Annotated in this window: 51 protein-coding genes (2 of these 51 cut by a window edge); 18 read left to right on the top strand and 33 right to left on the bottom strand. The window is 58.8% G+C overall.

Going from position 1 to position 57671, the window contains the following annotated elements:
* From AXW11_RS10055 to AXW11_RS10080, 6 genes are all read right to left on the bottom strand, one after another.
* Positions 1-23 carry the 5' portion of a TonB-dependent receptor gene (locus AXW11_RS10055; protein ID WP_091642613.1) on the bottom strand. The gene continues 2107 nt to the left of window position 1, outside the view, so only the first 23 of its 2130 coding nucleotides appear in the window; its start codon is at positions 21-23; its stop codon lies beyond the left edge, outside the window.
* Positions 24-143: 120 nt separating this feature from the next.
* Entirely contained in the window at positions 144-365 is a 222-nt protein-coding gene (locus AXW11_RS10060; RefSeq protein WP_041332800.1) for a formate dehydrogenase subunit delta, read from the bottom strand.
* Positions 358-1248, bottom strand: a complete 891-nt coding sequence (fdhD, locus tag AXW11_RS10065; RefSeq protein WP_041332797.1) for a formate dehydrogenase accessory sulfurtransferase FdhD — start codon at positions 1246-1248, stop codon at positions 358-360. Before fdhD ends, AXW11_RS10060 begins: the two co-directional genes overlap by 8 nt.
* Positions 1229-4144 carry a formate dehydrogenase subunit alpha gene (fdhF, locus tag AXW11_RS10070; protein WP_091642616.1) on the bottom strand — a complete coding sequence of 972 codons (2916 nt, stop codon included), beginning with the start codon at positions 4142-4144 and terminating at the stop codon, positions 1229-1231. Before fdhF ends, fdhD begins: the two co-directional genes overlap by 20 nt.
* Positions 4145-4168: 24 nt before the next feature.
* Entirely contained in the window at positions 4169-5707 is a 1539-nt protein-coding gene (locus AXW11_RS10075) for a formate dehydrogenase beta subunit (RefSeq protein WP_091642706.1), read from the bottom strand.
* A gap of 17 nt (positions 5708-5724) precedes the next feature.
* Positions 5725-6216, bottom strand: a complete 492-nt coding sequence (locus AXW11_RS10080) for a formate dehydrogenase subunit gamma (protein WP_036207823.1) — start codon at positions 6214-6216, stop codon at positions 5725-5727.
* A 132-nt stretch (positions 6217-6348) separates the two neighbouring features.
* On the opposite strand from AXW11_RS10080, the gene AXW11_RS10085 reads away from it, so the two are divergent.
* The gene (locus AXW11_RS10085; protein WP_036207622.1) at positions 6349-7425 is read left to right on the top strand and encodes a substrate-binding domain-containing protein; all 1077 of its coding nucleotides are present in this window, start codon (positions 6349-6351) and stop codon (positions 7423-7425) included.
* Positions 7426-7525: 100 nt separating this feature from the next.
* On the opposite strand, the gene AXW11_RS10090 is transcribed toward AXW11_RS10085, so the two are convergent.
* Positions 7526-8155, bottom strand: a complete 630-nt coding sequence (locus AXW11_RS10090; RefSeq protein WP_091642618.1) for a YbhB/YbcL family Raf kinase inhibitor-like protein — start codon at positions 8153-8155, stop codon at positions 7526-7528.
* 165 nt (positions 8156-8320) lie between these two features.
* Between AXW11_RS10090 and AXW11_RS10095 the strand changes: the two genes are divergently transcribed.
* Positions 8321-8851, top strand: coding sequence for an ankyrin repeat domain-containing protein (locus tag AXW11_RS10095; RefSeq protein ID WP_041332793.1), 531 nt, complete (start codon positions 8321-8323; stop codon positions 8849-8851).
* Here the strand turns inward: AXW11_RS10095 and AXW11_RS10100 are convergent.
* A complete protein-coding gene (locus AXW11_RS10100; protein ID WP_341456180.1) occupies positions 8829-9776 on the bottom strand; it encodes a putative RNA methyltransferase in 948 nt (315 codons plus the stop codon). The genes AXW11_RS10095 and AXW11_RS10100 overlap by 23 nt on opposite strands.
* 11 nt (positions 9777-9787) lie before the next feature.
* Here AXW11_RS10100 and AXW11_RS10105 point away from each other — a divergent pair, with 11 nt between their 5' ends.
* Both AXW11_RS10105 and AXW11_RS10110 read left to right on the top strand, forming a co-directional pair.
* A complete protein-coding gene (locus AXW11_RS10105; protein WP_091642621.1) occupies positions 9788-10525 on the top strand; it encodes a spermidine synthase in 738 nt (245 codons plus the stop codon).
* Between the two features lie 137 nt (positions 10526-10662).
* Entirely contained in the window at positions 10663-12765 is a 2103-nt protein-coding gene (locus AXW11_RS10110; RefSeq protein WP_041332791.1) for a NosR/NirI family protein, read from the top strand.
* Positions 12766-12796: 31 nt separating this feature from the next.
* On the opposite strand, the gene AXW11_RS10115 is transcribed toward AXW11_RS10110, so the two are convergent.
* Positions 12797-13351 (bottom strand): carboxymuconolactone decarboxylase family protein, encoded by a 555-nt coding sequence (locus AXW11_RS10115; protein ID WP_041332790.1) that lies wholly within the window; start codon positions 13349-13351, stop codon positions 12797-12799.
* A 122-nt stretch (positions 13352-13473) separates the two neighbouring features.
* Here AXW11_RS10115 and AXW11_RS10120 point away from each other — a divergent pair, with 122 nt between their 5' ends.
* The 5 genes from AXW11_RS10120 to AXW11_RS10140 all read left to right on the top strand — a co-directional run bounded on the left by AXW11_RS10120 (position 13474) and on the right by AXW11_RS10140 (position 18492).
* Complete coding sequence (locus AXW11_RS10120) at positions 13474-14079, top strand: TetR/AcrR family transcriptional regulator (protein ID WP_091642624.1); 606 nt, start codon at positions 13474-13476, stop codon at positions 14077-14079.
* A gap of 166 nt (positions 14080-14245) precedes the next feature.
* Positions 14246-15556 (top strand): NAD(P)/FAD-dependent oxidoreductase, encoded by a 1311-nt coding sequence (locus AXW11_RS10125; RefSeq protein WP_036207642.1) that lies wholly within the window; start codon positions 14246-14248, stop codon positions 15554-15556.
* A gap of 51 nt (positions 15557-15607) precedes the next feature.
* Complete coding sequence (locus AXW11_RS10130; RefSeq protein WP_041332786.1) at positions 15608-17323, top strand: potassium/proton antiporter; 1716 nt, start codon at positions 15608-15610, stop codon at positions 17321-17323.
* Between the two features lie 217 nt (positions 17324-17540).
* On the top strand, positions 17541-17987 hold the full coding sequence (locus AXW11_RS10135; protein WP_226910032.1) for a L,D-transpeptidase family protein: 447 nt from the start codon (positions 17541-17543) through the stop codon (positions 17985-17987).
* Positions 17988-18210: 223 nt separating this feature from the next.
* A complete protein-coding gene (locus AXW11_RS10140; RefSeq protein ID WP_007154661.1) occupies positions 18211-18492 on the top strand; it encodes an Lpp/OprI family alanine-zipper lipoprotein in 282 nt (93 codons plus the stop codon).
* Between the two features lie 67 nt (positions 18493-18559).
* On the opposite strand, the gene AXW11_RS10145 is transcribed toward AXW11_RS10140, so the two are convergent.
* The 7 genes from AXW11_RS10145 to AXW11_RS10175 form a co-directional block, all read right to left on the bottom strand.
* Complete coding sequence (locus AXW11_RS10145) at positions 18560-19354, bottom strand: slipin family protein (protein ID WP_041332783.1); 795 nt, start codon at positions 19352-19354, stop codon at positions 18560-18562.
* Between the two features lie 58 nt (positions 19355-19412).
* Positions 19413-20885, bottom strand: a complete 1473-nt coding sequence (locus AXW11_RS10150) for an NfeD family protein (RefSeq protein ID WP_075196354.1) — start codon at positions 20883-20885, stop codon at positions 19413-19415.
* A gap of 42 nt (positions 20886-20927) precedes the next feature.
* Positions 20928-21995, bottom strand: a complete 1068-nt coding sequence (locus AXW11_RS10155) for a L,D-transpeptidase family protein (RefSeq protein ID WP_075196355.1) — start codon at positions 21993-21995, stop codon at positions 20928-20930.
* Between the two features lie 44 nt (positions 21996-22039).
* The gene (locus AXW11_RS10160) at positions 22040-22609 is read right to left on the bottom strand and encodes a TMEM165/GDT1 family protein (protein WP_036207659.1); all 570 of its coding nucleotides are present in this window, start codon (positions 22607-22609) and stop codon (positions 22040-22042) included.
* Positions 22610-22839: 230 nt separating this feature from the next.
* Positions 22840-24231, bottom strand: a complete 1392-nt coding sequence (locus AXW11_RS10165; protein ID WP_036207660.1) for a DHA2 family efflux MFS transporter permease subunit — start codon at positions 24229-24231, stop codon at positions 22840-22842.
* 39 nt (positions 24232-24270) lie between these two features.
* Positions 24271-24696 carry a MarR family transcriptional regulator gene (locus tag AXW11_RS10170; protein WP_036207661.1) on the bottom strand — a complete coding sequence of 142 codons (426 nt, stop codon included), beginning with the start codon at positions 24694-24696 and terminating at the stop codon, positions 24271-24273.
* Positions 24697-24886: 190 nt separating this feature from the next.
* On the bottom strand, positions 24887-26170 hold the full coding sequence (locus tag AXW11_RS10175; protein ID WP_036207663.1) for an MFS transporter: 1284 nt from the start codon (positions 26168-26170) through the stop codon (positions 24887-24889).
* A gap of 307 nt (positions 26171-26477) precedes the next feature.
* On the opposite strand from AXW11_RS10175, the gene AXW11_RS10180 reads away from it, so the two are divergent.
* The 4 genes from AXW11_RS10180 to AXW11_RS10195 all read left to right on the top strand — a co-directional run bounded on the left by AXW11_RS10180 (position 26478) and on the right by AXW11_RS10195 (position 31359).
* A complete protein-coding gene (locus tag AXW11_RS10180; RefSeq protein ID WP_036207665.1) occupies positions 26478-27383 on the top strand; it encodes a BrxR family helix-turn-helix transcriptional regulator in 906 nt (301 codons plus the stop codon).
* Positions 27384-27392: 9 nt separating this feature from the next.
* Positions 27393-29159, top strand: coding sequence for an ExeM/NucH family extracellular endonuclease (locus AXW11_RS10185; protein ID WP_041332782.1), 1767 nt, complete (start codon positions 27393-27395; stop codon positions 29157-29159).
* Between the two features lie 102 nt (positions 29160-29261).
* Positions 29262-30164 carry an alpha/beta fold hydrolase gene (locus AXW11_RS10190; protein WP_041332779.1) on the top strand — a complete coding sequence of 301 codons (903 nt, stop codon included), beginning with the start codon at positions 29262-29264 and terminating at the stop codon, positions 30162-30164.
* 121 nt (positions 30165-30285) lie between these two features.
* Positions 30286-31359 carry an AraC family transcriptional regulator gene (locus AXW11_RS10195; protein WP_036207671.1) on the top strand — a complete coding sequence of 358 codons (1074 nt, stop codon included), beginning with the start codon at positions 30286-30288 and terminating at the stop codon, positions 31357-31359.
* A 5-nt stretch (positions 31360-31364) separates the two neighbouring features.
* Here the strand turns inward: AXW11_RS10195 and queE are convergent, their stop codons facing one another.
* A complete protein-coding gene (gene queE / locus AXW11_RS10200; protein WP_041332778.1) occupies positions 31365-32021 on the bottom strand; it encodes a 7-carboxy-7-deazaguanine synthase in 657 nt (218 codons plus the stop codon).
* On the bottom strand, positions 32021-32686 hold the full coding sequence (queC, locus tag AXW11_RS10205; RefSeq protein WP_036207677.1) for a 7-cyano-7-deazaguanine synthase QueC: 666 nt from the start codon (positions 32684-32686) through the stop codon (positions 32021-32023). Before queC ends, queE begins: the two co-directional genes overlap by 1 nt.
* Before the next feature lie 165 nt (positions 32687-32851).
* Here queC and AXW11_RS10210 point away from each other — a divergent pair, with 165 nt between their 5' ends.
* Positions 32852-33388 (top strand): 3'-5' exonuclease, encoded by a 537-nt coding sequence (locus tag AXW11_RS10210; protein ID WP_036207679.1) that lies wholly within the window; start codon positions 32852-32854, stop codon positions 33386-33388.
* Positions 33389-33438: 50 nt separating this feature from the next.
* On the opposite strand, the gene AXW11_RS10215 is transcribed toward AXW11_RS10210, so the two are convergent.
* Positions 33439-33690, bottom strand: a complete 252-nt coding sequence (locus AXW11_RS10215) for a hypothetical protein (RefSeq protein ID WP_036207682.1) — start codon at positions 33688-33690, stop codon at positions 33439-33441.
* Positions 33691-34296: 606 nt separating this feature from the next.
* On the opposite strand from AXW11_RS10215, the gene AXW11_RS10220 reads away from it, so the two are divergent.
* Positions 34297-34566 (top strand): hypothetical protein, encoded by a 270-nt coding sequence (locus AXW11_RS10220; protein WP_036207831.1) that lies wholly within the window; start codon positions 34297-34299, stop codon positions 34564-34566.
* A 24-nt stretch (positions 34567-34590) separates the two neighbouring features.
* On the opposite strand, the gene AXW11_RS10225 is transcribed toward AXW11_RS10220, so the two are convergent.
* Genes AXW11_RS10225 through AXW11_RS10235 form a run of 3 tightly spaced genes read right to left on the bottom strand, consistent with a single transcriptional unit; the run spans position 34591 to position 39175 of the window.
* On the bottom strand, positions 34591-35004 hold the full coding sequence (locus tag AXW11_RS10225; protein WP_036207689.1) for a response regulator: 414 nt from the start codon (positions 35002-35004) through the stop codon (positions 34591-34593).
* Positions 35005-35049: 45 nt separating this feature from the next.
* Positions 35050-35610 (bottom strand): hypothetical protein, encoded by a 561-nt coding sequence (locus AXW11_RS10230; RefSeq protein WP_041332776.1) that lies wholly within the window; start codon positions 35608-35610, stop codon positions 35050-35052.
* A gap of 43 nt (positions 35611-35653) precedes the next feature.
* Positions 35654-39175: a response regulator gene (locus AXW11_RS10235; RefSeq protein WP_041332775.1), complete on the bottom strand. Its 3522-nt coding sequence runs from the start codon at positions 39173-39175 to the stop codon at positions 35654-35656.
* Positions 39176-39313: 138 nt separating this feature from the next.
* On the opposite strand from AXW11_RS10235, the gene AXW11_RS10240 reads away from it, so the two are divergent.
* Positions 39314-40324, top strand: a complete 1011-nt coding sequence (locus tag AXW11_RS10240; protein ID WP_075196362.1) for a hypothetical protein — start codon at positions 39314-39316, stop codon at positions 40322-40324.
* Here AXW11_RS10240 and AXW11_RS10245 read toward each other — a convergent pair.
* Entirely contained in the window at positions 40318-40572 is a 255-nt protein-coding gene (locus AXW11_RS10245; RefSeq protein WP_036207701.1) for a hypothetical protein, read from the bottom strand. The genes AXW11_RS10240 and AXW11_RS10245 overlap by 7 nt on opposite strands.
* Before the next feature lie 364 nt (positions 40573-40936).
* On the opposite strand from AXW11_RS10245, the gene AXW11_RS10250 reads away from it, so the two are divergent.
* Positions 40937-41281, top strand: a complete 345-nt coding sequence (locus tag AXW11_RS10250) for a hypothetical protein (RefSeq protein ID WP_036207704.1) — start codon at positions 40937-40939, stop codon at positions 41279-41281.
* Positions 41282-41285: 4 nt separating this feature from the next.
* Here the strand turns inward: AXW11_RS10250 and AXW11_RS10255 are convergent, their stop codons facing one another.
* From AXW11_RS10255 to AXW11_RS10300, 10 genes are all read right to left on the bottom strand, one after another.
* On the bottom strand, positions 41286-42572 hold the full coding sequence (locus AXW11_RS10255) for an EstA family serine hydrolase (RefSeq protein WP_041332770.1): 1287 nt from the start codon (positions 42570-42572) through the stop codon (positions 41286-41288).
* Positions 42573-42686: 114 nt separating this feature from the next.
* A complete protein-coding gene (locus AXW11_RS10260) occupies positions 42687-44261 on the bottom strand; it encodes a sensor domain-containing diguanylate cyclase (RefSeq protein ID WP_091642626.1) in 1575 nt (524 codons plus the stop codon).
* A gap of 185 nt (positions 44262-44446) precedes the next feature.
* Positions 44447-46690 (bottom strand): NADP-dependent isocitrate dehydrogenase, encoded by a 2244-nt coding sequence (locus AXW11_RS10265; RefSeq protein ID WP_085678157.1) that lies wholly within the window; start codon positions 46688-46690, stop codon positions 44447-44449.
* 486 nt (positions 46691-47176) lie between these two features.
* Positions 47177-49168, bottom strand: a complete 1992-nt coding sequence (locus tag AXW11_RS10270) for an acetoacetate--CoA ligase (protein WP_085678160.1) — start codon at positions 49166-49168, stop codon at positions 47177-47179.
* A gap of 16 nt (positions 49169-49184) precedes the next feature.
* On the bottom strand, positions 49185-49964 hold the full coding sequence (locus tag AXW11_RS10275; RefSeq protein WP_041332767.1) for a 3-hydroxybutyrate dehydrogenase: 780 nt from the start codon (positions 49962-49964) through the stop codon (positions 49185-49187).
* 12 nt (positions 49965-49976) lie between these two features.
* Positions 49977-51341 (bottom strand): TRAP transporter large permease, encoded by a 1365-nt coding sequence (locus tag AXW11_RS10280; protein WP_085678163.1) that lies wholly within the window; start codon positions 51339-51341, stop codon positions 49977-49979.
* A complete protein-coding gene (locus AXW11_RS10285) occupies positions 51341-51979 on the bottom strand; it encodes a TRAP transporter small permease subunit (RefSeq protein WP_036207725.1) in 639 nt (212 codons plus the stop codon). Before AXW11_RS10285 ends, AXW11_RS10280 begins: the two co-directional genes overlap by 1 nt.
* A gap of 117 nt (positions 51980-52096) precedes the next feature.
* Positions 52097-53149, bottom strand: coding sequence for a TRAP transporter substrate-binding protein (locus tag AXW11_RS10290; protein ID WP_041332765.1), 1053 nt, complete (start codon positions 53147-53149; stop codon positions 52097-52099).
* A gap of 326 nt (positions 53150-53475) precedes the next feature.
* Entirely contained in the window at positions 53476-54921 is a 1446-nt protein-coding gene (locus AXW11_RS10295) for a sigma-54 interaction domain-containing protein (protein WP_227664900.1), read from the bottom strand.
* A 114-nt stretch (positions 54922-55035) separates the two neighbouring features.
* Positions 55036-57147, bottom strand: coding sequence for a 3-hydroxybutyrate oligomer hydrolase family protein (locus AXW11_RS10300; RefSeq protein WP_041336445.1), 2112 nt, complete (start codon positions 57145-57147; stop codon positions 55036-55038).
* Between the two features lie 344 nt (positions 57148-57491).
* On the opposite strand from AXW11_RS10300, the gene AXW11_RS10305 reads away from it, so the two are divergent.
* Positions 57492-57671, top strand: the beginning of a protein-coding gene (locus AXW11_RS10305) for an alpha/beta hydrolase (RefSeq protein ID WP_091642629.1). It continues 708 nt past the right edge of the window; the window shows 180 of its 888 coding nt (coding positions 1-180); the start codon lies at positions 57492-57494; the stop codon falls past the right edge of the window.

Genomic DNA, 57671 nt, shown 5'->3' on the forward strand with positions numbered 1-57671 from the left:
GGACGTGACTCCGGAGTTTTCATAGACAAATCTCGAATGGTTAATGCATTTTGCCCGCACCCTTCAGGATGACAGACATTACCTCATGTTAACGAGGTGCAAATGCTAACAATTCTCATTGTCTAAATCAAAACCATCAGTTCTTACAACGAGAGGCGCTCGACGGCCAGCCGGGAAACGGCATTCAACTCTGCCCCGTCCGACGTTGCATAATCGCTGATCTGCTGTTTCATACTCCGGGCCCAGAACTTCCTGATGTGGGTGGCGACCACCTCCGCCGCCTCGACCTCATCGCCATGATGGAGGTTGTTATCACTGATCTGGTTGATCATCTTGATCAGGTTCCGCAACTGCTGGTCACTCATGCTCGCGTTCCTCGGAAGGTTGGCCACTGTCGCCCCGATTGTAGATGACATGCCGCCCAGGGCGGGCGAACCCGATCAGGGTCATGCCGGCCGTTCGCGCTTCCCGGACCGCCAGTGCCGTGGCCGCAGAGACAGCCACCAGGCAACCAATACCGACACTGGCACTTTTCTGCACCATCTCGAAGCTGGCGCGACTGGAAACCAGTGCAAAGCCATCGTCGAAGGCCGACTCGCCCTTCTTGTGTATCCGTGCGCCGATCAGTTTATCGAGTGCGTTATGACGGCCGACATCTTCCCGAACCAGTTCGATGCGGCCCTGGCTATCGCACCAGGCTGCACCGTGGGTGGCGCCGGTCTGTTCCTGCAGGGGCTGGTAGTGCCGAAGGCTGCTCAGAGCGCGCTGAACGTCTTCATCATCCGGTATCGGGCGAAGCGGCACGCGGGGGATCGCCCGGACCGCATGGGCCAGGGATTCGGTGCCGCATAGCCCGCAGCCGGTTCGTCCGGTCATATTCCGTCGCTGTTGGCGCAAATGGGCAAAACAGTCGCCGGCGATGTGCATCTCGATAGCGATGCCCTCGTCGACGGCATGTACGTTCAGGTTAAACAACTGCCCGGGGCTGTCGATAATGCCTTCGGTCAGACTGAAACCCAGTGCAAAATCCTCCAGATCACAAGGCGATGCCATCATTACCGCATGGGATATGCCGTTATAAACCATCGCCACCGGCACCTCTTCGGCGACACTATCCTGACCGGGGGCGCCCTCAATACCGCCATGAACCTCCACCGGGAGGTCACAGGACGCTGGCGCACCCTTCTCAGGGTCTGGCCCCATCACTGGCATGACTGCCAGCTCCGGGTTATTTGAGTGCCGTGGCATCGGGTTGCTCCATATGGCTGGCCGACGGTTCCAACAACCCTTGCTGGCGCTGGTCAAACTGCTCGAAGTGGCGTTGCCATTCCGACGGCTGCGAGACCTTCTCCACCTGCACCGCAGTCACCTTGTATTCCGGGCAGTTGGTGGCCCAGTCAGAGCTGTCGGTGGTGATCACATTGGCACCGCTGCCCGGGTGGTGGAAGGTGGTGTACACCACCCCCGGCAACATGCGATCACTGATTCTTGCCCGCAGGACCGTCTGGCCCACACGGCTGGTGATGCCCAGCCAGTCGCCCTCGCGGATGCCCCTGAGTTCGGCATCGCTGGGATGAACTTCCAGTACATCCTCCTGATGCCACTGGCTGTTCTCGGTGCGTCGGGTCTGGGCACCGACATTGTACTGGCTCAGGATGCGACCGGTGGTCAGCAACAGCGGGAACTTGCGATTGGTTTTTTCCTCGCTGGCAACATACTCGGTGACCGCAAACTTGCCCTTGCCGATCGGGAAATCGAGGGTGTGCATGGTGGGCGTGCCGTCGGGATGCTTGTCGTTACAGGGCCACTGGATGCTGCCCAGTTCGTCCAACTTGTCGTAACTGACACCGGTAAACGTCGGCGTCAGGCGGGCGATCTCATCCATGATCTCGGACGGATGACGGTACTGCATCGGATAGCCCAGCGCGTTCGACAATGCCATGGTGACTTCCCAGTCTTCCAGGCCCGCCACCGGCGCCATCACTTTACGCACCCGGTTAATGCGGCGCTCGGCGTTGGTGAAAGTGCCGTTCTTTTCCAGGAACGTCGAACCCGGCAGCAGCACATGGGCGTACTTGGCGGTTTCGTTGAGGAAGATGTCCTGCACGATCAGGCAATCCAGCGAACTGAGCGCCGCCTCCACATGCTGGGTATTGGGATCGGACTGGGCAATGTCCTCGCCCTGCACATACATGGCCTTGAAGCTGCCGGCGATGGCGGCATCAAACATGTTGGGAATCCGCAGGCCCGGCTCATCGTCAATGGCCACATTCCAGGCCTCCTGAAACCTGGCTCGAACGGCCGGGTCGCCCACATGCTGATAGCCCGGCAGTTCGTGGGGGAAGGAGCCCATGTCGCAGGAACCCTGAACGTTGTTCTGGCCCCGTAACGGATTCACGCCAACGCCTTCACGGCCGATGTTGCCGGTGGCCATGGCCAGGTTGGCTATGCCCATCACCATGGTCGAACCCTGGCTGTGCTCGGTGACCCCGAGGCCGTAATAGATGGCACCATTACCCGCTTCGCCATAGGACCGCGCGGCCTGACGCACCAGGTCGGCCGATACTCCAGTGACCGCCTCAAGGGCTTCCGGAGAGTGTCGCTCCTCGGCAATGAATTCCCGCCATTGTTTGTACTGCCTGGGCTCACACCGGCTTTCGATGAACGCTTTGTCTTCCAGGCCCTCGGTCACAATCACATGGGCCAGGGCATTGATCATCGCCACGTTAGTGCCCGGGCGTAGCGGCAGGTGAATGCCTTCGGTGCCGTGGGGTGTTTTCAGCAGGTCGATGCGGCGTGGATCAATCACAATCAGCTTCGCGCCCTGGCGCAGCCGCTTGCGCATCTGGGAGGCGAACACCGGGTGGGCGTCGGTGGGGTTGGCACCGATTACGATCATGGTGTCAGCCTTCATCACCGAGTCAAAGGTCTGGGTCCCGGCGGACTCGCCCATGGTGGTCTTCAGACCGAAGCCGGTGGGTGAATGACAGACCCGCGCACAGGTATCGGTGTTGTTGTTGCCGAACGCGGCGCGGATCAGCTTCTGCACCAGATAGGTTTCCTCGTTGGTGCAGCGTGAGGAGGTGATACCACCGATGCTTTCCCGGCCATATCTGGCCTGGGTGTCCTTGAGTTTCGTCGCGGAGAACTCGATGGCCTCCTCCCAGGACACCACTTTCCAGGGGTCGTTGATGGAGTCCCGGATCATCGGCTCCTTGATGCGGTCCTTGTGGGTGGCATAGCCAAAGGCAAAGCGGCCTTTCACGCAGGAGTGACCGTGGTTGGCATCGCCGCCCTTGTAGGGAACCATGCGCACCAGCTGGTCGCCTTTCATCTCCGCCTTGAACGAGCAGCCCACGCCGCAGTATGCACAGGTGGTGACCACGCTGTGCTCGGGCTGGCCGGCGTCGATCACGCTCTTTTCCATCAATGTGGAGGTGGGGCAGGCCTGCACGCAGGCGCCGCAGGACACGCACTCGGAATCCATGAACGGATCGTTCTGGCCCGCAGATACCTTGGAGTCGAAGCCGCGGCCGTCAATGGTCAGGGCAAAGGTGCCCTGCACTTCCTCGCAGGCACGCACGCAACGGGAGCAGACGATACATTTGCTGGGGTCAAAGCTGAAATAGGGGTTGGAGTCATCCACTTCGGCGTTCAGGTGATTATCACCCTCGAAGCCATAGCGGACTTCCCGCAGGCCCACGGCGCCGGCCACGTCCTGCAGTTCACAGTCGCCGTTGGCCGGGCAGGTCAGGCAGTCCAGCGGGTGGTCGGAAATGTACAGCTCCATGATGTTGCGCCGCAGCTTCGCCAGCTTGCCGTTCTGGGTGGTGACGGCCATGCCCTCGGACACCGGCGTGGTACAGGAGGCCGGATAGCCGCGGCGGCCCTCGATCTCCACCGCGCACAGGCGACAGGAACCGAAGGCTTCGAGGTTGTCCGATGCGCACAGCTTGGGAATGTTGATACCCGCCAGGGTGGCTGCCCGCAGCACCGAAGTGCCTTCGGGCACTGCGATATCGGTGCCGTCAATGGACAGGCTAACCAGGGTTTCGGAGGTGCTGGGCGGCGTACCATAGTCGATATCGGGGTTCAGGCCGCCTGTACCTCGGTTAAAAGTGCCCGGATCAAAATATTGCAACATCGTTATTGCCTCCACTCGCATCGGTCAGGCCGTCAGGTCGTCCGGGAAATGTTTCATCACGCTCTGTACCGGGAACGGGGTCATGCCCCCCATTGCACACAGGGAACCGTCGACCATGGTCTCGCACAGCTCTTCCAGCAGAACCAGATTGGCCTCACGGTTCTCACCGGCGCGTATCCGGTCAATCACTTCCACACCACGCACCGATCCGATCCGGCAGGGCGTGCATTTGCCGCAGGACTCCACGGTGCAGAACTCCATGGCGAACCGGGCCTGCTCTCCCATGTCCACGGTGTCGTCAAACACCACCACGCCGCCATGGCCGATACCCGCGCCAAGCTGGCCGAAGGCCTCGTAATCCATGGGCGTGTTCCACTGACTTTCCGGCATATACGCCATCAGCGGGCCGCCCACCTGGACCGCTTTCATGGGGCGGCCCGAGAAGGTGCCGCCACCGAAATCTTCGAGGATCTCCCGCAAACTAACGCCAAAAGCCAGTTCGATCAGGCCGCCCTGGCGGATGTTGCCCGCCAACTGGATCGGCAGGGTGCCCCGTGATTTCCCCATACCGTAGTCCGCATAAGCATGGCCACCCTGAGCCAGAATGAACGGTACGGCGGCAAACGACAGTACGTTATTGACCACGGTGGGCTGGCCGAACAGCCCTTTGATCGCGGGCAGGGGCGGCTTTGCTCGAACCAGGCCGCGCTTGCCCTCCAGGCTTTCCAACAGCGAGGTCTCCTCACCACAGATGTAGGCGCCCGCCGCCAGCCGCACTTCCAGATCGAAGGCACGACCGCTGCCCCGAACATCCTGGCCCAGATAGCCTTCGGCTTCGGCACGACGAATCGCTTCATTCAGAATGCGGTGCGCCACCGGGTATTCCGACCGCAGATAGATGAATCCCTGGGTCGCCCCAACCGCCAGCCCGGCAATGGTCATGCCTTCGATCAGCATGTAAGGGTCACATTCCATGGCGAGCCGGTCTGCGAAGGTGCCGGAATCACCCTCATCGGCGTTGCAGACGACGTATTTCTGCTGCTGCCAGGGCTCATCGTGTACGGTCTGCCACTTGATACCGGTGGGAAAGGCTGCGCCACCCCGACCACGGAGGCCGGAGACTTTGACCTCGTCGACAATGCCCTGGGGCTCCACGCTGATCGCCGTTTCCAGGCCGTCAAAGCCGCCATGATCACGATAGTCGGTAATCGACAGCGGATCGGTGATGCCAATACGGGAAAAAGTCAGGCGTTGCTGGCGTTTCAGGTAGGGAATATCGGCCACCGGGCCAAGAAACAGAGGATGGCCGGACGCACCATCGAACAACCCGGCCTCCACCAGCCCCTGAACGTCATCCGGTTCCACCGGGCCATAGCCGATCCGGCCGCTGGCCGTCTCGACTTCCACCATTGGTTCAAGCCAGAACAACCCTCGGGAACCGTTACGAACCAGTTCAATAGCCACACCCTGAACTCCGGCATGGTGTTCTATCAGTCTCGCCACGTCATCCGCCCCCATGGACAGGGCGGTGGTATCGCAGGGCACGTAGATTCTGGTTGCCATCATCGATGCTCCCGTGATTACCGGATGTCCAGCGCGGACGTGGTGAGCTTGTCCGCCAGGCGATCAAACTTCTGCGGCGTCATGCGGCCGTGGATATCGTCATTCACGCGGATGGAAGGGGCACAGGCGCAGTTGCCCAGGCAGTAGACAGGCTCCAGGGTAAACTCGTTGTCGGCTGAGGTGCCGTGATAGTCCACCCCCAGGCGGTCCTTGATATGCGCTTCAAGCATGCGCCCACCCATGGCCTGACAGGCCTCGGCGCGACACACGTGAATCACCTTGCTGCCCACCGGATGAGTGCGGAAATGGTGGTAGAAGCTGATCACACCATGGACTTCGGCACGGGTCTGCTGCAGCGCCTCAGCGATGATGGCCACGGCGCCCTCGGGGATGTAACCAATCCGGTTCTGGACGGCGTGCAGGATGGGGAGCAGGGCGCCAGGCTTGTGTTTCAGGGCGTCCATTTCCGCCCGGACCATGTCAGGTGTCCAGTCGCGGGCGTAAGCCATGGCGCCGAGTGATTGCTGATTCACCTCTGACATATGCATACTTGTTCCTATTATTTCTTGTTCTGTTACAGTATCTGAACAGTAATAGCCATACGCTACCACTCCATCATCGCCGACGGAATATGAATAGGAATGCATAAGAAAAGGCTGTCTATTTCCCCTGCCTGGGTCTTCCGAACCGATAACGGTGAGCTGTTCGAGCCGGTATTATTCCGCCTGCTCGAAACGATCCGCGACAGTGGCAAACTGACCGCGGCGGCAGAGGCGGCCGGCGTGTCTTACCGCCACGCCTGGAACTTGCTCAATCGCAGTTCCGATGTTTTCGGAATGCCACTGGTGATCATGCGCAAGGGGCACGGCACCGAGCTGTCCGCCCTGGGCGAGAAATTGCTGTGGGCAGATCAGCGGGTCAAAGCCCGGCTCGGGCCTCAGATCGACAGCATGGCGTCCGAATTTAACGACCAGATCCAGCAACTGCTGGCCGGTGAGCACCCGGTCCTTCGTCTTCACGCCAGCCACGGGTATGCCGTGGCCCTGCTCCCGGAGTTCTCTGACCGCGTTGAAGTCAACCTCCAATACCGTAACCCCGAAGAGGCACTGACCGCCCTCAATCGCGGCGAATGCGACCTGGCAAGCTTTCACTTTCCCACCTGCCCGGAACGGGCCCGGGAGATCATGGCCCATTACCAGCATCAGCTGGCCGGCAAACGATTCCGGCTGATTCGTTTTGTCACCCGGCGCGAAGGCCTGATGATGCGCAAGGACGCCCCGGTGAAGGTCCATAACCTGTCGGAACTGGCCGCTTCCGGGCTCCGTTTTATCGGCCGTGATCGCCATTCCGGCACCCGCATCCTGTTCAACCTTCTGCTACGTCAGGCGGGACTCACTGAAAAGAGCATCAACCGCTCGCCTCAGCACGAGTTCACACACACAGCCGTCGCTGCCTTTGTCGCGTCGGGAATGGCGGATGTTGGCTTCGGCGTGGAAGCGGCGGCCAGCCAGTTCAACCTTGATTTCGTGGAAATGGCCAGCGAGCACTACCTCCTGCTCTGCCATGAAGAGCGGCTGGGGCAGGACAACCTGTCGCACCTGATTGAGCTGATGCGCTCGCAGGCCTTTATCGATCGGATCGAACACCTTCCCGGCTATGAGCCGGACAGTCCGGGAACCATCACTACCTTCGAACAGTTACTCGCAGGCACAGGCTGAACCGAGTCGAAAATCACCGTAAATGGTCGCGCATAAAAAAGCCGGACGTCGGTCACCCGACATTCCGGCTTTCTTGCGGATGGCGCCAGCCTGTGGCTGCTCAGTCTTTACGTAAATCCGGATTCAGCGTGTAGGTACCGGTCACCCGGGCGCTGGCCAGAACGTGACCTGCCATGGCTTCACGAACTGCGGCACCATCGAACTCACCATCCAGCCCCAGAGTTTCAACATCCAGCGCGTGCACTTCGTAGTGGTAATGATGGAGGATCTCATCGTTCCAGGGCGGACAGGGACCGTCGTAACCGGCATAGGTTCCTGCCATGTCGGGATTGCCAGCCAGGAACTGGGTGTAGTTGTTCACGCCACGGATACCGATCGGGCCCGGACCGGGCTCCTTGCCCTTGGGAATCACACCATCGCTGTCCTCGCCCTCGGGGATGCGGGACGTGGTGGCCGGCACGTCCACCAGCAGCCAGTGGAAAAAATCCACCCGGGGAATGTCCTTCGACACGGTTTTGCCTTCCTGATTGACGTCGTCCGCCACGCTGGGCACGTCCGGGTCAAACATCATCACCACGAAACTCCTGGTGCCCTCCGGCGCGTCTTCCCAGACCAGTTCCGGGTTGCGGTTGGGGCCAAAGCTCATGTGGTCCTGTTCGCTGTAGACACCAAACGCGAATTTCTCCGGCACCGGCTGGCCTTCTTCAATACCTCGAACCTTGATTTTCACAGTCCTGTTCTCCTGTACCCTTGATGGTTTTGCTTACCTGATAGCACGGTTTTAACAGTGGCGTTGTGGGTCTGTCCAGATCCATACCGTACCCAAGTCCAATTCTTGGCTGGCTCCAGGCGTGTTACGGTTGCTCAAGATTCGCTATGAAACCAGAGGAAAACCATGAGCCACGACAAGCCAACCAGGCCCCAGAACCCCGACAATCAACAGGACGAAGACGCCATTGCTTTCGCCCAGGGGTTGTTCGAACTGGCCCGGAATGGTGGTGCCGGCCCCCTCAGCGTGATGCTCAACGCCGGCGTACCCGTGGACATCCGCACCAACACCGGTGACAGCCTGCTGATGCTCGCCTGCAGCAACGGCCACAAAGACACCGCGCGCCTGCTGCTGGAACAGGGTGCCGACCCCAACCTGGCCAACGACCAGCTACAAACGCCCCTGGCCAGCGCGGTGTATCAGGGCAATACCGACATTGCAGACCTGCTGCTGACCTCCGGCGCCGACGTCGACCATCGCCCGGCAGGCGCCAAAACACCGCTAATGGTCGCCGCCATGTTCAATCGGGTGGATATGATTGGGCGTTTGCTGGAAGCAGGCGCGGATAAATCGTTGAAAGATGAGGATGGGCAAACGGCAGAGGATCTGGCCCGGACCATGGAAGCGAACGAGGCTATCGGGGCGTTGTCGTCGTAGCGGCAGAATCACGAACAAAACGCCTCAGCGTGACTTCGACCGTCACCGCCAGGGTTTCGAGTGTCTCGGCACGAACCCGCCCCTCCGCAGGCGCCCGGTAAAAATGCGGCGTCATCGCCAGCAGGTCGGCAATCGCCTCCTGGCTTTCCAAGGTCAGTGAATAACGAATCGTCTCTGTCCCCAGACTCAAAAAACCTTCAGGCACGTCAACAGCTGGCGGCTTTTCGGGTTTGAGCGACGGATAGATAATCTCCCGCAGTTCCCGCAGGTGATCGGGGCCAGCGTCGGCCTGGATCAGGATGCCGCCGGGTTTGAGCACACGGGCAAATTCGCTGTAGACGGGAAAGCCGAACAGGCAGAGTACGCGGTCCAGGGTGCCAGGCAATACCGGCAGGTTGGCATTGCTGCCCACCACCCAGCGCGGGCGCTTGTCCTGTTTGGCGGCGGCCAGGGTGGCCCATTTGGAGATATCCAAGCCCATCAGCGAGAACGACGCTTCCGGGTTTTCCGCCACCAGTTGCCGCAGGTAGTAGCCCTCACCGCACCCTGCGTCCAGACAGGCCAGCCTGGTGTCGCTGGCATTGCCGGGCATCACAGCTTTGCTGACGGCCTCGGCAACCGGCCGGTAGTAACCGGCGTTGAGGAAACGCTGTCGAGCCGCCACCATCTCCTTGCTATCACCCGGGTCCAGCGAGCGCTTCTTCTGGACCGGCAGCAGGTGCAGGTAGCCCTGGCGGGCAACATCAAAACTGTGACCAGCCGGGCAACGCCAGCAGGTACCGGACTGGTTCAGGGGCTCACCGTCCAACGGGCAGGCCAGGGCACTGAAGGTGTCCATACTCACAGGCTCGCGGCCTCCGGCCCTGACGTGCGGCTTGAGAAGCGGCGGATAAATGCCCAGAATAACGACGCAGCGATCAGACAAGGGACGCCACCGTGAAGGGCGAGATTATCCATTACACCCGGGACGCACTCGGTGGCATTCTGGTGGTCGACTATCGCAAACATCGGGTGATGACCTTTGATTCGGTGTTTGAGCAAAGCAAGATAGATCGCCGCAGGCCCCATCTTCCCGTTCATGAGTACAGCCGCGCCATGCTGTTGCCAGTTGCCTTTGCACAGCCCGCACACGCCACGATTCTTGGCCTCGGCGGCGGCGTGATGGCCAGTGCGCTGTTGCACCTGCTGCCTGACTGCCAGGTACACGCGGTGGAATTGCGGCCCCGGGTGCTGGAGGTGGCCCGCGAATACTTCAGCCTGCCGCATTCCGACAACCTGACAATGACCATCGGCGATGCCAGGGACGCCCTCGGCAAAGCGCCGGACGGTAGCAGCGACCTCATCCTGGCCGACATGTACAACTCCGACCGCATGAGCCCGGCCCAGGCCCAGCGGCAGTTTATCAGACAATGCAGCCGGGTACTTGGCGACGACGGCTGGCTCGCCATCAACTATCATCGCACGCCGGACATCAATGGTCCGTTGTTCCACCAGCTGCGCGCGGGGTTTGCAGTCCTCCTGCTGTTCAAGAGTAAAACCAACAACACGGTGATCTTCGCCAGCAAGCGCCCCTTTGAAGCCCTGCACACCAAAGACCCCTCCCTGGTGGCGCTGGAAAACCGCCTGCCTATCGACTGGCGACGTTTAATGGGGCGGGTGATTCGCCTGAACTGATCGACCTCTGCTTTCCTTCTCAGCCTTCATTTCTCCTCACAAAGTAGCACCTGCCCGGCCCGGAGGTCGCATTGTGCCCGCATGGCAAATCTCTAGCATGGATCTGACCAACAACAAGAAATCGATGGAGAGAGACCATGCCCTTGCGGCTATTGCTGCTGTTGGTCCTAGCCTGTTTTCCCCTGGCGACGTATGGCGCCCTGGACGATGAGAAGCAGACGTTAATCCAGGAACTATTCCCCAAGGCCACAGACATTCGTGACCGGTTGCCGGACTACCCGGTGTACCCGGTGTATCAGCTTCAGGAGCTGATAGGCTACGCCTACGAATCCCGCGATATCAGTCCACTCCAGGGCTTTGCCGGGAAACCCGTCAGCATGTTGATCGGGCTCGACAGCCGCGGCCGCTTTACCGGCATTCGCATTCTCAACCATCACGAACCGGTTTTTCTCCATGGGCTGGGCGAGGAGCCACTGTTCGAGTTCATTGATCAGTACGAGGGCCGCTCACTCACCGAACAGATCATTATCGATACGTCGGGCTCTCGCAGCGGCAAAAGCCCGGATGGCAACGTGGTGCATTTCGATGGAGTGAGCAAAGCCACCGTGTCGGTGCTGATTATTAACGACACAGTTCTCTCGTCAGCTCTCAAGGTGGCGCGGAAAAAACTGGAGGGGTTTACCCAGGCACCTGCTACCCGGGCGAAAACCGATCTCTACCAACCGCTGTCGTGGGCGCAACTGATCGAACGGGGGTACATCGGCCACTGGCGTATCAGCTCTGCGGCGATCGAACAGAAACTGGGCTCGCCCCTGGTGGATTATCCCGAGGCGTCGCAACCTGACCCTGGCGAGCCTTTCGCCGAGCTGTTTTTCGGCTACATCAACGCACCAATGGTGGGCCGCAATCTGTTGGGCGACGAAGGTTTCCAGCGGCTGAAAGAAAAGACGGGGCCAGACGCCCAGATACTGGCCGTCATGTCCCGCGGACTTTACCCACACCTACCGGATGACTTCACCCCAGGAAGCTCACCGGATCGCCTGGGATTGCAGCAAAATAGTCTGTCGCTGGACATTCGCGATATCAACGTGTTCGACCAGAACATACAGATCAACGCCGACGGCATGCCGGAGTTCGCCCGGACAACCCTGTTCCGGGTCGGCGGCAACGCAGGCTTCAATCCCGGTGCCGAAGCGACTCTGAAGCTGGGCGTCACATTGCGGAAGAATCACCTGGTTGCCGACAGCACCGAGCTGGAGATCCCGATGGCCTTTGCGCAGGAGCTGTTCGAAGCCGTCGAGGTGACACCTCGGCCAGAAGACAATCGCCAACCGGTGTGGATCGGGCTATGGAAGGAACGCTGGTTGACCATTTCCCTGTTGGTCCTCAGTCTCACCCTGTTGACGGTGTTCTTCGCCCGTCAGCGCACCCTGAGCCAATATCCGAAACTGGTGCATCGGTTCCGCTGGGGCTTTCTGTTCTTCACCCTGTTCTTTATCGGCTTCTATGCTCAGGGTCAGCTTTCGGTGGTGAATATCTACACCCTGTTCCTGGCCATCTGGGACGGTTTTTCACTCAACGTATTCCTGATGGACCCGGTGCTGTTTATCCTGTGGACCTACACCTTTATCAGCCTGTTTGTCTGGGGGCGCGGGCTGTTCTGTGGCTGGCTCTGCCCCTTTGGCGCGTTGCAGGAGATGGCGGCCTGGTTGGGCGAGAAACTGAAGCTCCGCCAGGTGAAAGTACCGGAAAAATGGCATCGGCGGCTGATTCTATTGAAGTACCCGATACTTCTGGTGCTGGTGGGAACGGCGTTCTATTCACTGGAACTGGCGGAGAAGCTGGTGGAAGTGGAACCGTTCAAAACCGGCATCACGCTCTTCTTCGTGCGTTATTGGCCGTTCGTCGGCTATGCCGTTGGCCTGCTGGTGGTGGGCATGTTCATCCACAAGTTCTACTGCCGCTACCTTTGCCCGCTCGGGGCCGGCCTGGCGGTTCTGGGCAAGCTACGCCTGTTCAGTTGGCTCGACCGGGTGGAGCTGTGCGGCAAGCCTTGCCAGCACTGCAAGAACAGTTGCGGAATCAATGCGATCCATAAAGATGGCCGGATTGATTACAACGAATGCATCCAGTGCCTGGAGTGCGTGGTGATTCTGAAAGACCAGAGCCAATGCGTGGACAAGGTGCTGGAGAAGAAACGCCAGCGGCAAGCGCAGATACTGGCAACGGATGCGGGCTGAACCGCACCCGTAGCGTCAGGGAATCGTTCCGTTACTTCTTCTTTTCCCAGGCAAACTTCTGGAATGGCTCGTCAACCGGCGTTTCCGCAATGTGGTTGATGTAGTTGCTCATGACTTTCTGGGACAGCACCAGGATCACTTCCAGTACCTGACGATGCTTGTAGCCAGCACCATAGAACGCATCCAGGTCTTCCTTACCGACATTGCCTTTCTTGTGCATGACAGCCAGCGTGAACGTCCTCAGGGCTTCAAGCTTGTTACTGGGCAGTGGCGTCTCGTCGCGCAGCGCGTTGATGATGTCGTCCGACACTTCCATCATCTTGGCGATTCCGGTGTGCGCCGGTACGCAGTAATGGCAGGCGTTCTCTACGTTGATGGTCTGCCAGACAACGGTTTTCTCATCATTGTCAAAACTGCTTTCCAGCACCAACCGGTGCAAGGTCTGATAACCCTCAAGAGTTCCTGGTGCTTCTGCCATGATCCCGTGCAAACTGGGAATCATGCCAAAGCCCTTGACTGAATTTTCCAGAAGCGGTTTTGATTTTTCAGGCGCCGATTCGACATCGTGAATGGTGAAATCCGTCATAACACTCTCCTTTCGGTTAATATTGAGCGTTCATTCAATTACAGACCCACGGTAACTGTTTTTGAGCGATCACTCAAGTTATCATTACGAGGAATTAAATCACCCGTCGTTGGCAGGTACCCATGGCCAGAAACGCTCGTTACGATCGACAAATCGCGCTAGACAAAGCAATGAACCTGTTTTGGGAGCGGGGCTATGCCGGCGCTTCCATGAAGCAGATTGAGCAGGCTCTGGACATGCGCCCTGGCAGCATTTATGCAACCTTTGGCAGCAAGGATGGACTGTTCAGCGAAGCGCTGGCTGCCTATGCACAGAGAAGCGGGCTGGAACTGCGCGAGCACCTGGCTGGAAGTCCGTCGGTGATGGACGGGCTGCAGGAGCACCTTCGTTGCATCGCACGACAGGCCAGCCCCGGCGGCGAGTCGCCATCCCGCGCCTGCATGGTCGTTAAAACCCTGCTCGAAGCCAGTAACACCAATACGGCCATTGCAAACCAGGCGAATTCGATCCTGAGCGCTATTGAGCAGGCTCTGACTGAACTTCTGGAGCAGGCGAAACTCCAGGGCGAGCTGGCACCGGGAACCCACTGTGCCCGGCTGGCAAGATTGCTTCAGGCACAGATCATTGGCCTCCGGTCTTTTGCCCAACGGGAGATCAGCCCTGAGCAGGTCGCTGAGCTTGCCGAAGACATGGCAGCCATGCTCGATCACTATCGTGCCCGCCACTAGACTCCGCCCGCTCCGGTCCTGCCCCGGATATAGGTACTAACGGCGAATTGTCCCTGCCACAACAGTGCGTTAGCATTACCGCTCTGTGTCGTTGCCTTCCCCAGTGAGGACAGCCAAGGGTTTTTGACGAGAGTTCTTGGCTATCTTCACTTCAGGAACCCTTGTCATGGATAATCTGCATCACATCGTCGTCGTAGGCGGCGGCGCGGGCGGTCTTGAGCTGGCCACCCGCCTCGGCAACAAACTCGGAAAGAAACGCAAAGCCCGTATCACCCTGGTCGACGCCGGCCTGACCCACGTCTGGAAACCCCTGCTCCACGAAGTGGCCTCCGGCTCGCTTGATGCCAACGCCAACGAAATCAACTACCGGGCCCACGCACGCAAGCATCACTATGAATTCCAGCTCGGGCGCATGAACGGCCTGGATCACAACGCCAGGGAAGTGATCATCGCGCCATTCCACGATGAGGACGGGGGCGAAGTCGTGCCGGAACGCCGCATCGGTTATGACACCCTGGTGATTGCCGTGGGCAGTACAGCGAACGACTTCGGAACCCCCGGCGCCCAGGATCATTGCCTGTTCCTGGACAGCCTCAACCAGGCCCGGCGTTTCCACAACCTGATGCTTAACGCATTTTTGCGTAAAAACCACGATGCCCAATCCGGCAATGGCCATGAACTGCCCATCACCATCATTGGCGCCGGCGCAACCGGCGTTGAACTGGCAGCGGAACTGCGACTGGCTTCCAGGGAACTGCCCATATACGGCATGAACCACCTGCGGCCGGAGGATGTATCCATTACCGTTGTCGAAGCCGCTGACCGCATTCTGCCGGCGCTGCCGGCCCGGCTCTCCGAGGCTGCAACCCGCGAACTGGATCACCAGAATGTCAGGGTGATGACTGGCGAACCCGTCAGCGAGGTCCGCGATGGCGTGGTGGTGCTCAAAGACGGCACGGAAATCGCCTCGGAGATGACCATCTGGGCCGCCGGCATCAAGGCGCCTGCGTTCCTGGCTACACTGGACGGCCTGGAAACGAACCGTGGCAACCAGATCAAGGTGAAGCAAACCCTGGAGGCCACCACGGCTCCGGACATCTTTGCCTTTGGCGATTGCGCGGAGTGCCCCCAGCCCCAGTCAGAACGGCCCGTACCACCGCGTGCTCAATCCGCGCACCAGCAGGCAGACACTCTTTTCAAGACCCTGTGTCATCGACTGGAAGGCCGTGAGGCGGTTCCGTTTGTCTACAATGACCATGGCTCGCTGATCAATTTCAGCCGCTACACCACCGTGGGGAACCTGATGGGGAATCTCTCCGGTCGCAGTATGTACATCGAGGGCAAAGTCGCGCGCCTGTTTTACCTGTCGCTCTACCGCATGCACCAGGTCGCGCTGCACGGCGTCGTTCGAACCGGAATCATCTGGTTGATGGACCGGATAAGCCGGGCCATGCACCCTCGCCTGAAACTGCACTGATCCGCTCGTGACCCTGCTATCATCGAGACATATTCCCAGGCCGGAGCAGGAATGGATCCGCTAGTTACTCTGATCGGCGCTCTGATGCTGGTCATCAGCATCATGCTCAGCCCGCTGTCCAGCAGGCTGGGCATGCCGGTACTGCTGATTTTTCTCGTGGTCGGCATGATCATGGGGGAAGACGGTCCCGGTGGCATCCTCTTCGACGACTTCGAGCTGGCGTTCCTGATTGCCAACCTGGCGCTCGGCGTGATCCTGCTGGATGGCGGCATGCGCACCCGGGCAGAAACCTTTCGTGTCGGTCTCCGCCCGGCATTGGTACTCGCCTCCGTTGGCGTATTCCTGACCGCCTCCGGGGCCGGCCTGGTGGCCTGGTGGGTGTTCGACATGCACTGGCTGACAGCACTGCTGATCGGCGCCATTATCTCCTCCACCGACGCAGCTGCGGTGTTCTCGCTGCTTCAGGGGCGCGGCCTTCATTTGAACGAACGGGTCAGTGCAACCCTGGAAATCGAGTCCGGCAGCAACGACCCGATGGCGATTTTCCTGACCCTGATGCTGGTCACCATGATTGAGGCAGGCGGAACATCCGAAGGCTGGATGGCGCTGATGATGCTGGTGAAGCAATTCGGCATTGGCGGTGCGGTAGGCGTCGCCGGCGGTTTCATCGTGGTGGAACTGGCCAACCGGGTTCGGCTGACCCCGTCGCTATACCCTTTGCTGGTGGTGGCCGCCGGCATCATGGTGTTCTCCGGCACGAACGCGCTCGGAGGCAGCGGTTTCCTGGCGATCTATCTGGCCGGTGTGGTGGTTGGCAACCGCCCGGTTCGAATGATGCCGATGATTCTCCAGGTTCACGATGGCCTGGCCTGGCTGGCCCAGCTATGCCTGTTCCTGATGCTGGGGTTGTTGGTCACGCCCTCGGAACTGTTGCCTCTCGCCGGGGGCGGTCTGGTCCTGGCGCTGGCGCTGATTTTCCTGATCCGGCCGCTGACGGTGATGGCAACGCTCTGGCCTTTCGGTTTTAACCGGCGCGAACTGGGTTTTATCAGTTGGGTGGGCTTGCGAGGCGCCGTGCCCATTGTACTGGCGTTATTCCCGATCATCGCCGGGCTGCCGGAGGCGCAGCTCATCTTCCATGTCGCCTTCTTCATCGTACTGGTGTCGCTGGTGGTCCAGGGGACCACCATGGCGCCATTGGCCAGGAAGCTGCGACTGGAAGTCCCCGCCGGTGAAGATCCCTACCGCCGCCTGCCCCTCGATGTCCCGGCCGCCGGGGACCACGAATTGATGCTGTTTCCGCTCCGGGGCGGCGCCTGGGAGTCACCCAGACCCCTGGGCCAGCTCCGGTTACCGGACAACACGGCCATTGCTGGCGTTTTCCGCAAACGGACGTGTTATCAGCCGAGCCCGGATATGGAAGTCGCCAGCGGCGATGTACTGGCAATGTTTGCAACGCCAGCGATGCTGTCCGAGCTGGGCAAAGCCCTCAGCGGTCGCCATGCACCCAAATACCTCGCCGAGCGCGCCTTCTTTGGCGACTTCGTGCTCAATGGTGATGCTCTGCTGGGGGATGTGGAGCAGGTCTACGGCATCGAGTTTGACCAGCTGCCCCCGGAGCTTTCCCTGGCCGAGTGCTTCGCCCGTCGCACCAAAGGGCATCCGGTGGTAGGTGATAAGGTGGTACTGGGCCCCGTTACCCTGGTCGCAAGGGCAACCGAGGCCGACCGGGTGACGAAGGTAGGCCTGAAAATGGACAACCAATAAAAATCTTTAACAAAAACACTCAAAACCCTGGTTCGATTCACAAAAGTCCTGTGCTATAAAGTGTACAAAGATTAATCATTGACTCCTTATGCTACTGAAAATGTCGATTTCACTCTCCGGCACCGGCCGGTCCTCAGTTGCCATTGCCAGCTTTCTGGCCTTTGCTTTCTCGTTGTTGCTGGCGCCCCTATCCCCGCTATCGGCATCGGAGCTGCCGATGGGTGCCATGGATGAAACGCCGGAAGTCAGCGAGGTTCTGGTTCGCAAGGAAGAGCGCAGGCTTTACCTGCTGTCCGGTGACCAGGTGGTGCGCAGCTACCGTATCGGGCTGGGCGACAACCCCTCGGGGCACAAGCTCTACGAAGGGGATAAGCGCACCCCCGAAGGCAAATATGTGTTGGATTGGCGCAACTCCAACAGCGATTTCTACAAATCCATCCACATTTCCTATCCCAATGCTGAAGACCGCGAGCAGGCTTCTGCCTGGGGGCTCGATCCCGGCGGTAGCATCATGATTCATGGTTTGCCAAACGAGGCCGGTGATATGGCATTCGCGTTCCTCGGATTGGACTGGACCGATGGTTGCATCGCCGTCAGTAACGAGGAAATGGACGAAATCTGGCAATTGGTGGCTGATGGTACGCCAATACGGATTGTCCCCTGACACTGATCCAATCCCCGCTTCATGCGTAGATTCTTGCTGCAATATTAAGTTGTTGTCATAACCTAGGAACTTTTACGTATCCTTAGTTAACATTTCTGTCTAGACTGATTTACACTGTTTGACGATGTCGTTAGCCAAACGCTAACGACCCCGTTTTGACAGAATGTCTGCACCAACGACTTCTGGAACGCAGGAAATAAAACGACCAATAAGGGGATATACAATGCGTAAACTGACGATCGCAGGGTTTGCACTGGCCACCGCACTGACCGCAGGTTGTGCGACAACCGACCAGGGCGCTCTCGACGAAGCAAATGCAACCGCTTCTTCCGCCGAGCAGACCGCTGAAAATGCACTGAACACCGCTAACAGCGCTTCCAGCGCTGCACGCTCCGCTCAGCGCACTGCTGACGAAGCACTGGCTGCCGCCAAGGCTGCCCAGAAGGCTGCTAACGAAGCCAACGAGCGCGCCAAGCGTATGCTCGAGCGTGCCAGCCAGAAGTAAGGCTGTTACGTAACAAAAAAGGCCGGGATTCGTCCCGGCCTTTTTTGTGGGCGCCTGGTAGCACTCATCAGGATTCGTCGTTATCGCTCTTCGGCTTCTGTGGTGAGGGCGTTTTGCTCATAAAGGCAGACATCATTTCCATCGGCAGCGGGAACACAATCGTGGAACTGTTGTTGGTGCTCATATCCGCCAGGGTTTGCATGTAGCGCAGCTGCATTGCTCCAGAGTTGGCGGACATAACTTCGGCCGCTTCAACCAGCTTTTTCGATGCCTGCAATTCACCCTCCGCGTGAATCACCTTGGCACGACGCTCCCGCTCTGCCTCCGCCTGACGGGCAATGGCACGAATCATCGACTCGTTCAGGTCCACGTGCTTGATTTCAACGTTGGCGACCTTGATGCCCCATTCCTCGGTCTGGGCGTCGATAATACTCTGGATATCCGAATTCAGCTTGTCACGCTCTGAGAGCATTTCATCGAGATCATGCTTACCCAGTACCGAACGCAACGTCGTCTGGGCCAGTTGACTGGTAGCAGAGCCGAAATCCTCGACCCGTATAATCGCACGCTCAGGGTCGACCACCCGGAAATACAGCACGGCATTGACCCGCACGGTCACGTTGTCTTTCGAGATAACGTCCTGGCTTGGCACGTCCAACGCAATAACACGCAAATCCACGCGGGTTATCTGTTGGATACCTGGGATTACGATGATCAGGCCAGGCCCTTTGACACCCTGAAAGCGCCCCAGGAAGAAAACCACGCCACGCTCGTATTCCGGCAGAATCTTGATCGCCGACCCAAGAATCAGCAGGAGCACCACCGTGGGTGCGATATAGGGAATCAGGTCTGTGATGTTCATAAGGCCTCCTTCGTTGGCTCGATCGCCGGGTAACCTGTCAACATTCTCCAGGCCGGCGTCAGGGTTCCGCTTTGTCGGCTTCGACGTACACCGTCAAACCTTCCAATGCAGTCACCCTCAGTTTGTCACCGTTGCCTACTGGGGATTTGCAGGCGGCATTCCAGCGTTCACCGCTCATGCGCACGTGCCCCCTGAAATACCCGTCGTCTTCCTGAAAGTCATCAAGTGCGGTCACTCTCTCGTGGACAATCTGTTCGCTTCCGCTGACCGGGTGCTTCCGGCGCAAGCCGATGAACTTGATGACGGTCCAGAGGATAAAGCCGGCCGCGACCAGTGCCGTGCCACCGATGGTGGGCAGTGAAATCTCCTGATGGCTGCCGTCCATCAGTATGATGGAACCGGCTACAAACGCGACAATCCCCCCTATGCCCAGTATGCCGAAGCTGGGCATAAAGGCCTCGCCGACAATGAAGGCAAGCCCCAACAGAATCAGCGCCAGGCCCGCGTAATTGACGGACAGCACCTGGAAGGCAAACAGTGCGAGGATCAGGCAGATAGCGCCAATCACACCCGGGAATATCGCCCCGGGGTTGGATAATTCGAAGATAATGCCGTAGAAGCCGATGATCATCAGGAAGTAAGCGACATTCGGATTGGTGATCACCGATAGCAGTCGCGTGCGCCAGTCCGGGTCTGCTCGCGTCAATTCAATGTTCGCGGTGGCCAGCGTTTTCTCGCCATTGGCCATTTTCACGGTGCGCCCGTCGATCTGCTGCATCAGGCTGTCCATGTTGTCAGCCACCACATCGACCACGTTCTGCGCCAGCGCTTCTTCGGCGCCCAGGTTGACGGCTTCGCGCACTGCCTGCTCCGCCCAGTCGGCGTTGCGGCCATGTCGCTCCGCCAAGCCACGGATGTAGCTGACGGCATCTTCCAGAACCTTGCGCTCCATGGCCGTGCCGCCTCGGCGTTTATCGGAGGCGTCATCCTGCGCCGATTCCTCGTTTCCGGCGCTTTCCTTGTCATCGGGATTGGCATCCCCGGCGTCTTCTGCAGGCTTCTGTTCCTCGGAACCGGGCAGCCCGCCCATCTGGACCGGCGTGGCCGAACCCAGGTGGGTGGCCCCTGCCATGGCCGCCACGTGACTGCCATAGAGAATGTAGGTACCGGCGCTGGCGGCACGCGCCCCTGCCGGCGACACCCAGGTCACCACGGGTACCTCTGAAGAAAGGATCTCCTTGATGATACCGCGCATGGATTCCATCAGACCGCCAGGGGTATCCATCCGGATAACAAGCAACTCGGCACCTTCGGACTCGGCGCGGCGAATGCCACGCACCAGGTAGTCCATGGTGGCAGGGCCGATAGCCCCGTCGACGGTCAACACAAGACCTCTCGGAGCGTCATCCTGCTGGGCGATAACCGTATGGGACAGAGAGGCCAATGCCAGCACCAGGCCCAGCAGGAACACGGCCAGCCACCAGTGCAGGCGGCCGGAGGGATTGGATTGGTTGGGTCGGTTAGCGATCATCACTCCTCCCCGGATCCGTTCAGCGGATCAGAGCCTTCGGTATCAGAACCAGAGGCGTTGCTTCTCACCTTTATTGCCATCTGGGGTACTTCGCATCGGCCCGGCAGACTCATCCGCGACGCGGGTCAGACGTTCACCCACCATCCGCGGCAGGCCGTCCGCCTGGTCCACAGCCAGTTCAATGGCCATGCGCTTCACTTCCACACCGGGCATTTTCTGGCGGAAGTCTTCCACCTTTTTCTGCACCTGCTTCCACAATTGTTCACGGTCCTGCTGACTGTAGTCTTCTTCAGGGCGGTGTACCTCCAGCCAGACCTCATTACCTTTCAGGCCGATCTTCACGGGCTCATGGATAACCTGCACCGGCGTGCCCTTACTGACTTCGTAGACAAACCGCGATATATCCTCGTTGTACATGCGGAAACAACCGTGACTGACCTGCATGCCCACTCCGAACAACTTGTTGGTACCGTGAATCAGGTACCCTTTCTCACTGAGCATCAGTGCGTGGGACCCCAGAGGATTACCCGGCCCCGGTGGAATCATCCTGGGCAGGTACTCTCCCGCAGCTTCGTATTCGGCACGGATGCTTGCAGGCGGATACCAGGCCGGCGACTCCAGTGGCATGGTCACTTCAGCGTTGGTCAGTGGCGATGGGTTGTCATCGGTGCCTACCCCCACCGGATAGACCTGTACCTTTCCCTCAGTAAAGTAGTACAAACGGTATTCCGCCAGATTGATGATTATGCCCTCGCGCTTTACATCCGGAAGCACGTAGTGCCGGGGCACAGTTATCCGGGTGCCATCACCGGGCAGCCAGGGATCAACACCGGGGTTGGCCTTAACGAGTTCCAGATAACCAAGACTGTTCTGATTGCCAATGGCCGCAAAGGTGTCTTCATAGCGGGTGGTCATCACCGACAGCTCCCCGGCCAGATCCCCGTCAATGGAAAACCGGGGAACACGGGGCTTCTCGGGGGTGTCGCTTTTTCCTTTGGCTGTAGTCAGTTCCTGACCCGCGGCCTGCGCTTCCGTTTCGGCACCAACCACGTTGGCCGACACCAGGGCCAGCAAAACCAGCAGAAAACCTGTCAACTGCGTTCGATACATAGCGTCTCAATCCGATATCCGGTCTGCGGCGACAACAACGCGCTTCAAACCGACGTCAGGGCTGTCCAAACGGTGGCAACAGCCAGAATCATAAATAGAAGGCTGGCTCCAATTCTGGCCGTCGCCAGTGGTAACCGCTCCATCAACCATTTACCAGCCATGATAACCGGTATATTAGCCAGCAGCATACCAACGGTGGTGCCCATAATCACCCAGAAGGTGTCCGTATATCGCGCGGCCAGCACCACGGTTGCAACCTGGGTCTTGTCGCCGATCTCCGCCAGGAAGAACATCACCGTCGTGGCCATGAAGGCGCCCATCCCCAGGAACGCCGAATCGCCATTGTCATCCTTGTCCGGAATCAACAACCAGAGCGCAATGGCCACGAAGCTGGTAGCCAGGATCCAAGGTAGCCAGGCTTGCGGAATCCACTCTGCGATCCAGGCACCCAACAGCGCTGACAAGGCATGGTTCAGCAGGGTGGCGACAAGTATGCCAAGAATGATGGGCGCACGCTTGGCGTAACGGGCAACCAGGAAGAGAGAGAGTAGTTGGGTCTTGTCGCCGATCTCCGCAATGGCGACCGCAAACGTTGAAGCGAGAAAAGCGTCCATGAAAAGCTCCGGGGCGGACATTCAGACATGAGACAGCCCACCTTCCGCCCTGGGAGGTGAAACTGCCTCAGGTCTTGCCAATTTCACCGATGTACCGGTGAAACATGATAGCCACGGAGATTGAGCCCCAAGTATGTTGACTACCATCCGCCCCTGGAAACGGGTTCCGTTGCGGAGGCTACTCCCCTGAAGAGTGCCGAAATGTTAATCAATACCTGGGCGGATGGCAACTATACGCGCATTTTCCACACTGGAATGGCCGCCATCGCCACGAATACAGCCACCAGCCACCAGGCTGAATGAAACGCCCCAATGGTGGGGATGCCGCCACTGTGGTCACCAAATTCAATGGTCAGGGCCACGATATTGACGCCAAAGGCCCCACCCAGCTGGCGGGTAAAGTTAATGGTGCTCGAACCGGCACCGAGTTGCTCCGGCGCCAGTGGATTCAGGGCACCCGTTGAGAGGGCTGGCAGCATGAAGCCGATACCGATTCGCCCCAACACGGTCCATAGCGCCAGCCAGCCGAAGGCGAGCTCAATGTCCGATACCGCAAACAACATGGCCGACATGGCGAACAGGACAATGCCGAATATCACCAGCTTACGGGCACTCAGGCGGTCCGCCAGTCTCCCGGCCAATGGAAAGGTCATGCCCAGCACAATGCCTGCTGGCAACATCAGCAAACCGGCTTCGGTGGCGGTGAATTCCAGGGCCGTCTGCACAAACAGGGGTACCAGGTAGGTGGAGCCAAACAAGGCGAGCCCCAACGCCATGGCGCCCACGTTGGCGTATACGAAGGCCGGATTGCGTAGAAGCTCTATGTTCACCAATGGGTGTCGGGCGCGTCGCTCACGAATCACAAACAGCACCAGGGCGATGACCGCAACAGCGCCCTCGATGGCAATTCGTGCTTCCTGTCCCGCCAGTTCCTGAAGCCGGTTGAGGGTGTCCAGCGACAGACCGATGGCAGCGCCCAGGAGCACCAACCCAGGAAAGTCAAAACGGTAGGGAGCCGGGCGGGAGACCGGCAGCGGCAGAAAGCGCCATGCCATAAACACCCCGGTCAGGGTGACGGGCACGGGGGCGAACATCACATAGCGCCAGTCCAACTGATCCACCAGGAAGCCCCCGAGAACCGGGCCCAGGGCTGGAGCGAGAATCACACCCATGCCGTAGATACCCATAGCCTGCCCACGACGGTTGCGGGGGAAAATCCGGAACACCAGATACATACCCATGGGCTGCATGAGCCCCGCCATGGCACCCTGGCCAATGCGGGCGGCAATCAACTGTTCCGGGGAGGTGGCAAAACCACCAAGGAGGGAGATCACCGTGAACAGGAACATGGCCGTCGCCAGGGTCTTGCGCACGCCAAAGTGATCCAGAAGCCACGACGAGGCCAGCATGGTGGTGGTCATGGCCGCGATGAACCCGGTGGCCAGCCAGTGCACCTGGCCCTGCCGAATACCGAATTCCAGCATGATGTCGTGCAGCGCAACATTGACCACGGTTGCGCTGAGCACCGTTGCCATGGTGCCCAGCATGACCGTGGCAACCGCCAGCCAACGCCAGCGTTCGCCGTAACGGGCCCTTAACCCCTCAACCGTGTTATCACTCAGACCAAGACCCCTTCAGGCCGAGATATCGACCGCACACCATTACCGTTGCCGCTCCGCATTCTCCAGGATCCTGTGGAACACCTTGACGGCACCTTCGATGTCCCGGTCGCTAATACCCTCCAGCATCTCTTCACGCAGGCGGGCCGCACGCTCGGTCAGGACGTTCATGAATTCGGTCCCGTCCTTGGTAAGGTGAAGACGGCGGGCACGACGATCATTGGGACAGGGACGGCGCTCAATCAGGCCCTGCTGTTCCAGGCTGTCCAGCAATCGCACCAGCGTCGGATTCTCAATGGCCATCAGGCGGGCGAGCTCACGCTGGGTCAGCCCTTCGCCCCCTTGTTGCAGATAGACCATGGTGGTCCAACGAGCCTGGGTGACACCCAGATCCTTAAGGCGTTCATCCAGCAATTTGCGCCAGCGACGGGTGACCCGGGCTACGGCAAAGGGAAACTGATCTCTCATGATCTGGGACTCCGGTAATGGGGTATCGACTGCTGTACTACCTGTAACGAATACCACTGCCGAAACGGTGCAGTGACGGACAACGTTACCAATAGTAAGCTAACCATTACGATAAAAACAGATATGCAAGGTGAAACAAAATTGGGGAAAACCGAGAGACGCGGCCCGATAGGCGAGAAAGACCGGCCTATCAGCCGGTCCTGTGTAGGTCTTCGTCACGCTCCTGAGCCGCTGGTGACTCGTGAAATTCCTCGTTACGGGGGTCCATTTCCGTCAGCACCGGCGAGGTCTCAGGCATGGCAGGTATGAAGTGTTCCTGCTCCGCCACCGGCACGTCTTCCGTGTGGCTGATGCGATAACTGGTGATAATCGCCAACACCACCAGGAAACCGGCGTTGCCGAAGAACAGCCCCCTTGGGCCCAATATGCCCACCAACTCGGCCATCACGATGGGGCCAATGACACTGCCCACGCCGTAACTCAGCAGCAGTGTTGCGCTGGCGGCCACAATACGATTACTTTCCATCCGGTCGTTGGTGATTGCAACCGCGATCGGATACAGCGTGGCCGAGAGGCCCGTGAACAGGCCAACCAGCAGGGTCAGTAGCCACATCCGTTCAGCCCCGAGGATGCCAACCGACACCGCCGCGGTGCCCGCTGCCACCGCCACCCAGAACATGACGCGGCGACGATCAAACCGGTCACACACCAGCCCCAGCGGCCAGGCCAGGAGCATGGCCGCCACAATGGCACTGGCCATGAAGGTGGACACCCGGCTGACCTCCAGACCCACCAGGGTGGCGTATACCGGGCCGAGCGCATAAAAAGAACCAATCATGACACCGCAGATCAGCGCACCGGAAACCCCGGTGAACGACTCACGGGCCAGGGTGAAGAATGACAGTCGCTCGGACTGCTCGATCACCGGGGCATCCATACGTGTCAACGACAATGGAATCAGCGCCAGCGTCAACAGGACAGCGGCGAGCGAAAACGGTATGAACGAAGACGGCTCACCGACGTTGATCAGCAACTGGCCACCGGCGGCGGACAGGTAGAACACAATCTGGTAAACCGCAAAAAGGGCGCCCCGGTTGGCGTTGGTGGCGCGACTGCTGAACCAGCTCTCAATCACCACCAGAACGCCGGCCACACTGAAGCCCGACAAGGCACGCAAAATGGCCCAGAACACCTCGGACACCGCCATGGGATACAGCAGGGCGCACACCGCCGCCATGGCGGCAAAGACCGCGAAAGCCCGGATATGCCCGACACGACCGATGATGAGATGGACGTAGAGCGTACCCAACACGAAGCCAATGGAGTAACACACCAGGATCCAGCCGATAATGTTCGGCGAGACCGCTTCAATACTCAGTCGCACACCCAACAGAGTCATCAGAAAGGCGTTGCCACTGACCAGCAGGACAATACTGAGGATCAGGGCTGAAAGCGAGGTGACCATTCGGGTCATCGGTCTGGCTCCGGCGTACTTTAAACAGGTTGATACAGGAATGTAATGAAACTAGCAGCAACGCCGGAACATTGCAGAGCACGAATTAGAACAGGGCGTAATTCACAAAACCACTACGCAGTTCCCGAAATCCCCAATACCGCTTGCAGCGCCGTGATGACTGGATTTAACATCATTTTACATTAAGGTGACGTAACACACGCTGGCGGCCTGAAGGGTTAACATGTGGGTAGTTTGATCGCTGCCTATTTGAACCCACGAGAGTCTCTCATCTCATGCAATCCACGCTAACCATGAGCGCCTGGTTATGAAAAAGACGGACTGGCCCATTCGATGGGATCTGTTGCTTCGCTACCGGCTGATTGAAATCATCGCCCTATGGGAAGGACGGCTCACCACCAATCATATCTGCCACAGTTTCGGCATTGGGCGACAGCAGGCTTCCAAGGATATCAACACCTACCTGCGGGAACTGGCGCCGGACAATCTGGTTTACGATCGCCACCTTAAAGGCTATGTGCCATCGTCCAGTTTCCGGCCGGTGGTCACCGCCGGCAACGCCAGTGAATACCAGGATCTGCTGGCTCGCCAGGACGCCCTCAGCGACACCTTTGAATCGCTTAATATCAGCTTGCCTGACAGCACCATCGTCCGTGGCCCGGAACGGGTTGTTAAGCCGGAAGTCATGCGTGCCGCAGTTGCAGCAGCTCGCCACGGCCGGGTGATGAAGGCAGAGTATGCCTCCCTAAGCCCCGCTGGTGTTTCCCAGCGCACTCTGGAACCCCACACTCTGGTGTGTGTCGGCCAGAACTGGCACCTCCGTGCCTGGTGCGACGCCAACCGGGAATTTCGGGACTTCGCCCTCAGCCGTTTCCGCGGCAAGCCGGAAACCACCCGGCAACGCAGCCGTCACACCATCCAGCATGATGATGACTGGAACCGTCAAGTCTCACTGGTGATGATGCCTGATAGCCGTTTGAACAAGGCACAGCAGGATATTGTTGCCACCGATTACGGCATGGTCAGCAACCGGCTCGAACTCACCATTCGCGCGGCCCTTGCACCCTACGTACTGTCCCGGCTCGGCCTGGGTTCAGACAGCCAGCACCCGGACCCAATGGTCCAGCAGCTGGAACTGGCCAACGAAGAGCAGCTGGGCATTGCCGAGTCGGCTCGCGAACGGGCTATTAAAGCAGTAGCGGGGCTCTGCTAGACTGAGCGGGTGATCACAACCAACCCTTTCCTGTTCTGGCGCCTTGCCCTCACCCTGCTCATAGGCCTGCCCGCTGTCGCGGCGGGGGATTGTGGTACCGGGGTTATCCCGGTTTCCCGCATTCAGGGCACGGGCGATCATTCCTCTTTCGCCGGCCAGACCGTTTCCGTTGAGGGCATCATAACCATGGATGCTCGCCAACGAGGCGGCTTCCGCGGTTTTTATCTGCAACAAGCCGATGGCGAAACGGACAACGATCCGCAAACCTCCGAGGCCCTGTTTGTTTACACCCATCGCACCGACGGACAGCACGGGGATAGGGTGCATGTCTCAGGGCGGGTGAAAGAGTTCCATGGCCTGACCGAGCTCACCGATATTACCTCCATCACCCGTTGCGGGAATGGCCGTCTGCCTGAGCCTGTCTCCGTCACGCTGCCGTGGCAGGATGGCGAACCTCCGGAACACCTGGAAAACATGCGGATCAACGTCGCCGGCGAGCTAACGGTGATCAATCACTATAACCTGGCCCGTTACGGTGAACTCACCCTCGCGGCAAAGCCTCAGACGATGGCCACGGAAATCCTGGAACCAGGGCCGGGCGCTCAATCGCGCCACAGGTGGCAGGCGATCAACCGACTGTTGCTGGATGACGGCCTGGGGGCGCGCAACCCGCGCCCGATTCCCTGGCCTGGGCCACAACTGTCCGCAAACAACACGGTTCGCACCGGCGACAAGGTCAGCGGGTTAACAGGCATACTGGATTTTCGGTTCGGCGCCTGGCGACTGCAGCCGCAATCAACGCCGGCGTTCAGCCCCGCCAATCCACGCGCACCAGCACCCGAGCGACCGGAGTCGGCCACGCTCAGGGTGGTCACACTCAATCTTGGCAATTTCTTCAATGGCGATGGCCGTGGCGGCGGTTTTCCGGCAGCTCGGGGGGCCCGATCCGCCACTCAGTTTGAGCAACAGAAAGCACGGCTGGTTGCCGCGCTGACGGCGCCGAACCCGGACATCATCGCTGTCACAGAAATGGAAAACGACGGCTATGACGGCGACAGCGCCATTGCCGAATTGGCCGGCGCCTTGGGTTCACACTGGCGCTACGTGGAAACAAGCGACAACACTGGCAGTGATGCCATACGCACCGATCTGCTGTACCGCAGCGACCGTGTGGTCGCGGAAGGCTCTCCCAGCCGCCTGACAACAACACCATTTGATCGTCGTGGCCGGCCACCAGTCACTCAGGTATTCCGCCTCATTCACAGTGATCGAGCCCTGAGGGTTGTCGTTCCTCACTTGAAATCAAAGGCCTGCCGTGGCGCCAGTGGTCAGAACCGGGATCAGGACGACGGCCAGGGCTGCTACAATCACAGCCGCGAACAAGCGACCCGAGCCATTATCCGCTGGACCAATGCCCTGCCGCACCCGGATGGCCTGTCCGGCACCCTGATCACCGGGGATATGAACGCCTACGCCCGGGAGACGCCGCTGCAACTGCTGGAAGCGGCAGGCTTTATCAACGCCGTTCGTCACATCCACGGCTGCACCGACACCACCTGTAAGCACACCAGCTATAGCTATCACGGCCGTAGCGGAACCCTGGACTACAGCCTGGTCTCGAAAAGGCTGCTCCCACGGATCGTCGATGCCCGCACCTGGTCGATAAATTCCGATGAACCCCGGGCGCTGGGCTACAAGGGGCCGGTTACCGTACCCACCGGCCAGCCCTGGCGCTCATCGGACCACAACCCGGTCATCACCGACCTGTCACTCTGATTCCACCTTGCCCGCGAGCCGCAGCATCAGGGCAGGCAGGCCAAAGCCCGGCGCGGGATACGCGGTACACTGGCTCCAATCCAGTTGAAACGGAAACCGACCGTGAAAATACCCACTCCAAACTTATGGCCTGCCGCCCGCACCAGTCAGCGATGGCTGGTACAGGCAAAACGTCGTGAAACCGTGATCGATGGCCACCGCATGGTGTATCTGGAAAAAGGGACCCCTGCCGGGGACCAACCCACCGTTATACTGATGCACGGTTTTGCCGCCATGAAAGAGAACTGGGCGCTCTGGCTGCAGCGGCTGCCCGACCACTGGCACATTCTGGTTCCGGACCTGCCAGGGCTTGGAGAAAGCGAGTACCGTTCGGACGCCGATTACGGCTACGAGGCCCAGGCGTCAAGACTGGAAGCCTGGATCGATACTCTGGCCACCAACAACCTTCACCTGGTCGGCAGCTCCATGGGGGGTGCCATTGCCACCGTCCTCGCTCACAAAATGACGCCCGCACCCGCTTCCCTGACGGTGCTGAACAGCGCCGGCATACCCGAACATACAAACGTGGACCTCGATGCCCCCTTCGAGTCCGACCGCGACGCCATTCTGATTCCCCGGGACTGGGCCGGTGTCTACCGGATGTTCAATAGCGTCGGCACTGGCAGGCCAACGGCTATGGGCGTCGCCATGACGGGGCTTCTGGGGCCGGACCTGCTGCAACGAACCGCGTCCTTGCGTCACATTTTCAACGATATGCTCGCCGACGCATTGGCACCAGCACGCTACCTTGGCCCCAACACACCTCCCCTCCAGGTCCAGTGGGGGGACCGGGACGTGATCACGCCCACACGCTGTGTGGACTGGTATCGAAAGGTGACGCCCCAGGCCGATATCCACGTGTTCCGGCGGGTAGGCCATCTTCCCATGCTGGAGAATCCCGGTCGCTCAGCCCGTAAACTGGCAGCCTTCATTGACCGCCACTCAGCGGGCGGCCAGCTCTGTTAATTGGCCTGCATATCCTGTTGACCCGTCAGCGAAGTCATGGGGTGGGAGGAACATTGCGTTCATAATCGTGGAAGAAGTTTCATCCCTGACATAACAACAACAGGAAACACGAGGAAATCCCATGCGCGCCTCAGTATCTACCACTCAGGATCTGGGCATGCCGGCCATTTACCTGCACTTGCTGGCGGAGTTGCTTAGTACCATCGGCGTCGATGAAAAAGCGCTGCTCAAGCGCGTCGGCCTGGACCCGGTGCGCCTGCAGTCAACCGATTTAAGAGTCAGTCAGTCACAGGCCAGCGAGTTCGTGACCCGAGCCATCATCGAAAGCGGCGAGCCCGGGCTCGGCATCATGCTGGCCCGGGAGCTTCGACTGCCACTGCACGGAGCCCTGGGCACCGCGGTCATGAGCAGCCGCACTCTGGCAGAGGCTCTGGACCTGATGACGCGATACCTGACCCTGCGCGCCCCGCACCTGCACGTCAAGCGCCGGCAGCAGGATGGCCAGTCTATCTACGCCATCTCGTGTGGCATTGATCTGGGCCCATTGCAGGGCTTTATCATGGACGCCATGCTGTTCGGCTGCGCATCCATGGGAGCGCAGCTAACAGGCTCACCGGTCGCCGGCTCGTCGATTCAGCGACGCGGACCGGAACCGGCCTACTTCCATCGCTTTCGCCAGCAAATTCCCATCCCCGTGGTGTACGGCGCTGGCGAAGATGCGATTGTTATTCCCGATCCGCAGCTGGCATTGCCAATCCGCTTCTCTGACGATCAGTTGGCCGCCTCGTCGAAAGCCCAGTGTGAGGAGGCCTTACGCCTTCTAACGGAAGATGCCGGCTTTGCCTGTCGGGTCAGGCGGGTGATTGAAACCAGTCACCCGTTCCCGCCGAAACTGGCCAGGGTAGCCACAACGCTGTTTGTGTCGGAGCGCACCCTGAAACGGCGTTTACAGGCGGAAGAAGCCAGTTTTCAGCACCTGGTGGATCAGGTGCGACTGGAAAGAGCGGGGGAGTTGCTGCAGCAAACTGCCATGAACCTGAGCCAGATTGCCGACGCCCTGGGCTACGCCGACGCCGCCAACTTTACCAGGGCATTCAAGCGCTGGACCGGACAGAGCCCCAGCCAGTACCGAAACCAGGAGTCATTGCCAACAACAACGTCGATCAAGAGAACACCAACCAGTGCGATGGCCTGAAACACTCAGTCGATGCCTATGATCTTGTGCATCTGCAGGGTCAACCGCCACTGCGGGTGGGTCAGGCAGTAATCCGTGGCTTTGCGGGTGTTACTTTGCTTGACGGGGTCAGGCTCACCCTCTGAGACGGTCGGCGACGCCATTGGCGAGAGGAAATAGTGGCTGGCGTTAATGTCGGTAAAACGCTCCGGCATCGCCAGGGGCTGAGGGTACACCACTTTCAGCTCGTCACACTGGCGCAATACCACCGGCGCGTCCGCCTTGGGGCTCACACACAACCAGTCAATACCGGACGGTGCCGGCAGTGTGCCGTTGGTTTCCACGCCCACTTCAAAGCCGGCCCGGTGAAAGGCATCCACCAGCTTGTCATCCAGTTGCAGTAGTGGCTCACCACCCGTGCACACCACATAGGGTTGCCCAGGCGCATCCGGCCAAAGGCGACGAATATGCGCTGCCAGCGCATCCGCGGTTTCAAACTGGCCGCCGTTCTGACCATCGGTACCTACGAAGTCGGTATCGCAGAAGCTGCATACGGCATTGGCCCGGTCCTTTTCACGGCCAGTCCAGAGATTGCACTTGCTGAAGCGGCAAAACACCGCTGCCCGCCCGGCCTGGGCACCCTCTCCCTGCAATGTATAGAACGCTTCCTTTACCCGATACATCAGGTTTCCACCTCATACCGCAAGGGATCTGAAACGCCGTTGGCGGCAAACGCCTCCAGGCGCTCCACGCAGGAGCCACAAACGCCACAGGCTCGGTCCCGGCCGTTGTAGCAGGTCCAGGTTTTGCCGTAATCGAGCCCCAACTTCAGGCCCTCGGCCAGGATGGCCCCCTTGTCCGAGCCCATGAAGGGCGCTTCTATTTTCACCGGCTCATAGTTCGCCACCTGACAGACGGCGTCCATTTTCTCCACGAACTCCGGTCGACAGTCCGGATAGATCGCGTGATCGCCGCCATGGGCGCCGTACCAAACAGCAACAGCACCGGCGGTAACCGCATAGCCGGTGGCCAGCGACAACAGAATCATGTTGCGGTTGGGCACCACGGTGGCCTTCATGTTGTCTTCTTCGTAGTGCCCCTCGGGCACGTCCACTGCGTCCGTCAGGGCCGATCCGGCCATGACTTCACTGAGCGCACGAATATCGATCACCTTGTGCGGCACCGATAATTCTTCGCACACCTGGCGGGCGCATTCCAGTTCGCGAACGTGCCGCTGGCCGTAGTCAAACGACAGGGCATGAACCTTATACCCTCGGGCACGGGCAAGGTGGAGCAGGGTGAACGAATCCATTCCCCCAGAGTAGATTACAACGACGGTTTCGGTCATCAGGTCATCCCGGTTTCAGACAGCCAGCAGGGCGTCACTGGATTGTTATAGGGTCGGAGTAACATCCGTGGACACATTGTAACAGTGGAATGCGACGATGGGTTCGCGTCTGCAGTAGCGTGCGGGTAAACTCTGATGACGGCACATCAACAAAAACCAGGCGGAATGAGAACCAGAACCAGCCCAGCCTTTATTGACTTCGAGGCCTCCAGCCTCGATCTGATCGCCAGCTATCCGATCGAGGTGGGCATATGCTTGCCCGACGGCACCTTGCACAGCTGGCTGATACAACCCCATGTACTTTGGCAGGACTGGTCAGAAAGTGCCGAGCAGGTTCACGGAATCACCCGGGAAACCCTGGAAACGGAGGGTACACCGGTGTCGGAGGTTGCGGCACACCTGAACCAGCTGCTCTCGGGGCAGGTATTCTGCGATGCCTGGACGTTTGACAGCTTCTGGCTTCATCGGCTGTTTCGAGCCGCCAACACCCGCGCCGACTTTCAACTGGAATCCATTTCCATGTTGCTGGATGCCAATCAGGTAAGGCACTGGTCGGCATCGCGTCAGCAGGTTATCAAGCGCCTGGGGTTGCCCGTGCACAGGGCGGCAAACGACGCGCTTATCCTCCACAGAACCTGGGAAGAGATCCAACTGTTCGCTGCGGACGACGAACCGCTTCACGGACGCAGCCGGCAGGTCTGAGGTTTCCATCTTGGAGCACAGCGCGCCGGCATGGAACTCAGCGCTGGGAACTATTTACCTTGGGGACGAGGACTTCGAGTCACCTTGAGGGCGAGGACTTCGAGGCCATCACGCAAGGTGTTCAGTGTCCAGTAGGTCACCAGCACCATCAGCGCCGCCCCAATGACGGTAAAGGAAAAATTATCACCCACCATCTGGCTGCGGGCGATGAACAGGTATACGGCGAGCGCGAGGACAAGCAGCACTTCGACTATGGCGTGTGACTGTAACCGGTTTTTTGCAGATCCGTTTTCTTCGGACATCTTACTGGGTTTCAACCTCTCATTTCTGACGATACATTGCATTGATTAGTGTGCAAATTATCGCCAAATATGGTCCGGGCGTCTGTACGAACTAGTGGCTACGAGGTTTCCACGATGCCGTCAGGAACACACTTTTCGGACGGCCAAAAAAAACGCAGCCCCGAGGGCTGCGTATAAAGGAGAGATCCATGCGGTACGCCACAGATAAAAGGTGGGCACCGGAGGATTGCACAACGTAAAACACGTGACAGGGCAAATTATGATCGCTTCGAGGAACCGCGTCTGTAGGGGTTTGCCGAAGCACTCTGCCCCTTGCAAAGCCATGGGCACGCGATACACTGATGACAGTACCGAAACCGATATGCTCGGCAAACGATGCCGGAAAAGGCCCATGACAATGCTTCAGAAATACCAGTATCTGATGATTGACGCGATTGCGCACCGCAAGGGTGAGGCGTGTGCGCACTCCATGGTGAACGACATCTAACGGCTTTCGGTCAGTCCCGGGAGCCTTTGGAGCGACCGGGCAAGCTTCTCCGCGAGACCCCGGTTGCCCAGAGCGCCGGGGTTTTGTTTTTGCAGCCGCAAAACGACAAGGAGAAGATCATGAAGAGACATCCGACAAAAGCAGCAAACCAGCCGGCAAGCAGCCGCACGGGGCCTATTCGGCGCCCGGAAAAGCTGCCTCTGCTGGATGCCATCTGCAAAAAACTGAACCAGCGCGTCAACCTGGACGACGAACAACGGGTGCTGGGGCTGTATGAGCGAGGCTGGATATTCAAGGGTGTTCTGGGCAATCTGAACGATGGCGAAGCACGATACGTGCGTGCTCTTGCCACTCGCTACGGTTCCTGGATCGCCCGCCAGGTTGCGTAATGGGAAACCCGATGGGCCGAACCGTCAATGCTGGCGGTTCAGTCCCTGTATCATGGCGGCATCGCCGCCGTGCACCATGGCGTAGTTGTTCACCACGTCGTGAATTTTTTCCTGGGAATAGGGTTTGACCACGTAACCGTTGGCCCCGGCACTGATTGCTTTCTGGATGCTGTCGATGGAGTCATCCGCTGTCACTAAAACAATGTGCTGATCCTTGCGCTTGGCCTTGAACTCCTCCATCAACTGATGACCGTTGCCATCCGGCAGCCCCAGGTCCAGCAAGATGATCTGGAAGACGTCAGCCTCAAAGGCAGCCCTGGCACCCGCAATGTCCGGACACTCAACCACACTGCTTGCACCTGCCGTGTAGAGCATGTCTACCAACCGCTCCCTCATGACCGGCTCGTCTTCCACCACCAATATTCTCATATCACTCATACCCCGCCTCCTGATTCTATTTTATACCCGGCCCCACAAGGCACTTCAAAGGGAATCACCGCCGGTTCGCCGGGGAATCGCCAGCGGCTCATGCTGGGCAGTGGCTGGCGCAGGTTCTCCAGTCTCGTCCAGGCGAGCGCCAGCAGTGCGGGACGAACTGGCGCTTACCCCGCCGGACCGGGTCAGAATATTACTGATACTGACGGCCGTGGTGTAGAGGGAAATCGCGATGATCAGCAGGATAGGCTGAACAAACGCCACGAACCCGGGCACTTCGCGATGACCAGCGATACTGAGCATAAGGATGATGGCCGGCCCCAACACTACAAACAGCGTCAATGCGATAAAGAACACAATACGCTCCTTGAAACGGCCCAAGTCGCGGTTACTGACCAGCCCCAGCACGAATTTTCCGATGGCCAGCCCGGCCAGTATCGCAGCCGCAATGCTCAGATCGGGCCTGAGTAGCGTCTCATAAAGCTGGCCATCCCATAACCGTTGCATGCTGATGACCAGGAACGGAAAGAGGACAAACAGAATGTCGGCGTAGGTGCCATACATCATACTCAGCGAGTGCTGTTCGCTTTGCTGGAGGTTTTCACTCATCAATCACGATTCCTGTTTTTATCGGTAGCCGAAATGTCGGTTGTCATAGACGTGCCTCCCGCCCCTGCAATGCCCTGTCGATCATGTCAGCCAGGGCTTGCAGCTGGCTGTGAACGTGGTCCCAGTCACGGTCTTCAACGTTTACGCAAGCCTCCAGTTTCCCTGCCTGCCGTGTCATGTCAGGGTAGCCCATGGCGCCGGCGGTGCCTTTGATCTGATGGGCTTCCGATGCCAATCGCTGCTGATCACGACGCGCGGCTGCGGCTTCCATGGCCACTTTTCGGGACGCCAACCCATCGAGGAAGCGTTCGACGAGGTGACCAATGTCCTCATCCTCCGTCGAGTCTCTGCTCGGGCCATTGGACACTGGGAGGAAATGGTCCAGCGTGCTCAGCAAATGCCTACTGTCGATGGGTTTGTTCAATACCCCATCGCACCCCGCCGCCATCAACGCATCGGTTTCCGACTGGTCACCGGCGGTGAAGGCAATAACTGGCCGGCGGAAGCCCGTCTGCCGCAGTAACCGGGTAGCCTCCACTCCGTCCAGACCCGGCATATGGCGGTCCATCAGCACCATCTGCACCGATTCGGACAGCGCCGTTCGGACCGCATCATCGCCACTGGCAACGGTGATGACATCCAACCCCTGGGCCCCGAGCATGCGCTCCACCAGACGACGGTTGTCCTCGTTGTCCTCCGCGACCAGTATTGTGCCGCAATAGCGCCGGTGGCCAACGGATTCACTCTCCGGCCGCACCACCAGATATCTGGCCATGACTTCGTAGAAACGCTGTTTGTCGATGGGTTTGGCCAGATGGTCATTACAGCCTGCGAGGCGATAGTCTGCAATATCCTCCGCCATCACGTTCGCCGTCAACGCAATGACCGGGATATTCAGGCCAGCTTCACGAATGGCCGCCGTTGCATCCCGACCGTTCATGACCGGCATCTGTATGTCCATCAGAATCAGATCAAAGGGCTCCCTCAGCGCCAGATCCAGTGCTTCAGCACCATTGCCGACATGGACCAGCTCAGCGCCCGTGCGACCCACCAGCAGGGACACCAGGCGACGATTCACGTCATTGTCCTCCGCCAGCAGGATACGGCCGGAAAGCCTTGGCGCAAGCACCATGGGAATGCTCCGCCGACGTTGCGACAATTCCGACGCGTCGCGCAGAAAGTGGACATCCTCCAATGGGCCGGTGGCGATGGAAAGCTCAAACTCACTGCCTTCGCCATACGTGCTGGAAACGGATATGTTGCCACCCAGCAACTCCGCCAGCCGACGGGAAATGCTCAACCCGAGACCGGTTCCTCCATATTGCCGGGCAATCGCGGCGCTACCCTGGGCGAACGGGTCAAACAGCCGGCCCAACTGTTCGGGTTTCATGCCGATGCCGGTGTCCACCACCCTGGCCACCAGGGCCTGGCGCTCACGATCACATCGAACATTCAGAGAAATAGAACCATTTTCCGTGAATTTAAGCGCATTTCCGCACAGATTGATGATGATTTGGCGAAAGCGTGTCGGGTCCGTGGCAACCTTTTCGGGCAGGGGATACTCACAGATGATATGAAATTCCAGCCCCTTTTCCCGCGCCCTGGGTGCGAAGAAAGCGCGGATTTCGTCAAGCAGTTCCGGCAAATTAACCGACACTATATCCACATCCAGCTTATTGGCGTCGATCTTCGAGTGATCCAGGATGTCGTTAATCAGGTCCAGCAAGTGACGGCCACTGCGCACCACCGTTTCCGCACTGGTGTGTTTCTCCCTCTCGGTCAGGTCGGGATCGAGCAGGGTTTCGCCATAACCGATAATCGCCGCCAACGGTGTGCGAATTTCGTGGCTCATGTTGGCCAGGAACTGGCTTTTTGCTTCGGCCGAATTGCGGGCCAGTTCTTTTTCCAGACGTTCCTGCTCCCTCTCCCGCTCGATACGCTGGCGCTGATGGCGCTCGGTGGCGTCAATGCAGGTGCCCTCAAGATGGGCGGGATCGCCATCGGGGGTATACACGGTATGTAACGAAATGGTGGCCCAGCGCTCTTCACCGGAACGGGTGTAATAGCGTGCTTCGATACCCTTGACGGTGCCCCGGGATTCCAACTGCCCAATCACCCAGCGGCGCACTCTCTCATCCGCAAAACAGGTTTCCAGGACGTCCGGGTCAAGATCCAGCAGCTCCCGGCTGCTGGTGTAGCCCATCAACCTTGCCATGGCGGGGTTGGCGGTGACGAAACGCCGGCCCAGCGACATCTGGAACACGCCCTCTATGGCGTTGTCGAACAGCGACTGGTATCGACGCAGGTTGGCCAGAGCCCGCTGGCTCCAACCCAGGGCTTCGCCCTGCACCTGTTTTATCCGGTCAGCCAGGGCAAAGGAAAACAGGATAATCTGGGCCGTCAGGCCGAACTGCGGGGCGTAGGAAGTGAACATGTTCAACGGCAGGTAGCCCATCACGGTCAGACCATAGATACCGAAACCCACCAGCGCCAGGGTCCAGGCAAAAAAGTAGGAGCGCGCAGCCGGGTTGTAATAGCGCCAGGACAGGTAACTAACCACAATCAGGATGATGCTGAGCAGGATCGACGCCAACACGATCCATTCCATCGCCGTGTGATAGGGCAGGAACAGGGATAGCACAAAGGTCGCCACAATGGCGTACAGGCAAAGCTGGATCACCTTGTCCAGGTCCGCCGACCGCTCCCGGGTTTCCAACAGGGACCGGGCCATCAACAGGCCCCAGAACCAGGTATTGATGATCTGGTAATGGAGGTATTCCTTGTGCAACAGCGCAGGACGATTCTCCAGTAGCTGGATACCGTGCACCTGCTCGGTGGCGATGAATACCGTGGCTGATACCAGATACATCACGTAGTAGATATTGCTGCGCTCGCGAACCGACACGGCAACAAACAGATTGTAGGCGAGAATGGCCAGGATGCTGCCTAGCAGAATGCCCCGCACGGCTTCATCGACCGACACCTTCTCAATATAAGCATCGGGGTGCCACAGGGTGATCGGAAGGCGGAAAGTGTTGGTATTGGTGATGCGCAAATAAATGCGGGTTGAGCTTCCCGGTTCCAGTGACAAACGGAACGTGGGGTTGGGTACGGCCAGGTCACGCCCGGACCAGTCGCCCTCGTAGCCAGCACGGCGCTGCTCTATCAGCTCACCATCCTGGACCAGATAGAGCACCACCTCATCCACCAATGGCAGGGCGAGCTCCAGTATCCAGTCTGTCAGTGCTGCGCCAGCTCCTACCTCGACATCAAATCTGGCCCAGTATGCAGATTCCGTGTAGCCAAAGTTCAGCACACCGCCTTCGTGACGGGTGAAAGGCGCGGTATCGCCACTCAGTATATCGTTGAAATCGACGGCGTGTTCCGGGTCCTCCAGGTACCAGATACAACTACCCAGATCACGCACACTGCTGGTGGCGCTGTTCAGAACAATCTCGCCATCCTGGCATCGCTCCTGCGCCGCGGCGGAGGCCGGAATAATAATAGCCAGAACCGCAAGCGCGATGAAACGGAACCATCGGGCGTGGCATTCCCATTGCTGCAAAATGTGATCTCCGCGAGGGCAGATGCCTTTTTTATGGTTTATTGTCAGCAGTCACGCAGGTGCCGAATGAATTCAGCGGCACCCTGGCTAAACACTTTAGCGTTTTACCGACAACGACGCATCTCAGGGTCACTTGAAATGAGACATTCCTGCATTTTCGCCACCGTTCCCCTGTTTGCCCTGACATTGGCCGGCTGTGGGCCAGATGATTCTTCAGACAGTAATTTCATCAACCCGGCAACCAGCGTGGCGTTGACGTTCGAAAGCTTTGATATCCAGAATGAAGATGGGCTGCCCCCCGTACTGCCCCAAACCATATTCTACGATTTTTACCGGGGCGTTGAGCCCGCTGACGGGGAGGACGACGAGGGAATAGCAACACAGCTGCGTGAGCGTCTTAATACGCTGATGGGCCTGACGCCAAGCAACGATGGTACCCGCTACACCAGTGCCCGCAATCCGATGGACTTCCTGCAACATGTCATTTCATCGAACCAGGTGGACTCATTCAACCGGGGCCGCCGACTGATGCGGGACAGCATGAACAGCGGTGACCCCGCTACCTACAACACACCGGACAAGAACGCGCAGATCCACTTTACCGAAACCGGTGGCAACAATGGAACCGAGCCTGAACCTGACCAGATCTGGGTCTATCCGCTACTGGACTGGACCAGCAACCCGCAACTGAACAAGATTTTCCGGTCCTTTCAGTTTATCGCCAGGGCGCCCGATCAGAATGACAGTTCACCGTCAGAGATTGCCAGTGCGTTCTGGAGTGGCCGCTTTGCAAATGAAAGCTTCTCGGTGAGCGGTTACAACCGGCCAGAGTTTGCGTCGCTGAGTTTTACCGGTCGCTCACTGGGCCACGGGGAACTGTTTCAGGAGTTCATCAGAAACAAATCAGACATGCTGACATTCCTGGACACATCCGGCATTACCGTTGACGGCCAGGAACCGGACTGCATTCGGGTCAGAGTGGACTATGAGGCTGCAGAAGTGCGCGTTTTTACATCCAGTGGCGAAGACCCTACCATCGAGGATGACGAAACCGGGGAAACCTCTCCCAATCCGGCACATTGCGGAAACCAGCAGAACGGCAGCGAGGCCATTTTCTACCAGTCCGTGACTATCGATGAGCGTCAGTAACCGGTATTGCCCTGCATATCCCAGTTCTTGAGGAACCCCTTCTTGCGGTCGATCATGCGCTCGTAGGTCGAGATCATGATGGCGGCATGAGGGGCTTTGGTCAGTCGGAGGGTTTCAATACGGCGCTCAAGGCGTGCCACTTCGGTACTGACCTGCTGGCAGACGTGGGACCGAACACTGTCGTGATGGTCAAGCTTGACCGGGCGCGGCTGTTCCGGCCCAGGCTGTGGCTGCGTGTGTTTATCCATGATCGTCCTCTTCCACTGAGTATCCAATGATCAATACGCCGAAACCGATGATTCCGCCCATGTTTTAGTGGCTCTTTTTGGCCGGGCTGGAAGTCCTTTTATCCTTCTGTTTCGTCGGGCTTTTCCAAAGCCTCAGTACATACTGTAGCAGGCTTTGTCCACGTTGTATGATTTGGCGTAATTCTGCACAACTGTCGGACAAAACTCAATAAAAATGAATAGAGTTTCATATTTTTTGCAGCGAATACGACGCTGCTACCCAAACTACACGAACAAACCCCTGCTATAGTTCCCTTCAGATCACCATATATGCGCAGCCATTTGCCGTAACAGCCCCATTCCATCCCGGCCAGGAAGACCGCTTATGAACCAGACATCCGTTGCCGACACACTAAGGGAATACCTTTCCCTGCTGGAGCTGCTTGACGATGCGTACTGGGAGGCGAGCTCCATTCAGCACAAGGACATGCTTTACGACATCATCAGCATCTTCAGTCAGGAAGTGGCTGAGATCAACAAACTCAGCATCATGGACCACCATTACCCCTACGAAGTTATCACTGAGGGAATCCGGCGGGTGGTCCCCAAGCTGGAGCGGCTGGATGAAAGTCGGGAGGATGTGATCCAGCGAACCCAGACACTCACCGACTTCCGGGATATCCTGTCGTCAGTGCTGGGGATACTGGAGGAACAGCTGGCGACCCTTTAAGGGGTCAGGCCGCCACCAGGGGCCTGCGGTTTTCCGGTATCAACGGAAAACGGTCGCACACTGTGTAGACAAACCGCGCCAGCGCCGGCAGATGGTGGCCAACAATGGGGATGCCGGTGTTGAGCAGGCTGACGGAAATGTCCCGGGCTGCATCGGCCCAGCACAGCTTGTTGATCAGACCAATGTGACCAAAGGCATGCCTGCTTTGCTGGCCCCAAAGCCCCACGGGGTTGCCTCCAAGCATCATGCCCGCACTGAAGCGCATGGGGATCATCATCGTGCGGTCAATCTGTAGCGAGCCAAACTGTTGGATGGAGCGCCTCACGGTCATCTCGCCGCAAATACGTTTGCCATTCCAGACCCCGCCATTGAGCATCATCTGAAAGAAACGCCCCATTTCCTCGGCGGTGCCACACAGGTTGCCTGCAGGGATAACCGCCTCCTGGAAGCGGGGATCATTGGAGACTCGTTCCACGGTGCGTATATCGCCTCCCAGCGCCCGGTTCACAATCCAGGATACCGGAAAGCGCGGCGTTGGGCCGGTGGCATAGTTGCCGGCCAGCTTATCCACGTCTGCGGGTGCAATCCCATAGGTAAACCACTTCATACCCATGGGCTTGCGGAGGTGTCGGTCGATATACGCCTCAATGGTATCGCCGGTCACTTTCTCCAGTACCCGCTGCAACACAAAGCCCCCGGTGATGGCGTGGTACGCCACTTTGGCACCATCCACCTCCACCGGCTTCGCTTCACACAGCAGGCGCCAGATTTCGTCCCTGTCCCAGAGCACATCAATGGGGGTTTCCCGGGGAATCGCCGGAATGCCGCCACGGTGGGACAACACCTGGTGAATGGTAATGGTGCGCTTACCACCCCCCGCAAACTCCGGGCAGTAATACGACACCGGGTCCATCAGATTGACCAGTCCCTGTTCCGCCAGGATGTGGATTAGCAGGGCCGTGACTGCCTTGGAGGCGGAGAAATAGCAAATGGGTGTCTCGGTGGTCATCGGCACCTTCAGCGCGTCCACGGCGTCATGGGGCCCGTTGCCACTGGCATGGCCGATGGCTCGATGCAGGATCTGTTCGCCCCGGTGCCTGACCGACAGCTGTATGCCCGGATGCACTCCGGTTCGGTACAACCGCTCAACGCTGTGCCAGATGGCCTCGACAACCTCGGGGCTCACTCCGGCCAGCTCCGGTTTCTCGCCAGCCTCATCGCGGTGGGTTACTGACGCCAGGTCAGTGGGAACGGCGGAGGTGTGGAGCGCACGGCGGGCAATTCGGTTCATCGCTTGACCTTTGATTCCGGAGACTGTCTTTTCGCACATCCTGACGCTGGATATCACCCGGCACATTGGCCGGATAGCGGGCCTGGCTGCGTCAACTCATCCAGCACATCGTCTTCAGGGATTATGGGCTTCCTCGGTCAAGGGTGCCAGTACCACCTGATTGCGGCCATCGGCCTTGGCCTGATACATGGCCCTGTCGGCCGCCGCGCACAGGGTATCGGCGCTTTCACCATGGTCGGGAAATACGGAAACGCCGATACTGACGGTCATTGCGACTGTGTTGCCGTTCCCCAGAGGCTGTGGGGTATCACTCACCAGTCCGCGCAGTCGTTCTGCAGTTTCCAGCGCCTCGCGACGGTCCATTTCCGGCAGCAGAATAACAAACTCTTCGCCGCCAAACCGACCGACGCTATCGACACTCCGCACGCTCCCTGCCAGCAATGCGCTAGCCGCCTTCAGCACGGAATCGCCGGCAGCGTGCCCATGGTCATCATTGATAGCTTTGAAGTGGTCAAAGTCGATCCACAACAGGGCCAACTCACGGTCGTAACGTTTGGCGCGGGCGATTTCCTCTTCCAATATGCGGGTCATCTCCCGCCGGTTCAGCACCCCGGTCAGCGAGTCACGGGTTGCCAGTTCCGACAGTTCTTCCTCCAGCTCCTTACGATCCGAGATATCGAGAATAATCCCCTCGAGTACCAGTTCGCCCTCACCTTCGACGCCCCGTCCACGCTCCCATACCCATATTTTCCGGCCATCCTTACGGGTTATCGGGTATTCAATGGAAAATGGCTCGGCGTTACCGATGGCGGATTCTACCGTTCGCAGGATGGTTTCATTGCAGGCTTCGTCGATGAGTTTTGCATAGCTGACCAGGCTGTTGTTCACCAGCTCGTGTGGCTCATAACCGGTCAACTCAAGACAACCGTTGGATACGGACAGCATGGTCCAGAACTCATCGTACCGGCAGCGGTAGGCCATTCCGGGCAGGTTGTCCATGATTGTGGATAGCTGGCGTTCACGCCATCGAAGGGTGTTCTCCGCTTCGCGGATATCGGTTATGTCCTGGCCGATAGCAATGGAGCCGGTGATCTCCCCGGCATCGTTCCGAAGGCTGCGTGAGTTCCACGAGAGCTGACGCTCGCGGCCGTTGCGAGTGGTAATCCAGGTTTCATAACCCACCACCTCGCCTTCGTCACGTAGGATCTCATTGGCCCTTTCGCGAATTCGCACCCGGTTCTCCTCTTCCGGGTACAACCATTGCCATATTGCATCCGAATCCATGACCTCTTCTCTAGGATAACCGCTGATATCTTCAGCAGCCTTGTTCCAGAGTACGACCCGACCCTCCGGATCCAACACATTGATCCATACATTAGCACGCTCAATCACGCTTTCGCGGAACTGGTTCAATTCGCGAATCTCTTCCTGCTGACGGACGTTCAGAGACAGCAATGTTCGATCACTCACGAATTGACGGATCAACGACAGGAAAAGCACGAGCGCAGTCACAAGGACGAAGAACGCTCCTTTGTAGGTCTGGACCCGGCTCAGCGTCTCTGGGTCGGGAAACCACTGCTGTACCAGATAATCTGAAAACGTAATCCACAACCATCCTACCAGCAGATAGATACCGACAATCCATAGTGATCGCCGCAGTGGCGTATGGCGCCCTTGAATCTTCTCCATTTAAGTCTTTCCCCGGGTTCCGGCTGCTTCCCTGTCGGTGTGAACACCTCGGGCCAAAATCGAAGGCATTACACCCTGAAAATAGTCACAGACGGCGCTGCCGTCGAGGGAATATTGCAATTGATGAGGCATAAAAAAACCCGGAGGGTGTTTCCACCGTCCGGGTTTTGCCAGGCTTTATAAGCTTACTTCACCTGAGCGCGAGCCTCTTCAAGAATGCGGTTGAAGGTCTCGCTGGGCTGCATGATCTTGCAGACTTTCTCGGCCGGTGGGTGATAGTAACCACCGATATCGGCCGGATGGCCCTGGATCACACTCATTTCTTCCAGGATCTTGTCCTTGTTGTCTTCCAGTTGCTTCGACAGCTTGGCGAAGAAGTCCTTCAGATCCTTGTCGTCATCCTGGTTGGCCAGTTCCTCCGCCCAGTAACGGGCGAGGTGGAAGTGGCTGCCGCGGTTGTCCAGCTCACCGGTGTTGCGCGACGGCGACTGGTTGTTCTCCAGCAGGCGTTCAGTGGCTTTGTCCAGGGTCAGGCCCAGCAGGCGCGCCCGCTCGTTGTTCTGCTTTTCACCCAGTTCTTCCAGGGAAACAGCCGTGGCCAGGAACTCGCCCAGCGAGTCCCAGCGCAGGTGATTTTCCTGCAGCAGTTGCTGAACGTGCTTCGGCGCGGAACCGCCAGCACCGGTCTCGTAAAGGCCACCGCCGTTGAGCAGGGGCACGATGGACAGCATCTTGGCACTGGTGCCCAGCTCCAGGATCGGGAACAGGTCGGTAAGGTAGTCGCGCAGGACGTTACCAGTGACGGAGATAGTATCCAGACCACGAATCAGTCGCTCCATGGTCCAGCGAATGGCACGTACGGGCGACTTGATGAGGATGTCCAGGCCGTCGGTATCATGTTCCTTGAGGTACATTTCCACTTTCTTGATCAGCTCGGCGTCGTGCGGGCGCTCATCGTCGAGCCAGAACAGGGCTGGCATGCCGGTAGCGCGGGCGCGGTTAACCGCCAACTTGACCCAATCGCGGATTGGCAGGTCCTTGGTCTGGCAGGCGCGCCAGATGTCGCCCTTCTCGACCTTGTGCTCGGTCAGCACGGCGCCGTCTTCAGCGATGACACGAACGATGCCGTCTTCCTTGATTTCAAAGGTCTTGTCGTGGGAGCCGTACTCTTCAGCCTTCTGCGCCATCAGGCCAACGTTCGGCACCGTGCCCATGGTGGTGGGATCAAACGCGCCGTGGGTCTTACAGAAGTTGATCACTTCCTGGTAGATGGTGGCGTAGGTGCTCTCAGGCATCACCGCTTTGGTGTCCTTGAGCTTGTTGTCCCGGGCCCACATCTTGCCGGAGTTACGGATCATCGCCGGCATGGAGGCATCAACAATGACGTCGCTGGGTACGTGCAGGTTGGTGATGCCCTTGACGGAATCTACCATGGCAATTTCCGGACGATGCTCATAGCAGGCGTGCAGGTCTTCCAGAATCTGCTCCTGCTTGGACTCCGGCAGTTGCTTGATTTTGTCCGTCACACTGGAAAGACCGTTGTTGGGGTTCACGCCCAGCTCGTCGAACAGTTCACCGTACTTGTCGAACAGTTCCTTGTAGAAGATCTTTACCGCGTGACCGAAGACGATCGGGTGGGAGATCTTCATCATCGTGGCTTTGACGTGCAGGGAGAACATCACGCCGGTCTTCTCGCAGTCTTCGATGCAATCATCGAAGAACTTGCGAAGTGCTTTACAGCTCATGAACATGCCGTCCAGCACTTCGCCTTCCTGCAGTGCCAGTTCACTCTTGAGAACGGTCTGCTTACCCTTGGCGTTCTCAAAAACGATACGGGCGTTGGTGGCCTTGTCCAGTGTCAGAGACTGTTCGTTGGAGTAGAAATCACCGCCGCGCATGTGGGCCACGTGGGTGCGTGACGCCGGGCTCCACTCGCCCATGGTGTGGGGGTGTTTGCGGGCAAAGGCCTTGACTGCTGTGGGGGCACGACGGTCGGAGTTACCTTCACGCAGCACCGGGTTTACAGCGCTGCCCAGTACTTTGGAGTAGCGGGCATGGATTTCTTTCTCTTCGTCAGACTCAGGGTGTTCCTTGTACTCGGGAACGTTGTAACCCTGGTCATTGAGCTCCTTGATGGCAGCCCGCAGCTGGGGAATTGAGGCACTGATGTTGGGAAGCTTGATGATGTTGGCTTCCGGGTCCTTGGTGTAGTCACCCAGCTCTTTGAGGTCGTCCGGAACTTGTTGCTTTTCTTCCAGGTAATCAGGGAAGAGCGCGAGAATACGGGCAGCAAGCGAGATGTCGCTGGTGCCGAACTCGATGCCTGCGGGCTTGGCGTAAGTTTCGAGGATGGGAAGAAGTGACCGTGTCGCGAGGGCGGGGGCCTCATCGGTCAGTGTGTAAATGATCTTGGCTTTGGATGATGTCATTTTCGTCCTCAGGCTGATGGGTGAGTTCAGGACGGTCACCGCAGGGTCAGCCGTCTTGTGAACGTCTGGCTTGAGCGATGACTGATTCGGGAACTTTTGATAGACCTACTAAGATAGCATTTTTTTGCCAATTCTGGTTACGATCTTAGTATAAGAACCGACTAAAAGTTCGCTAAAAGCCGTTACAGGGTGATGAAAAGGCAGGAATTTACGAAACTTTCGGACATTTAGGTTTGGGAGTATCGCGCTGGGGGTAGGGGCAACCAAAACACGCTCAAGCACATCCCTGTGGCGCTTGGGCTCCGCCATCCATGGCTCCGCACAGTTTTGGTTGCCCCTACCCCCAGCGCTCGGCAAATTTCATGCATGCCCGCCGGTTACAGCAGCCACCGTAGGTCGGATTAGGCGAAGCCGTAATCCAACAACAAGGCTCAAACATCAGCCCCCGTCGCATTTCGCTACGCTCTATACGACCGACGAGCTAACTCACCCCTTCGGCAACAACCCCGCCTCGTCGAGGCATTCCCGAATCCGGTCCAACGCCTCCGGATTGCCAAGAGCATCACGGTTGTCGGCTTTGTTGGAACCGTTGATCAGGCGTGCCACCGCCAGCTCCACTTTCTTACCGCTGCGCGTGTAGGGAATATCCGGCACCTGGATGATGTGTTTCGGTACGTGGCGCGGGCTTGCGCCCTGGCGGATGCGGGTTTTGAGGTTTTTCTGAAGGTCGTCGGTGAGGGCCTGGCCCTCTGCCGGGACCACCAGCAAGACCACTTCCACGTCACCTTCGATCTGACGACCAACAACCAGGCTGTCTTTGACTTCCGCCACGGTTTCCACCTGGCGGTAGATCTCAGCGGTACCGATTCTCACACCGCCCGGGTTAAGGGTGGCATCTGAACGGCCGTAGATGACGGCGCCGCCGTGTTCGGTGAATTCGATGAAGTCGCCGTGGGCCCAGACATCCGGGAAGGTGTTGAAGTAGGCGTCTTTATAGCGCTCGTTGCCGGGGTCGTCCCAGAAGGCGACGGGCATGGAAGGCAGCGGCTGCCGGCAGACGAGTTCGCCTCGGCCGCCACTGACGGGCTGGCCGTCGTCGCCGTAGGCCACGGCGTCAACACCGAGGAGGCGGCACTGGATTTCGCCACGGCGGACCGACAACAGCGGAGTGGAACCCACAAAGCAGCCGCAGATGTCGGTGCCGCCGGCGATGGAGCCGAGCAATACGTTGGGGGCGCCGTCGCTGTAGATCCAGTCATAGTCTTCCGGCAACAGGGGCGAGCCAGTGGAGAAGACGACTCTCAAGGCCGTCAGGTCCAGGTTTTTCGCCGGGGCCAGTTCAGCCTTGCGACAGCCGGCGATGAACCGTGCGCTGGTGCCGTAATGGGTGACTTTCTCGTCGGCCACCACCTGCCATAGATAGTTCAGGTCCGGGTAGCCAGGTGAGCCGTCGACCGTGATGACGGCCGCGCCAGTCAGCAGGGCAGACGCCTGCCAGTTCCACATCATCCAGCCGCAGGTGGTGAAGTACAGGAAGCGGTCGTCGGGGCCGACATCGCCATGGAGCATCAGTTCTTTGGCGTGGTTGACCAGCAGGCCAGCGTTGCCATGCACGATGCACTTGGGTTTGCCGGTGGTGCCGGAGGAATAGAGAATGTACACCGGGTGCTCCGGTGGCAACGGTGTGAAGGAGGGCGCCTGGCCCTGTCCCTCGGCAAGGGCCTCGTCCCAGTGGGTAACCTTGTCGCCAGCGACGGCGGGCTCGCCTGGCAGCTGTTCGATGCTGACAACGCAGCGCAGGCTGGGCAGGCCGTCAATCAGGCCGGCGAAGTCATCCTGGCGGTTGAAGACCTTGCCGCCATAGCCGTAGCCGTTGACCACGATCAGCGCTGCCGGCTCAATCTGGCCGAAGCGATCAAGGATGGCGCCCACGCCGAAATCCGGTGACGCGGAACTCCAGACGGCGCCCAGGCTGGTGGCCGCCAACATACCCACAAGGGCCTCATAACCATTGGTGACCACACCGGCCACGCGGTCACCCTGTCGAATCCCTTTGTTGCGCAGGAAGGCTTCCAGGGCACCGGTGTCCGCTTTCAATTCAGCGTAGGTGCGACGCAGTACCGGGCGGGTTTCGCAGTAGGCCACAACCGCTTCGCGCTCGGCGTGGTCGCCTTCCGCCAACCGCAGCAGGTTGGCCGCAAAGTTGAGTTTCATACCGGGGAACCACTCCGCGCCGGGCATATCACGTTTGCCCAGAACCGCATCGGCTGGCGTGTCGCATACCAGGCCACAGTAGTCCCATACCTTTTGCCAGAAGGTCTCTAGGTTCTCAATGGACCACCGGTGGAGGGCGTGGTAATCGGCAAACGGGCCGAAACCCTGTTGCTCCAGCCAACCCTGGAACTGGCCCATCTGGCAGTGTTTCAGTGTGTCCTGCGAAGGAGACCAGACCACTGGTGATTGTTCTGTGTTGCTCATCCGTCTCTCCTGTTGCTTACTGCATATGCCAGCCGTGACTGACCACAATGGATTGGCCAGTCAGTGCCGCCGAGGGGAAGGCCGCCAGGTGCACTGCCAGCTCGGCGACGTCTTCCAGGGTGGTGAATTTGCCATCGACGGTATTCTTCAGCATAACCTTACTGATGACCTCTTCTTCGGAAATGCCCAGCTCCTTGGCCTGCTCCGGGATCTGCTTGTCCACCAACGGCGTTCTGACAAAACCAGGGCAGATGATGTTACTACTCACACCATGCTCGGCCCCCTCTTTCGCCACCGCCCGGCACAGGCCCAGCATGCCGTGCTTCGCCGCCACGTAGGGCGCCTTGAGGGGAGACGCTTCCAGGGAGTGGACAGACCCCATATACAACATGGTCCCGCCCCCACTGGCGTACATCTGTTTGAGGGCTGCTCGCGTTACCAGAAACGCCCCGTCCAGATGAACATTCATCACTTTACGCCAGTCGGCAAAGGCCAGTTTATGCAATGGGTCGATATGCTGGATACCGGCGTTGGCCAGGGCCACGTCGAGGCCACCCCATTTTTCCACGATGGCGGCCACGCCTTGGTCAACCGCCTTCTCATCCGTAACGTCCATGGCCAGGGCCATGGCGGTGCCCCCTGCCTTTTCAATGGCATCAACGGCGTCCTGGGCGCTTTCCAGGGTGAGGTCGGCCACGGCCACCCGGGCGCCCTCACGGCCATATTGTTCGGCTATGGCCCGGCCAATTCCGCGCCCTGCCCCGGTGATCAGGGCTATCCGGTTTTCTAGACGCATGTTTCTCTCTCCTTAGTCGTAAGCCACGCTAGGCAGCCAGGTCGCGATTTCGGGCACCAGGAAGACAATCGCCAGAGCCACCAGCTGAATAATGATGAAGGGTATGACGCCCTTGTAGATGTCGGTCACCTTGATTTCCGGCGGCGCCACACCCTTGATGTAGAACAGTGCAAAGCCGACAGGTGGCGTCAGGAACGACGTCTGCAGGCACATGGCGAAGAGGATGGTGAACCACACCAGATCAAAGCCCAGTTGCTGAACCACCGGTGCCACCAACGGCAGGATGATCAGGGTGATCTCAACCCAGTCGAGGAAGAATCCCAGCAGGAACACCCCGAACAGAATGGTCAGAACCACGCCATAGGGACCGAACGGCAGGCCGAGCAGGGCCTCTTCGATAACAGCATCACCGCCAAGGCCCCGCAGCACCACGGAAAACGCCGTTGCGCCTAGGAAAATTGCGAAGATGAAAGCGGCCGTGCGGGTGGTTTGCTGCAACGACGCATTCAGCACTTTCAGCGTCAGTCGTCGGGACATCAGAGCCAGTAGCAACGCACCCAGAGCACCAACACCAGAGGCTTCGGTGGGAGTGGCGATGCCAGCGAAAATAGAGCCCAGGACACCGAGAATCAGCGCCGCCGTGGGCAAAACCGCCTTGGCAACTTCCCAGACAATACTCCAGGACACTTTCTCCGTACCCTCGGGCACCGGAGCAATATTCGGCTGCAACATCGGACGAATCATCGCATAGCCAACGTACATGGCACCCAGCAGCAGACCGGGCAGAAACGCGCCCATAAACAGATCGCCCACAGAGGCTTCCGGGACCGCCAGTCGATCCGCCATCAGCACCAGCATGATGGACGGTGGAATCAGGATACCCAGAGTGCCGGTGGCACAGGCGGTACCAACGGCAAATCCCTTGTCGTATTTGTTCTCCATCATCACCGGCAGGGACAACATACCCAGAAGCACCACCGACGCACCGATAATGCCGGTGGTTGCGGCCAATAGTACGCCGATCACAATCACCGTCACGGCATAACCGCCACGCACGGCACCAAACAGTTTTACCATGCTGTTCATCAATCGTTCGGCAACGCCGGACTGATCCAGCATGATGCCCATGAAGATGAACATGGGCAGCGCCACCAGGGTCTCGCTGTTAACGATGCTCCAGATTCGTTCTGGCACGAGGCCCATTGATGAGGGGTAATCAAACCAGAGGTTGGCACCAAAATTCTCTACCGCAACAACACCGACCACCGTCCAGATGACGGCCGTGCCACCCAGCACCCAGGCCACCGGATAACCGGTCATCAACAATGCCCCGAACGTCAGGAACATGCCGATTACAAACAGGGTTTCAAGCTCCATCAGGACGCATCCTCTTTCTTGTTATTCCCGGACTCGACCCGGACTGGCTTTGGAAAACCGAACAGCAATGCCGTCACTTTCAGCAGGCGCGACAGTGCGGCCAAGGCGATAAGGATAAATGACAGCGCCAGGACGGCTTTCAGGAACCAACGATGTGGCAGCCCGGCCGGTGCCTGACTGGTTTCGCCCTGTTGCCAGGAACTGAAGGCGTAGGGAACCATCTCGTAAATCGCCAGCCCCAGGAAGGGCATCAGCAGGAACAGCAGGCCAAGCAGTTCAACCCAGCCCTGACCTCGCAGAGACAGCCGCTCATGGAGAACGTCTACCCGAACGTGGTCATCCACCACCAGGGTGTAGCCCAGCCCCAGCAACCAGCCGATGCCCGCCAGGTGCCACTGGACCTCTTCGAGCGTGACCGAACCCTGACCGAACGCATAACGGCCAACGACAGCCCAGATAATAACGCCAGTGACCACCACCCAGAGCCACGAAGCACCCTTGCCGATTGCCGAAATCACGCGGTCCATCCATTGACTGACGCGGGTTGTCGGCAGCTCGGTATGGTGATGTAAAAATTCGTCGGTGCCAGACACCGATGGCCGCACGTTCTGCGGTGAGCCTTTACCAGACACCGTCATACAACAGTTCCTCACTCAGAAAGCCGATTGTGAAACAAGGATGGCCCCGAAGGGCCATCCAGACTTGATCAGAGAATACCGACGCTCTGGCCGGCATCTCGGGGTCGGCCCCGGACCTTACAGATCCGCCGGAACATAAGCGCGGGTGTCCCACACCTTGTACGATTCCATGAACTCCTGCTGGCTTTCATAGACGCGCTTGAAGTCGGCATCCTTGGAGGCTTCTTCCTCAAGCACTTCCTGAGTTACTTCCTTCAGCTTGAGCAGAACGTCGCGGGGGATCTGGTCGGCCTGAACGCCCTTGTCCTGGAACTCGGCCAGAACCTTGCCGTTCTTGTACTCGCCTTCTGCGAGACCACGCGTGGTCGCCGCGGTGCAAGAAGCCTCAACCAGCGCCTTCTGGGCGTCAGTCGCACGAGCCCACTCATCCTTGTTGATCAGCATATACTGAGCCGTGAACTGCTGGTGCCAACCCGGGAACAGGTTGTACTTGACCACCTGATTGAAGCCGAGAATCTGGTCGATGGCGGGCATGGAGAATTCGGTGGCATCAATGGTGCCTTTCTCCAGTGCCTGGTAAAGCTCGCCGCCGGGCATCATGGTGACGGACGCGCCAAGCTTCTCCAGAACCTTGCCACCCAGACCGGCGAAGCGGATCTTCAGGCCTTTGTAGTCTTCCAGGGTTTCGATGGGGTCGGAGTACCAACCCGCTGTTTCAGGCCCAATGATGCCGCACAGTTGTGCGTGTACATCGAAGCCTTTATTGGCATAGGTTTCCTGCAGCATTTCATGCCCACCGCCGAAGTAATACCAGCCGATATAGGCAGGTGGCTTCATGCCGAACGGAACGGCGGCAAACAAGGGAATCGCTGGCACCTTGCCCTGGTCGTAACCAATCCAGGTGTAGCCGGCGGATACCTTGCCATCGGAAACCGACTGCAGAATATCAAACGGGGGAACCAGCTTGCCGGGCTCGTAAACACGAACCTGGATGCTGCCATCGGAAGCGGTATTGAGGTTTTCAGCGACCCAGGCGGCAGGTGACCCCAGGCCAGGCAGGTTAGTAGCGAAGGCGACCGGCATTTTCCAGCGCAGGTCATCTGCGAACGCCGATCCGGTAGTCAGGGCGATCGCACCGGCGATACCGGTAAGTGCCTTGAAGAGTTTCATTGGCAAGTCTCCTAGCATTGTTGTTGTATTCGGCCAAACAGGAACGTTCCCGACGGGCCTTATCTGAGTGTAGTCAGACATCGCAGGAAACGAGACAGACAAGATGTGTTTTGGGTCCAACGATAGCGCCAGTCTTGTTTTCTGCGTTGTTCTGACGTCCTGCATCCGGGATATAGCAGGCACTGTGCCAATCACAATATTTTGTTATTTATCAAACAGATAAAAACGAGGAAAGACATCGCACATGACAGACAGTCCGGAAAACCGGACGCATATAGACATCCGTCGTAGGGGTTTGTACGGATAACAGGACAGGCGTCCTGATTTCAGGACATCTTGGCGAGTTTTTCGTAAAGCACCGAACGCGAAATACCCAGCAGTTTGGCTGCCCGGGTACGATTGCCACGACTGGCGACCAGTGCTTCTTCAATTGCCTGGGCTTCGGCATCGGCCAGGGTTTTAGCCAGTGGACGCACCGGCTGTGGCACCAGCGATGAGGCTGGCCGGTTGCCACTGCGGGGCAACACCTTGAAAATGGCATCGGCGTCCAGCAGACCACCGTCTTCACCCATGGTCAGGGCCCGCTCCAGCACATTGCGCAGCTCACGGATATTACCGGGCCAGTCGTAACCGCCCAAAGCTGCCACACCAGCGTCGGTGATTTCACCCCGCATCTCCAGACCGTCGCAGATTTCACCCAGCAGGGCCTCACACAACACGCCCAGATCGGCCAGGCGGTCCCGCAACGGAGGAATAGGGATTTCCAGCACGTTCAGCCGGTAATACAGGTCCGACCGGAACTCACCTTCGGCAATCATCGCCTCCAGGTTGCGACTGGTCGCGGCAATGACCCGCACATCCACCGAGGCCACCTTGTTGGAGCCCAGAGGCTCAATCTCACCTTCCTGCAACGCCCGCAGCAGTTTTGCCTGCAACGGCAGTGGCATATCCCCGACTTCATCCAGAAACAGGGTGCCGCCGTTGGCGAGCTGGAACTTGCCTTCCCGGGTGCGGCGATCAGCCCCGGTGTAGGCTCCGGGTGCCACGCCGAAAAATTCAGCTTCCAGCAGGTTGTCTGGAATCGCAGCCACGTTCACGCCCACAAAAGGCTTGTCGGCACGGGTAGAAACGGAATGAATGGCCTGCGCCAGCACCTCCTTGCCGGTGCCGGTTTCACCCAGCAGCAGCACCGGCATGTCACGGCCGGCCGCCAACCGGGCCCGGCGCTTGACCTCCAGTGCTGCGGGGCTGGCACCCACAAAGTCGGCGAGGTTGTAGCGAGTGCCACGCGCCTTCTTGGCCAGCGCCTTACGAGCAGCCGCCAGGTCCTGATGCAGGCGACGGTACTTGGCCACCAACGGCGTCAGCGGTTGCAGGTCGTCATACAGCACAAACGCCACCGCCCCCATGATGCGCCCTTCGTCATCATAAAACGGCAGCCGGGTCACCACCAGTTGTTGCTTGCTGTGCTCCATGATATCGAGCAGCAAGGGTTTTCCGGTTTCCACCACTTCCGGCATGCGGCTCTGGGGGATCACCTGGCGGACAGGTTTACCGATGACCGCCTTGGGGTCTTCCAACCCAAGCAGATGGGCATAACTGTTGTTGATCCAGGTAATACGGCTTTGGTGGTCAACCGCAATCGCGCCGGCGCTGGCTTCCTCAAACATGGGAAACAGCGCTTCGATCAGATCCCTGGTCAGGCCACTCTTGTTATTCTCGGTAAACAGCTCTGTCATGTACCCTGTACCACCGGGTTGGATGTTATTCATGGCAATATCCAGAGCACCCGGCGAGCCGGGTGCAGAGACGGAAGTATATGGCGCCCCCGGAATAGGGGCAAACAATGCCGGCCCGGAATCTGACCGGGCCGGCCGACAGGGGTGTCAGTCTGGTATCTGCACCTGATCGTCAGCGAACACGATGCGGTCGCCGGCATCCGGGGCAGGATCGATCGGGGTCAGGTTAGCCTCAGACAGAGGGGTGGCCATATCGCCACGCGGTACCGTTCTGACCACCTGACTGGGCGGCAAGGCCTGCTTGTCGGCAAGGTTCGCCCACACCAGATCCAGGGCCTGGAAGAAGTAGTGATGCAGCGGCACATACCGGTCCGCAATCCCCGGGAAGCCGTTGAGGACATCCAGGTGGTGGGCATTGAGAATCTCGTAATACCTCAGCTTGCTGTTGCTGCCCTCAACCCGCTGGTTCAGCCCGAAATAGGGCCGCGAGGTGTGGTTGATGGGCAGGATGGCGTCGGCACGACCGGTCACAAAGACCGTTGGCTTGCCCCGCAGGTTGCCAGACGCGCGAATTTGCTCAACGCCATCAGCAATACGCTCTGACCATTCCGCGGCATCACCCGACAGCGGGCTTCCGGTCACGGCATCGGTGCCCAGGGCAAGGCTTCTCAGACACAGCAGAGCATCCAGACCGTAATCCTGCTGACTGGTGCTGGGCGATGCACTGGCACCCAGATTGGTGGGCTGACCTTCGGCACCGTCGTACACCAGATTCACCCCGGCACTGGGGGGAATACCGTTACTCGCGGAGAACAGCGCTGCTTCCTGCGCCGCAGTGATCGGCGTGACCGCTCCGCCAGCCCCCGTAGCCGCCAGGCTGATATCACACAACCTGTCCTCAACACCGGCCTGACCGTAGGCGTTGGCATAGGTGGTGGAGATGCTCTGGGCAACCGCCAGCCCGAAATGAACCGGTGCCAGCAGGTTCTGCTCCGGCTGGATACCCACTTCCTCTTCCAGGATGCGCAGCGCATCGGAGGCGCGGTCGTCGGTGGTAGCGCCTGTCACCAGGCCCTTGTTGGCCAGTGAGTTACAGATGTTCTCCGCAATCGTGAAGTTGTTGAATGTGGCGTTCAGTGGCGCCACATCACGCACTTCCGGTGCAATGTTCGCGCAACCCTGATACACCGCCAGCGCTGTGGTGTAATCCAGCAGGCTGCGGCTGTGTTCGGCCAGTTCGGGGCCACTGCCTTGGCGGATGGTAAAGCTGGTATCCACCTGCGGATTGACGTTGGGCTCCGACACCGCCACCCCGTCGATCAGCCCCTTATCGTCAAGCTCAGCGGCACGGACCGAAGCCCCACCACCGTTGGAAACGCTGGACGCAATCACCAGGGTATCCTTCGGCTTCACCTTGATCACTTTGCGGCCATTACCGGTTTCCTGCCCGAATTCCTCGTTCAGCACATAGAAGCCGAACTCAATCGACTGCAGTACATGCCGCCCCCAGTCAGCCTCGGGGTTGGCCTTGGAGTGAGCGTGCTTGTAGGCGAAACGGTCCGGCCAGGCGGCATCAAAATCAGCCCGCGCCTGGGCATCCAGATCGGCCCGGAACTGCACCGGCTCATCCGCCTGGATAAGAGTACCGTCGATACGCTGGGCAGAGTTGGTGGCCAGGTTGTGGGAACCGGTTCCCGTGCCCTTGTCGGTGTAGACCACGGCGCAGCCTTTCTTCAGGCCCCATTCGCCGGCGGTGCCGATCGCGCCGTAAATGCCGCGGGAACCGGACGAGGGCGCCGTTACCATACAGGCCTGCTCGGGGTCGAAACTGGACGGCACCTGGACCATCACAGTCACCGGCACATCACTGCCATTAACCGTCATGTAGGCCAGGTATTCATTACCCGCAATCAGCCCCTCGCCACTGCTATCGACCTGGGGACCAAAGAATTCGCCGTAACCACCACCGGGCACGGTGTCCACAAGAGCCCGATAGTTGTTGTAGATGGCCAGCGTCCGGAGTTCTTCAGGCGTGGGGTTGAGCGGATCATCAAAGGCCGGTGCCGTTGCACTGGCCAGGCCGCTGGCGCCAAGGCCACCGGTCAGAAGATCATCGGTGACGCCATCATACTGAGTGGAATGGACCTCTCCCTGGATGAATCCCGGGAGTTGGTTGAACGGTTTCTTGCTGCTGTCGTTGCAGGCGGTACCCGTCAGAGCCACCGCACCAATCAGCGTGTACTGAAATAGCGTTTTCATAGGTTGTTCCCTGTTGTTTTTGTTAGACATGAGAACCCGGCGTACACGAACGAAGCCGGGTACCATAACAGGGGCCATGCGTATCCTGTGCCAATACAGCAGGACGTTGATTTTCATTGCTTTTTCTTTGAATTGCTCTAATTCTCAAGCACTATTTCCGGATTTCCGGACAGTGGTCAGAGGGGGAGGTGGGCGGAAATGCCCTCTACGGGCCGTCTCGCGACATTGTCCTGAAGCCAGGACAGTGTCCCGTTTTCAGGACAGCGCTGAGCACCGCACAATGCATCCGTGGTCATATTCGAGACGTATAAGTCTTCGTTTCCGCCCGGATGAACGGAGAGTCCATGCACATCAACCGCCTGCTGGCATTGGCCGCCAGCACCTTGCTATCTGCCTGCGCCTCACACCTGAACGCGCCAGCGGAAACGGTGTCGGTACCCGATACCGGCTTTCGCACCACAACTGGCATCACCTATTCCCCGGACAACTGGCCTCAGGAGCTCCAGGCGGATCTTTATCTGCCA

Origin of the sequence: Marinobacter sp. Hex_13 (assembly GCF_001566815.1) — a bacterium.
GTDB classification, from domain to species: Bacteria; Pseudomonadota; Gammaproteobacteria; order Pseudomonadales; family Oleiphilaceae; genus Marinobacter; species Marinobacter salarius.

Excerpts from the sequence above, each read along its gene's own strand:
- AXW11_RS10150 (WP_075196354.1), bottom strand. The coding sequence starts at position 20,885 with ATGATCGCTAACCGACCCAACCAATCCAATCCCTCCGGCCGCCTGCAC.
- queC (WP_036207677.1), bottom strand. The coding sequence starts at position 32,686 with ATGACCGAAACCGTCGTTGTAATCTACTCTGGGGGAATGGATTCGTTC.
- AXW11_RS10120 (WP_091642624.1), top strand. The coding sequence starts at position 13,474 with ATGGCCAGAAACGCTCGTTACGATCGACAAATCGCGCTAGACAAAGCA.
- AXW11_RS10145 (WP_041332783.1), bottom strand. The coding sequence starts at position 19,354 with ATGAACATCACAGACCTGATTCCCTATATCGCACCCACGGTGGTGCTC.
- AXW11_RS10295 (WP_227664900.1), bottom strand. The coding sequence starts at position 54,921 with ATGAATAACATCCAACCCGGTGGTACAGGGTACATGACAGAGCTGTTT.
- AXW11_RS10170 (WP_036207661.1), bottom strand. The coding sequence starts at position 24,696 with ATGAGAGATCAGTTTCCCTTTGCCGTAGCCCGGGTCACCCGTCGCTGG.
- AXW11_RS10300 (WP_041336445.1), bottom strand. The coding sequence starts at position 57,147 with ATGAAAACGCTATTTCAGTACACGCTGATTGGTGCGGTGGCTCTGACG.
- AXW11_RS10195 (WP_036207671.1), top strand. The coding sequence starts at position 30,286 with ATGCGCGCCTCAGTATCTACCACTCAGGATCTGGGCATGCCGGCCATT.
- AXW11_RS10270 (WP_085678160.1), bottom strand. The coding sequence starts at position 49,168 with ATGAGCAACACAGAACAATCACCAGTGGTCTGGTCTCCTTCGCAGGAC.
- AXW11_RS10140 (WP_007154661.1), top strand. The coding sequence starts at position 18,211 with ATGCGTAAACTGACGATCGCAGGGTTTGCACTGGCCACCGCACTGACC.
- AXW11_RS10280 (WP_085678163.1), bottom strand. The coding sequence starts at position 51,341 with ATGGAGCTTGAAACCCTGTTTGTAATCGGCATGTTCCTGACGTTCGGG.
- AXW11_RS10135 (WP_226910032.1), top strand. The coding sequence starts at position 17,541 with ATGGGTGCCATGGATGAAACGCCGGAAGTCAGCGAGGTTCTGGTTCGC.
- AXW11_RS10265 (WP_085678157.1), bottom strand. The coding sequence starts at position 46,690 with ATGACATCATCCAAAGCCAAGATCATTTACACACTGACCGATGAGGCC.
- AXW11_RS10255 (WP_041332770.1), bottom strand. The coding sequence starts at position 42,572 with ATGAACCGAATTGCCCGCCGTGCGCTCCACACCTCCGCCGTTCCCACT.
- AXW11_RS10160 (WP_036207659.1), bottom strand. The coding sequence starts at position 22,609 with ATGGACGCTTTTCTCGCTTCAACGTTTGCGGTCGCCATTGCGGAGATC.
- AXW11_RS10115 (WP_041332790.1), bottom strand. The coding sequence starts at position 13,351 with ATGACGGATTTCACCATTCACGATGTCGAATCGGCGCCTGAAAAATCA.
- AXW11_RS10225 (WP_036207689.1), bottom strand. The coding sequence starts at position 35,004 with ATGAGTGATATGAGAATATTGGTGGTGGAAGACGAGCCGGTCATGAGG.
- AXW11_RS10075 (WP_091642706.1), bottom strand. The coding sequence starts at position 5,707 with ATGGCAACCAGAATCTACGTGCCCTGCGATACCACCGCCCTGTCCATG.
- AXW11_RS10155 (WP_075196355.1), bottom strand. The coding sequence starts at position 21,995 with ATGTATCGAACGCAGTTGACAGGTTTTCTGCTGGTTTTGCTGGCCCTG.
- AXW11_RS10110 (WP_041332791.1), top strand. The coding sequence starts at position 10,663 with ATGCCCTTGCGGCTATTGCTGCTGTTGGTCCTAGCCTGTTTTCCCCTG.
- AXW11_RS10230 (WP_041332776.1), bottom strand. The coding sequence starts at position 35,610 with ATGAGTGAAAACCTCCAGCAAAGCGAACAGCACTCGCTGAGTATGATG.
- AXW11_RS10215 (WP_036207682.1), bottom strand. The coding sequence starts at position 33,690 with ATGTCCGAAGAAAACGGATCTGCAAAAAACCGGTTACAGTCACACGCC.
- AXW11_RS10240 (WP_075196362.1), top strand. The coding sequence starts at position 39,314 with ATGAGACATTCCTGCATTTTCGCCACCGTTCCCCTGTTTGCCCTGACA.
- AXW11_RS10290 (WP_041332765.1), bottom strand. The coding sequence starts at position 53,149 with ATGAAACTCTTCAAGGCACTTACCGGTATCGCCGGTGCGATCGCCCTG.
- AXW11_RS10080 (WP_036207823.1), bottom strand. The coding sequence starts at position 6,216 with ATGGCTTACGCCCGCGACTGGACACCTGACATGGTCCGGGCGGAAATG.
- queE (WP_041332778.1), bottom strand. The coding sequence starts at position 32,021 with ATGTATCGGGTAAAGGAAGCGTTCTATACATTGCAGGGAGAGGGTGCC.
- fdhF (WP_091642616.1), bottom strand. The coding sequence starts at position 4,144 with ATGTTGCAATATTTTGATCCGGGCACTTTTAACCGAGGTACAGGCGGC.
- AXW11_RS10245 (WP_036207701.1), bottom strand. The coding sequence starts at position 40,572 with ATGGATAAACACACGCAGCCACAGCCTGGGCCGGAACAGCCGCGCCCG.
- AXW11_RS10060 (WP_041332800.1), bottom strand. The coding sequence starts at position 365 with ATGAGTGACCAGCAGTTGCGGAACCTGATCAAGATGATCAACCAGATC.
- AXW11_RS10175 (WP_036207663.1), bottom strand. The coding sequence starts at position 26,170 with ATGACCCGAATGGTCACCTCGCTTTCAGCCCTGATCCTCAGTATTGTC.
- AXW11_RS10085 (WP_036207622.1), top strand. The coding sequence starts at position 6,349 with ATGCATAAGAAAAGGCTGTCTATTTCCCCTGCCTGGGTCTTCCGAACC.
- AXW11_RS10210 (WP_036207679.1), top strand. The coding sequence starts at position 32,852 with ATGAGAACCAGAACCAGCCCAGCCTTTATTGACTTCGAGGCCTCCAGC.
- AXW11_RS10285 (WP_036207725.1), bottom strand. The coding sequence starts at position 51,979 with ATGACGGTGTCTGGTAAAGGCTCACCGCAGAACGTGCGGCCATCGGTG.
- AXW11_RS10125 (WP_036207642.1), top strand. The coding sequence starts at position 14,246 with ATGGATAATCTGCATCACATCGTCGTCGTAGGCGGCGGCGCGGGCGGT.
- AXW11_RS10260 (WP_091642626.1), bottom strand. The coding sequence starts at position 44,261 with ATGGAGAAGATTCAAGGGCGCCATACGCCACTGCGGCGATCACTATGG.
- AXW11_RS10220 (WP_036207831.1), top strand. The coding sequence starts at position 34,297 with ATGAAGAGACATCCGACAAAAGCAGCAAACCAGCCGGCAAGCAGCCGC.
- AXW11_RS10095 (WP_041332793.1), top strand. The coding sequence starts at position 8,321 with ATGAGCCACGACAAGCCAACCAGGCCCCAGAACCCCGACAATCAACAG.
- fdhD (WP_041332797.1), bottom strand. The coding sequence starts at position 1,248 with ATGCCACGGCACTCAAATAACCCGGAGCTGGCAGTCATGCCAGTGATG.
- AXW11_RS10180 (WP_036207665.1), top strand. The coding sequence starts at position 26,478 with ATGAAAAAGACGGACTGGCCCATTCGATGGGATCTGTTGCTTCGCTAC.
- AXW11_RS10275 (WP_041332767.1), bottom strand. The coding sequence starts at position 49,964 with ATGCGTCTAGAAAACCGGATAGCCCTGATCACCGGGGCAGGGCGCGGA.
- AXW11_RS10250 (WP_036207704.1), top strand. The coding sequence starts at position 40,937 with ATGAACCAGACATCCGTTGCCGACACACTAAGGGAATACCTTTCCCTG.
- AXW11_RS10130 (WP_041332786.1), top strand. The coding sequence starts at position 15,608 with ATGGATCCGCTAGTTACTCTGATCGGCGCTCTGATGCTGGTCATCAGC.